This window comes from Paenibacillus sp. 1001270B_150601_E10, from assembly GCF_015558675.1.
Classification (GTDB): Bacteria; Bacillota; Bacilli; order Paenibacillales; family Paenibacillaceae; genus Paenibacillus_B.
The window spans coordinates 1,048,536-1,106,140 of sequence record NZ_JADMOL010000001.1 but is presented as its reverse complement, the minus strand read 5'-3'; the positions used below and the strand labels follow the sequence as shown (position 1 = coordinate 1,106,140).

Annotated in this window: 48 protein-coding genes, 1 tRNA gene and 1 other annotated feature (1 of these 50 only partly in view); of the genes, 31 read left to right on the top strand and 18 right to left on the bottom strand. The window is 48.3% G+C overall.

What is annotated here, in order from left to right; all coding sequences use genetic code 11:
- Positions 1-90: 90 nt before the first annotated feature.
- Positions 91-549 (bottom strand): hypothetical protein, encoded by a 459-nt coding sequence (locus I2H74_RS24475; RefSeq protein WP_229106334.1) that lies wholly within the window; start codon positions 547-549, stop codon positions 91-93.
- A 169-nt stretch (positions 550-718) separates the two neighbouring features.
- Complete coding sequence (locus tag I2H74_RS24470; RefSeq protein ID WP_229106333.1) at positions 719-1,009, bottom strand: hypothetical protein; 291 nt, start codon at positions 1,007-1,009, stop codon at positions 719-721.
- A 249-nt stretch (positions 1,010-1,258) separates the two neighbouring features.
- Between I2H74_RS24470 and I2H74_RS05010 the strand changes: the two genes are divergently transcribed.
- Positions 1,259-1,591 carry a 50S ribosomal protein L33 gene (locus I2H74_RS05010; RefSeq protein ID WP_195572051.1) on the top strand — a complete coding sequence of 111 codons (333 nt, stop codon included), beginning with the start codon at positions 1,259-1,261 and terminating at the stop codon, positions 1,589-1,591.
- A gap of 81 nt (positions 1,592-1,672) precedes the next feature.
- On the opposite strand, the gene I2H74_RS05005 is transcribed toward I2H74_RS05010, so the two are convergent.
- The gene (locus tag I2H74_RS05005; protein WP_195572050.1) at positions 1,673-2,113 is read right to left on the bottom strand and encodes a GNAT family N-acetyltransferase; all 441 of its coding nucleotides are present in this window, start codon (positions 2,111-2,113) and stop codon (positions 1,673-1,675) included.
- A gap of 573 nt (positions 2,114-2,686) precedes the next feature.
- On the opposite strand from I2H74_RS05005, the gene ilvB reads away from it, so the two are divergent.
- From ilvB to I2H74_RS04960, 9 genes are all read left to right on the top strand, one after another.
- Entirely contained in the window at positions 2,687-4,432 is a 1,746-nt protein-coding gene (gene ilvB / locus I2H74_RS05000) for a biosynthetic-type acetolactate synthase large subunit (protein WP_195572049.1), read from the top strand.
- A complete protein-coding gene (ilvN, locus tag I2H74_RS04995) occupies positions 4,429-4,929 on the top strand; it encodes an acetolactate synthase small subunit (protein ID WP_195572048.1) in 501 nt (166 codons plus the stop codon). The genes ilvB and ilvN overlap by 4 nt, the downstream gene beginning before the upstream one ends.
- A gap of 195 nt (positions 4,930-5,124) precedes the next feature.
- Positions 5,125-6,117 carry a ketol-acid reductoisomerase gene (gene ilvC / locus I2H74_RS04990; protein WP_195572047.1) on the top strand — a complete coding sequence of 331 codons (993 nt, stop codon included), beginning with the start codon at positions 5,125-5,127 and terminating at the stop codon, positions 6,115-6,117.
- Between the two features lie 98 nt (positions 6,118-6,215).
- Positions 6,216-7,766 (top strand): 2-isopropylmalate synthase, encoded by a 1,551-nt coding sequence (locus tag I2H74_RS04985; RefSeq protein ID WP_195572046.1) that lies wholly within the window; start codon positions 6,216-6,218, stop codon positions 7,764-7,766.
- Positions 7,767-8,272: 506 nt separating this feature from the next.
- The gene (gene selD / locus I2H74_RS04980; protein ID WP_195572045.1) at positions 8,273-9,331 is read left to right on the top strand and encodes a selenide, water dikinase SelD; all 1,059 of its coding nucleotides are present in this window, start codon (positions 8,273-8,275) and stop codon (positions 9,329-9,331) included.
- Positions 9,332-9,477: 146 nt separating this feature from the next.
- Positions 9,478-10,512, top strand: coding sequence for a tRNA 2-selenouridine(34) synthase MnmH (gene mnmH / locus I2H74_RS04975; RefSeq protein WP_195572044.1), 1,035 nt, complete (start codon positions 9,478-9,480; stop codon positions 10,510-10,512).
- 361 nt (positions 10,513-10,873) lie between these two features.
- On the top strand, positions 10,874-11,968 hold the full coding sequence (leuB, locus tag I2H74_RS04970; RefSeq protein ID WP_195572043.1) for a 3-isopropylmalate dehydrogenase: 1,095 nt from the start codon (positions 10,874-10,876) through the stop codon (positions 11,966-11,968).
- 158 nt (positions 11,969-12,126) lie between these two features.
- Positions 12,127-12,414 carry a hypothetical protein gene (locus I2H74_RS04965; protein ID WP_195572042.1) on the top strand — a complete coding sequence of 96 codons (288 nt, stop codon included), beginning with the start codon at positions 12,127-12,129 and terminating at the stop codon, positions 12,412-12,414.
- A 318-nt stretch (positions 12,415-12,732) separates the two neighbouring features.
- Positions 12,733-13,278 carry a peroxiredoxin gene (locus tag I2H74_RS04960; RefSeq protein WP_195572041.1) on the top strand — a complete coding sequence of 182 codons (546 nt, stop codon included), beginning with the start codon at positions 12,733-12,735 and terminating at the stop codon, positions 13,276-13,278.
- 107 nt (positions 13,279-13,385) lie between these two features.
- Here the strand turns inward: I2H74_RS04960 and I2H74_RS04955 are convergent, their stop codons facing one another.
- The 5 genes from I2H74_RS04955 to I2H74_RS04935 all read right to left on the bottom strand — a co-directional run bounded on the left by I2H74_RS04955 (position 13,386) and on the right by I2H74_RS04935 (position 21,853).
- Complete coding sequence (locus I2H74_RS04955; RefSeq protein ID WP_195572040.1) at positions 13,386-15,401, bottom strand: glycoside hydrolase family 15 protein; 2,016 nt, start codon at positions 15,399-15,401, stop codon at positions 13,386-13,388.
- Positions 15,402-15,405: 4 nt separating this feature from the next.
- Entirely contained in the window at positions 15,406-17,832 is a 2,427-nt protein-coding gene (locus tag I2H74_RS04950; protein WP_195572039.1) for a sugar phosphate nucleotidyltransferase, read from the bottom strand.
- Positions 17,829-20,840 carry a 1,4-alpha-glucan branching protein domain-containing protein gene (locus I2H74_RS04945; protein WP_195572038.1) on the bottom strand — a complete coding sequence of 1,004 codons (3,012 nt, stop codon included), beginning with the start codon at positions 20,838-20,840 and terminating at the stop codon, positions 17,829-17,831. Before I2H74_RS04945 ends, I2H74_RS04950 begins: the two co-directional genes overlap by 4 nt.
- The gene (locus I2H74_RS04940) at positions 20,837-21,382 is read right to left on the bottom strand and encodes a DUF4912 domain-containing protein (RefSeq protein WP_195572037.1); all 546 of its coding nucleotides are present in this window, start codon (positions 21,380-21,382) and stop codon (positions 20,837-20,839) included. Before I2H74_RS04940 ends, I2H74_RS04945 begins: the two co-directional genes overlap by 4 nt.
- A gap of 252 nt (positions 21,383-21,634) precedes the next feature.
- Positions 21,635-21,853, bottom strand: a complete 219-nt coding sequence (locus I2H74_RS04935; RefSeq protein WP_195572036.1) for a hypothetical protein — start codon at positions 21,851-21,853, stop codon at positions 21,635-21,637.
- Positions 21,854-22,072: 219 nt separating this feature from the next.
- Here I2H74_RS04935 and I2H74_RS04930 point away from each other — a divergent pair, with 219 nt between their 5' ends.
- The 8 genes from I2H74_RS04930 to I2H74_RS04895 all read left to right on the top strand — a co-directional run bounded on the left by I2H74_RS04930 (position 22,073) and on the right by I2H74_RS04895 (position 32,737).
- A complete protein-coding gene (locus tag I2H74_RS04930; protein WP_195572035.1) occupies positions 22,073-22,480 on the top strand; it encodes a hypothetical protein in 408 nt (135 codons plus the stop codon).
- A 609-nt stretch (positions 22,481-23,089) separates the two neighbouring features.
- Positions 23,090-24,229 (top strand): ATP-binding protein, encoded by a 1,140-nt coding sequence (locus I2H74_RS04925; protein WP_420707420.1) that lies wholly within the window; start codon positions 23,090-23,092, stop codon positions 24,227-24,229.
- A gap of 52 nt (positions 24,230-24,281) precedes the next feature.
- Positions 24,282-25,796: a leucyl aminopeptidase gene (locus tag I2H74_RS04920; protein ID WP_195572034.1), complete on the top strand. Its 1,515-nt coding sequence runs from the start codon at positions 24,282-24,284 to the stop codon at positions 25,794-25,796.
- 205 nt (positions 25,797-26,001) lie between these two features.
- Entirely contained in the window at positions 26,002-27,762 is a 1,761-nt protein-coding gene (locus I2H74_RS25085) for a sensor histidine kinase (RefSeq protein ID WP_195572033.1), read from the top strand.
- The gene (locus tag I2H74_RS04910; protein ID WP_195572032.1) at positions 27,737-29,041 is read left to right on the top strand and encodes a response regulator transcription factor; all 1,305 of its coding nucleotides are present in this window, start codon (positions 27,737-27,739) and stop codon (positions 29,039-29,041) included. The genes I2H74_RS25085 and I2H74_RS04910 overlap by 26 nt, the downstream gene beginning before the upstream one ends.
- A 97-nt stretch (positions 29,042-29,138) precedes the next feature.
- Positions 29,139-30,812: an extracellular solute-binding protein gene (locus I2H74_RS04905; protein ID WP_195572031.1), complete on the top strand. Its 1,674-nt coding sequence runs from the start codon at positions 29,139-29,141 to the stop codon at positions 30,810-30,812.
- A gap of 118 nt (positions 30,813-30,930) precedes the next feature.
- Positions 30,931-31,833 (top strand): ABC transporter permease, encoded by a 903-nt coding sequence (locus I2H74_RS04900; RefSeq protein ID WP_195572152.1) that lies wholly within the window; start codon positions 30,931-30,933, stop codon positions 31,831-31,833.
- 19 nt (positions 31,834-31,852) lie between these two features.
- Positions 31,853-32,737, top strand: coding sequence for a carbohydrate ABC transporter permease (locus I2H74_RS04895; RefSeq protein ID WP_195572030.1), 885 nt, complete (start codon positions 31,853-31,855; stop codon positions 32,735-32,737).
- Positions 32,738-32,909: 172 nt separating this feature from the next.
- Here the strand turns inward: I2H74_RS04895 and I2H74_RS04890 are convergent, their stop codons facing one another.
- The 4 genes from I2H74_RS04890 to I2H74_RS04875 all read right to left on the bottom strand — a co-directional run bounded on the left by I2H74_RS04890 (position 32,910) and on the right by I2H74_RS04875 (position 36,378).
- A complete protein-coding gene (locus I2H74_RS04890; RefSeq protein ID WP_195572029.1) occupies positions 32,910-33,686 on the bottom strand; it encodes a Cof-type HAD-IIB family hydrolase in 777 nt (258 codons plus the stop codon).
- A gap of 193 nt (positions 33,687-33,879) precedes the next feature.
- Complete coding sequence (locus I2H74_RS04885) at positions 33,880-34,071, bottom strand: FeoB-associated Cys-rich membrane protein (RefSeq protein WP_195572028.1); 192 nt, start codon at positions 34,069-34,071, stop codon at positions 33,880-33,882.
- Positions 34,072-34,087: 16 nt separating this feature from the next.
- On the bottom strand, positions 34,088-36,118 hold the full coding sequence (gene feoB, locus I2H74_RS04880; protein WP_195572027.1) for a ferrous iron transport protein B: 2,031 nt from the start codon (positions 36,116-36,118) through the stop codon (positions 34,088-34,090).
- On the bottom strand, positions 36,115-36,378 hold the full coding sequence (locus I2H74_RS04875) for a FeoA family protein (protein ID WP_195572026.1): 264 nt from the start codon (positions 36,376-36,378) through the stop codon (positions 36,115-36,117). The genes feoB and I2H74_RS04875 overlap by 4 nt, the downstream gene beginning before the upstream one ends.
- Positions 36,379-36,633: 255 nt before the next feature.
- On the opposite strand from I2H74_RS04875, the gene I2H74_RS04870 reads away from it, so the two are divergent.
- Positions 36,634-37,602 carry an aldolase catalytic domain-containing protein gene (locus I2H74_RS04870; RefSeq protein WP_195572025.1) on the top strand — a complete coding sequence of 323 codons (969 nt, stop codon included), beginning with the start codon at positions 36,634-36,636 and terminating at the stop codon, positions 37,600-37,602.
- A gap of 194 nt (positions 37,603-37,796) precedes the next feature.
- On the opposite strand, the gene I2H74_RS04865 is transcribed toward I2H74_RS04870, so the two are convergent.
- Entirely contained in the window at positions 37,797-38,060 is a 264-nt protein-coding gene (locus I2H74_RS04865; RefSeq protein WP_195572024.1) for an HD family phosphohydrolase, read from the bottom strand.
- Positions 38,057-38,386, bottom strand: coding sequence for a YbjQ family protein (locus tag I2H74_RS04860; RefSeq protein WP_195572023.1), 330 nt, complete (start codon positions 38,384-38,386; stop codon positions 38,057-38,059). The genes I2H74_RS04865 and I2H74_RS04860 overlap by 4 nt, the downstream gene beginning before the upstream one ends.
- Before the next feature lie 346 nt (positions 38,387-38,732).
- Between I2H74_RS04860 and I2H74_RS04855 the strand changes: the two genes are divergently transcribed.
- The 5 genes from I2H74_RS04855 to I2H74_RS04835 all read left to right on the top strand — a co-directional run bounded on the left by I2H74_RS04855 (position 38,733) and on the right by I2H74_RS04835 (position 42,205).
- Positions 38,733-39,752, top strand: a complete 1,020-nt coding sequence (locus tag I2H74_RS04855; RefSeq protein ID WP_195572022.1) for a LacI family DNA-binding transcriptional regulator — start codon at positions 38,733-38,735, stop codon at positions 39,750-39,752.
- A 167-nt stretch (positions 39,753-39,919) separates the two neighbouring features.
- The gene (locus I2H74_RS04850) at positions 39,920-40,741 is read left to right on the top strand and encodes a sensor histidine kinase (RefSeq protein WP_195572021.1); all 822 of its coding nucleotides are present in this window, start codon (positions 39,920-39,922) and stop codon (positions 40,739-40,741) included.
- Between the two features lie 3 nt (positions 40,742-40,744).
- Positions 40,745-41,401 carry a response regulator gene (locus I2H74_RS04845; RefSeq protein WP_195572020.1) on the top strand — a complete coding sequence of 219 codons (657 nt, stop codon included), beginning with the start codon at positions 40,745-40,747 and terminating at the stop codon, positions 41,399-41,401.
- Between the two features lie 65 nt (positions 41,402-41,466).
- A tRNA-Pro gene (locus tag I2H74_RS04840) sits at positions 41,467-41,543 on the top strand.
- A 167-nt stretch (positions 41,544-41,710) separates the two neighbouring features.
- Positions 41,711-42,205 (top strand): YcxB family protein, encoded by a 495-nt coding sequence (locus tag I2H74_RS04835; RefSeq protein WP_195572019.1) that lies wholly within the window; start codon positions 41,711-41,713, stop codon positions 42,203-42,205.
- Positions 42,206-42,287: 82 nt separating this feature from the next.
- On the opposite strand, the gene I2H74_RS04830 is transcribed toward I2H74_RS04835, so the two are convergent.
- Positions 42,288-43,238 carry a GDP-mannose 4,6-dehydratase gene (locus tag I2H74_RS04830; protein ID WP_195572018.1) on the bottom strand — a complete coding sequence of 317 codons (951 nt, stop codon included), beginning with the start codon at positions 43,236-43,238 and terminating at the stop codon, positions 42,288-42,290.
- Positions 43,235-44,287, bottom strand: coding sequence for a mannose-1-phosphate guanylyltransferase (locus tag I2H74_RS04825; protein WP_195572017.1), 1,053 nt, complete (start codon positions 44,285-44,287; stop codon positions 43,235-43,237). Before I2H74_RS04825 ends, I2H74_RS04830 begins: the two co-directional genes overlap by 4 nt.
- A gap of 210 nt (positions 44,288-44,497) precedes the next feature.
- Positions 44,498-44,785 (top strand) — a binding site (T-box leader).
- A 101-nt stretch (positions 44,786-44,886) separates the two neighbouring features.
- Here I2H74_RS04825 and pheS point away from each other — a divergent pair.
- The 4 genes from pheS (at position 44,887) to I2H74_RS04805 (ending at position 52,790) form a co-directional block, all read left to right on the top strand.
- The gene (pheS, locus tag I2H74_RS04820; RefSeq protein WP_195572016.1) at positions 44,887-45,921 is read left to right on the top strand and encodes a phenylalanine--tRNA ligase subunit alpha; all 1,035 of its coding nucleotides are present in this window, start codon (positions 44,887-44,889) and stop codon (positions 45,919-45,921) included.
- 17 nt (positions 45,922-45,938) lie between these two features.
- Positions 45,939-48,377 (top strand): phenylalanine--tRNA ligase subunit beta, encoded by a 2,439-nt coding sequence (pheT, locus tag I2H74_RS04815; RefSeq protein ID WP_195572015.1) that lies wholly within the window; start codon positions 45,939-45,941, stop codon positions 48,375-48,377.
- Between the two features lie 385 nt (positions 48,378-48,762).
- Positions 48,763-52,173 (top strand): hypothetical protein, encoded by a 3,411-nt coding sequence (locus I2H74_RS04810; protein WP_195572014.1) that lies wholly within the window; start codon positions 48,763-48,765, stop codon positions 52,171-52,173.
- A gap of 14 nt (positions 52,174-52,187) precedes the next feature.
- Complete coding sequence (locus tag I2H74_RS04805; RefSeq protein WP_195572013.1) at positions 52,188-52,790, top strand: CvpA family protein; 603 nt, start codon at positions 52,188-52,190, stop codon at positions 52,788-52,790.
- Positions 52,791-52,854: 64 nt separating this feature from the next.
- Here I2H74_RS04805 and I2H74_RS04800 read toward each other — a convergent pair whose 3' ends face one another.
- Both I2H74_RS04800 and I2H74_RS04795 read right to left on the bottom strand, forming a co-directional pair.
- Positions 52,855-53,217, bottom strand: coding sequence for a cupredoxin domain-containing protein (locus tag I2H74_RS04800; protein WP_195572012.1), 363 nt, complete (start codon positions 53,215-53,217; stop codon positions 52,855-52,857).
- 260 nt (positions 53,218-53,477) lie between these two features.
- Positions 53,478-53,843 carry a phage holin family protein gene (locus tag I2H74_RS04795; protein ID WP_195572011.1) on the bottom strand — a complete coding sequence of 122 codons (366 nt, stop codon included), beginning with the start codon at positions 53,841-53,843 and terminating at the stop codon, positions 53,478-53,480.
- A 150-nt stretch (positions 53,844-53,993) separates the two neighbouring features.
- On the opposite strand from I2H74_RS04795, the gene I2H74_RS04790 reads away from it, so the two are divergent.
- From I2H74_RS04790 to I2H74_RS04780, 3 genes are all read left to right on the top strand, one after another.
- Positions 53,994-56,351 carry an endonuclease MutS2 gene (locus tag I2H74_RS04790; RefSeq protein ID WP_195572010.1) on the top strand — a complete coding sequence of 786 codons (2,358 nt, stop codon included), beginning with the start codon at positions 53,994-53,996 and terminating at the stop codon, positions 56,349-56,351.
- Between the two features lie 320 nt (positions 56,352-56,671).
- Positions 56,672-57,109, top strand: a complete 438-nt coding sequence (locus I2H74_RS04785; protein ID WP_229106332.1) for a hypothetical protein — start codon at positions 56,672-56,674, stop codon at positions 57,107-57,109.
- Positions 57,110-57,209: 100 nt separating this feature from the next.
- Positions 57,210-57,605, top strand: the 5' end (the start) of a protein-coding gene (locus I2H74_RS04780; protein ID WP_195572008.1) for an MFS transporter. The gene runs 810 nt beyond the window's last position; the window shows 396 of its 1,206 coding nt (coding positions 1-396); its start codon is at positions 57,210-57,212; its stop codon lies off the right edge, out of view.

Genomic DNA, 57,605 nt, shown 5'->3' with positions numbered 1-57,605 from the left:
CGCCAGCTTTCAGCTTAGGGCTTTTTTCAATGTCTACAAAAATGGGGCTTGACCAAAATGAGAAGGGTGTTTTTTGCTGCAGTTAGAGCATCATGGGAAGGTAGAACGCGAATGATGTACATAGCCCTGCAAGGCATCCTTCATGGCTCTGCCGATTCGAAAATAGGCCTGATCCTCAAGGTTCGCTAGAGATACCCGCACAGACCATTCAGGTCCATGGAAGCCCCCTCCAGAGGCATCATAGGCGTTGTGGGTCATTGTCATCTCAAGCCCCTCATACAACAGCCTTTTTCGGCGACGGCAAATACGCTTGGTTAATTCTTTATAAGCACTCTCTGAATCAAGCAAACTCAGAATCGGGAAAAGAGCCATCTGCACTTGCTGCGACGTGGACAGACCTGCAGTATGATTAAGAGCGACCTGTCTGCTGCCTGCAACGATTCGCTCGATGAATGGAAGCTCTTCAGGCTGAAGTGTTAGAGAAGCATATCGTTCTCGAAGAGTTTGCCGGAGCTCCGCAGGCAGCTCCTGAATTCGTTTTTCAAACACATTTTGCTCATGGACAAGGATAGTTCCAAGCCTCCACCCCGTCACTCCAAAAATTTACGAGCTCAAACACCCATTCATCCGGCTCGAATTCATGCTTGTGAATGCCATAATTCACTGCCCGCTCAAGAAACACGATGCCAGGGGGGATCGCTATGATCATTGACGTAGCTTAGAAAGCGCTCGTAGCAGCCCTGCTTGACTGGCAATCCCGCAAGACAGGCTCCTCATAGTGAGTACGGATGCTCTCTTCCACTTCGAATTGACCAAGGGTAAAAAAATACTGGCAAGGTGAAGTCGAGATCCAATTCGAATTCCCTCGCCCGGCGTTAAGCAGTGTCAGAGTGCTCTTCTCGGTACGTTCCGTCGCAAAGCTGAGCAGCTTGTCCTTAAGCTCAAAGGGACTAATAGCGCTGTATATACACTCCATTTCACGACGAATAGGATTATTGGGATCGATCATTGCACCTGCTCCTTATCTCCTAATATTTTCGAAGTTGATATAAAAGAAATGGATTTGATAATCTACCATCAATCCACTGAAATCTTCTGGGCTTAGTATGTACAGCGGCCATTTTATTATCAAAAAAAGGAAGTTCAGCTAGGTTGAAATCTAAGACTCTAGCACAAATCTTCTGTTGATAGGGAGGTATACAGTCGATCTCTGGGAAAACGCATATCTTGTAGGGTAACGTTGAAAGGAGGCGTGCATATGCGTGGAGTTACAAAGGCGGAAGCGAAGAAGTGGATTGGCAAGCAAATCTATGCGATTCAAAAAAATCGCAAGGTTGTAAAAGGCAAGCTTGTCCGCATGGAAGGCAACCGCCTATTCATCGAACAGCCGAAGAACAAAAAGGCGAAGACCAAAGCAATTCTGCCCCTTGTATTGTTTGATCTATTGGCAATCGGTACGTTGGCGGCTGGTCCATATGGCTACGGCGGCTATGGAGGCTATGGCTACGGTGGTCCATACGGTGGGGGATATTACGGAGGCGGTTGCGGCTGCGGGCAGCCTTATGGCTGTTACCGCGATGGCGCGAAGTAGAGAGCCGTATGAGGAGATAAAACAGCGGGAAGCGGCTCAGTGGAGAGGCTGGGCCGCATATTCATCTTTTTCTCGTACAACCTAGGGAAAGAGCTCTTTTTTCATTTCGTAGCAGATGACAGAAGGCAGGAAGCCTGTAATGCTATAGCCTTTTCGCAAATAAAATTGTTTGGCTTGCTCATTGCCGAAGTCCGTTAGAAGGACGGCATGCGAGCATTTTTCTTGCTTTCCGTATTGCTCCGCCTTTTGTAGCAGTTTTGAGCCGACTCCTGTTCCTTGATAGCGGGAATGGACGGCCAGCATATCGATGACAACGCAATCCTGATGTTTCATGGCATGGATGAAACCCATAAATTTGCCTCTCTCTGCTTTTACATAGGTGACCCCTTGCTTTAAGCGCTCAGGCAGATCTTCACGAACTTGATCGGGATCCCAGTTAAGGTTGGATTGCGGGATGAGCTCTTCTACAATCAGCTTGTGAATGGAGGCATCATCGCGTTTTGGCTTGCGAAGCCTAAGCATGTTCATTCCCCCGAATATCCGCCGAATTGAAGGTCAATTGATGCTGCATAAGTCAGTGTAGTAGCAGGGGTTGACGGGGTTTTACACAGTGTATTCGAGTTGGGGGCGCTTGGTGAGGATTCCAAATTATTTACAAAAAGCTATTGACGCCTCCAAAAGTGAGGAATATAATGTTCCTAAACATTCGATGAACAACTTATGACATACTTGCAACAGCAATGATGAGGACGAAGACTTAGGGCCCTTACTGAACAGAGAGCGTGCGGACTCGCTGAAACCGACGCCAGAATCCCTACTGTCGAGCTCACCTCGGAGCTGTTCTTCTGAAAGGCTGAAGCTGAGGCTTCAAGCTTATTAGGAAGAATCGTTAGACGCGCGTTAGGCGTCAAAGTAAGTGAGCGATCACGTACTTGCAGAGGCTTTCTATCGTGAGATAGTTGGCGAACCTGGGTGGTACCACGGAAGATAATCCTTTCGTCCCTGCGCACAGTCTTCGGACTGGGCACAGAGGCGGAAGGTTTTTTTATTTTTTGTTAGTTCATTCAATACAAAATAAAGTAAGGAGGATGTCGAATGAGCGCACATCACACGACCATGCGATCCAAGGAAGAATTAAGAGAGAAATGGATGAAGCCTGAAGTCATTACAGGCTCAGAAATTCTACTGCGCAGCCTACTGTTGGAAGGTGTAGAGTGCGTCTTCGGTTATCCGGGCGGCGCCGTATTGTACATCTACGATGCCATGCATGGATTTGATGACTTCAATCATTTGCTCACACGTCATGAGCAAGGAGCCATTCATGCCGCAGACGGCTATGCAAGAGCAAGCGGCAAAGTAGGCGTATGTATCGCGACTTCTGGACCAGGAGCAACGAACCTTGTTACGGGAATTGCAACAGCATACATGGACTCCATTCCACTTGTGGTTATTACAGGAAACGTTGCAACAAGTCTGATTGGCACCGACGCGTTCCAAGAAGCTGATATCACGGGCATCACGATGCCGATCACAAAGCACAGCTATCTGGTAAGGGACGTTGAGGATCTGCCGAGAGTCATTCACGAAGCATTCCATATCGCCTCGACTGGACGCAAAGGCCCTGTGCTCATTGATATACCGAAGGATGTATCTGCTGCGAAGATTTTATTTAAGCCAGTAGATAGCATAAACATCAGAGGATATAACCCAACAGTTCATCCGAACAAGTATCAGGTTGATAAGCTGATGAAGGCGATATCGGAAGCGGAACGCCCGGTGATTCTTGCGGGTGCAGGTGTTGTACACTCTGGAGCACATGAGGCATTGCTCGAATTCGTTAACAAGACAGGAATTCCGGTTACGACAACGCTGCTCGGTCTCGGAGGCTTCCCAAGCGGACATGAATTGTGGATGGGAATGCCAGGAATGCACGGAACCTACACTGCAAACAATGCGATTCAGCAAAGCGATCTACTGATCAATATCGGAGCAAGGTTCGATGACCGGGTTACGATGAAGCTTGAAGGCTTTGCACCGCATGCAAAAATTGTTCATATTGACATCGATCCTGCGGAGATCGGCAAGAACGTTCCGACAGACATTCCAATCGTAGGAGACATATTGACGACATTGTTGGAAGCTAACGCTGTAGCGAATTACACGGATAAAGCGGACGCCTGGCGTGACCAAGTGAAGCAGATGAAGGCCGAGAAGCCGCTCCGTTACGTGGATAGCAGCGATGAGTTGAAACCGCAATGGGTTATTGAGATGATTCATGAAACGACAAATGGCGATGCGATCGTAACGACGGACGTTGGACAGCATCAAATGTGGTCAGCGCAGTATTACCTCTTCAATCAGCCTCGCTCCTTCATCACATCAGGAGGATTAGGAACGATGGGCTTCGGATTCCCATCTGCGATCGGTGCTCAGCTTGCACACCCAGATCGCGTCGTCGTCTCCATCAATGGTGATGGCGGGATGCAGATGTGTGCGCAGGAGCTAGCGATCTGTGCGATTAACAACATCCCGGTGAAGGTTGCGATCATTAACAACCAGGTGTTAGGCATGGTTCGCCAGTGGCAGGAGATTATCTACGACAATCGCTACAGCCACATCGATCTTGCCGGAAGCCCTGACTTTGTGAAGCTTGCTGAGGCATACGGCGTTCGCGGCTTCCGGGCAACAAGCAAGGAAGAGGCGCGTTCAGCTTGGGAAGAAGCCTTGAATACGCCAGGACCAGCGGTCGTCGAATTCGTGGTTCGCAAGCATGAAAATGTATATCCGATGGTTACGCAAGGCTCAACGATCGATCAAATGATAATGGGGGATAGCGAATGAACAGAACAACACACACCATAGCGGTTATTGTCAATGATCAGCCAGGCGTACTTCAGCGTGTGAGCGGACTGTTCGGACGCCGTGGCTTCAATATCGAGAGTATCACGGTTGGCGCATCGGAAGAGGAAGGATTATCTCGCATGGTCATCGTCACAACCGGTGACGATCACATGCTGGAGCAAATTGAAAAGCAGCTTTACAAGATTATCGATGTAATCAAAGTTATTAACTTGAGCTCCCAAGCCATGGTCGATCGTGAGCTAGCGCTCATCAAGGTGAAGGCGGAGCCTAAGGAAAGACCAGAGGTGCTTGGCGTTGTTGAGACATTCCGTGCATCCATCGTTGACATAGGGCCGACAACGCTAATGGTTCAAGTCGTTGGAGATTCGCAGAAGATCGAAGCCATGATAGAGCTTCTGAAGCCATATGGCATTCGGGAGATCAGCCGCACGGGGGTAACCGCGATGATTCGCGGTTCCATCACCGACGGAAAATAAGCGGTTCAGCAGCAAAGATTGAACGCATACGCATCGAACTTATTCATTTATATTGCAACGAACCCTCGGATGGAGAGGGTTGTAGAGGGGACAAGTCGACGCTGTCCATTGTCCCTTCCATAACCCGCATTCATCCGGGGATAGGCACTACACATACAAATATTAATGGGAACATAATGAGGAGGAACATCGATTATGGCAGTTACAATGTATTACGAAAAAGATGCAGACTTTGGAGTATTGCAAGGAAAAACAATCGCGGTTATCGGATATGGAAGCCAAGGACACGCTCAAGCCCAAAACTTGCGTGACAGCGGACTACAAGTTGTAATCGGTCTTCGTGAAGGGAAATCGGCAGAAAAAGCACGCCAAGACGGTTTTGAAGTATACTCTGTTGCAGAAGCAACAAGCCGTGCGGATGTTGTACAAATTTTGATGCCTGACGAAACGCAAGCAAAAGTGTACAACGAAGAGATTGCGCCGAACCTGAAGAAGGGCGCCGCTCTTATGTTCTCACATGGTTTCAACATCCATTTCGGACAAATCGTTGCCCCTAAAGACAACGATGTATTGCTTGTAGCACCGAAGTCCCCAGGTCATTTGGTTCGCCGCACTTATGTTGAAGGCTTTGGCGTTCCAGGACTTATCGCAATCGAGCAAGATGCTACAGGTCAAGCGCAAGCGATCGGTCTTGCTTATGCGAAAGGCATCGGCTGTACTCGTGCAGGCGTTATCGAGACTTCCTTCAAGGAAGAAACGGAAACAGACTTGTTCGGTGAGCAAGCTGTACTTTGCGGCGGTGTATCCGCATTGGTTAAAGCTGGCTTTGAAACATTGACAGAAGCAGGCTATGCGCCTGAGATGGCATACTTCGAGTGCTTGCATGAGCTTAAGCTTATTGTTGACTTGATGTATGAAGGCGGTCTTGCTACTATGCGCGACTCCATCAGTAATACAGCAGAATACGGTGACTATGTAACAGGTCCTCGTATCGTAACGGACGAGACAAAGAAAGCAATGAAAGAAGTACTGTCCGATATTCAACAAGGGAAATTCGCTCGCGACTTCATCTTGGAGAACCAAGCAAATGGCGCGTTCTTGACAGCAACACGCCGCAATGAAGCAAACCATCCAATCGAAGTGGTTGGCGGTCAATTGCGTGAAATGATGCACTGGATCAAGAAATAATAGATCACCGATCAAGGTGAAAGGCGATAACGCGAAGCGTCCGCCCGTCTTAACGGCGGGTGGGCGCTTTTTCTATAGGACATCGAGGAGGGCGAACAATGCGCAAAATCTATTTGTTTGATACGACCTTGCGTGATGGGGAACAGTCTCCTGGCGTAAATCTGAACACGAAGGAAAAGCTCGAAATTGCTTATCAGCTGGAGCGCCTCGGTATGGATCGGATCGAAGCAGGCTTTCCCGCTGCTTCGCCTGGAGATTTGAAGGCTGTCAACGCAGTAGCGAAAGCATTGAAGCATTCCAGCGTCATCGGTTTGTCTCGTGCAAGAATGCAGGACATCGATGCAGCTTATGAAGCACTGAAGGATGCCGAGGATCCTTGCATCCACATCTTTCTGGCATCCTCTCCGATCCACCGCAAATACAAGCTGAACATGTCGAAGGAGCAGGTGCTTGAGACTGCCGAGGCGGCGATCAAGTACGCTGCAAAGTATTTCAGCAAGATCGAATTCTCGCCAGAGGATGCGGGACGTACGGAGCTGGACTATCTGTGCCAAGTCACGGAGACCGCGATTAAGGCTGGTGCTACCGTGGTCAATATCCCGGATACAGTAGGATATTTGACGCCATATGAGTACGGCAACATTTTTAAGACGTTGAAGGAAACGGTTCCTGGCATCGAAAAGATTCAACTGAGCGCCCATTGCCATGATGACTTGGGGATGTCGACAGCAAACGCACTGGCGGCAATCTTGAACGGGGCCGATCAGATTGAAGGCACGATCAACGGGATCGGCGAGCGCGCAGGGAATACTTCGCTTGAAGAGGTTGCTATGGCGCTTGAGACACGCCAAGATTTCTTCCAAGCAAAGACCACGCTAGTCTTGTCTGAGATTGCTCGTACGAGCCGCTTAGTCAGCAAGCTGACAGGGATGCCAGTGCCTGGCAACAAAGCGATTGTCGGCGCGAATGCCTTCGCCCATCAATCAGGCATTCATCAGGATGGCATGCTGAAAGAGAAGACGACCTATGAGATTATGTCGCCTGAGGTAATTGGCTTGAAGGAAAGCACGCTCGTGCTTGGCAAGCTTTCTGGTCGTCATGCTTTCCGCGAGAAGCTGCTTGATCTTGGCTATGAGCTCCGTGATGAGCAGTTGAATGCTGCCTTTACGAAGTTCAAGGAACTGGCGGATAAGAAGAAGGAAGTCACGGATGAAGATATTCTTGCTTTCCTAGAAGAGCGGATCATCGATACGCCGGAAGTCTTTACTCTGGAGACGATCTTTGTGGCATACGGCAATCAGGCTACGCCATCTGCGAAGGTCAGCCTAATGACTCAGGATGGCCATGTGCTTGAGGAAGAAGCGGAGGGTAACGGCTCGGTTGATGCCATTTACAACGCTATCGATAAAGCAACAGGCGAAGTTGTCGATCTGAGCGACTATTCGATTAAGTCCGTTACCCACGGTAAGGATGCGCAAGGTGAAGTTCATGTTGTGATGAAGCAGGGTGACTTTGAGGCATCTGGCCGCGGTGTAAGCACAGATATTCTGGAAGCAAGCGCGCGTGCTTACGTGGATGCCGTGAATCGCTTGATCGATAAGCGCAGTCAAGGCAGCTCCACTCGCCGCGACCGCATTGGATTAGTATAGAATGCTAGGCCTGTGCACGAATCAATCGTGTACGTGCTCATGCAAGTTCAAGCCTGTTCAAGGGTGAGTGCAGCTTCTCCCTGAGCAGGTTTTTTCTGCGTTTGCAGCGAAGGGAGTAGGATGCATGTTCAATTCGCGCAAAGTTACTTTATAAGGTTGCAAACTGTACAACTTCTCCTGCTTCTTTTACTATGGGAAGTAGAGCTTATTGTGAGTAAAGGATGGTATGACATGTATATGCACAATAGCGTATGCACGCTGCTTCTTGGATGGAACCTAAGTTTGACTCGAATGTTTCGAGCGATAATTCGTATTTTGTGACAAGGAAGAAACCGGGATTTGTAATCACTTGAAACGATCGAAAAGTTTGAAGGTTCCGCCAAATGGGGAATAACAGGGGTAATGCTCTTTTTGTGCCTATCTATTAACCATCATTCAAAGGGATTTTATTTGCTCCAATCTGTTGAGCATGATCATAACTGAAATCATAGAAGGAGAGGAATGACATGACAGAAACGATTCGTTTAACGAGTTTATCTCATAAGGGGGGCTGCGGCTGCAAGATCGGACCACAGGATTTGATGCAGGTGCTGCGAGAGCTTCCGAAAGGGTCCAAGCACCCTGATTTACTGGTTGGTCTTGAGACTAGCGACGATGCTGGCGTGTATCGTCTTACGGATGACATCGCTTTGGTACAGACGGTTGACTTCTTCACACCGATTGTTGATGATCCGTATTCATTTGGACAAGTCGCTGCAGCAAACGCGCTCAGCGATGTGTATGCTATGGGGGGCAAGCCGCTCACTGTGTTGAATATTGTTGCATTTCCGATATCGACATTGGATAAAAAGGTACTGGCGGATATCCTGAGAGGAGCTGCGGATAAGGTAGAGGAAGCGGGAGCAACGCTTGTTGGCGGTCATTCTATCGATGATCCGGAGCCGAAGTTTGGTCTTGCGGTGACAGGAATCGTTCATCCTGAGCGTGTACGGAAGAATGCCGGAGCAAAGCCACAGGATAAATTGATTCTAACTAAGCCAATCGGCGTGGGCATTACCACGACGGCATTGAAGCGCGGCCTGCTGAGCGAGGCGGAGATTGATCGTGTTACGTCTGTGATGACCACTTTGAATAAAAAGGCAGCAGAGATTATGAGCAAATATAACGTTCATGGCTGTACGGATGTAACGGGCTTTGGTCTTCTTGGTCACAGTTCAGAGATGGCGAAGGGCAGTGACGTCGGCTTGAATATCTATGCGGAGCAAGTGCCATTCCTTAGCCGTGTTAGAGAGCTGGCTGAGCAAGGGGCAGTGCCTGGAGGCACAAAAAATAATTATGCTCACTTGGAAGGCTCTGTTACTTTCGATGAGCGTCTTGATCAGATCTCCCAGTGGATGCTGTGTGATGCTGTCACGTCTGGCGGATTATTGATCGCAGTACATCCAGAGGATGCAGAAGCCCTTTTAAAGGACTTGCAGGAGAATGGCGTTGAAGCTTCGCTGATTGGCGAGGCAGTAGCAGACCATCCTGGACATATTCAGGTTGTAGGCGGACAAGTCGGATAACCGGCTGGAGCTTGAGAATGGGTTGACTTAGAGCTGTACGCTCCTTGAGTGAACGGAGCTTAGAATGATAACCGTGAACATCGAGAATGAATGTGGCATGGTGCACGACGAAAGAATGCGAGATGCAGGCTAGCTGAGGTGACAGCATGAGAGATATAAGCTTAGAAGAGGTGCTTCATTATCGTGAACAAGGAGCGACTCTTGTTGATGTAAGATCCCCGGGAGAGTATGAGGAATTTACGATCCCGGGCAGCATTAACATTCCCTTGTTCAGTAACGAGGAGCGCAGCGAGATCGGAACGATTTACAAGCAGGTGAGTGTAGACCGCGCGAAGGAAAGAGGCTTGGAGATTGCGTCTCAGAAGCTTCCTGAATTGTATCGGCAGTTCAAATCCTTGCAGGGGCCCATCATCCTTTACTGTTGGAGAGGCGGGATGAGAAGCCGCACGATGGCAACGGTGATGAGCCTGATGGGAATGACGATATATCGGCTCCAGGGCGGCATTCGAAGCTATAGACGCTTCATCCAAGAGCAGGTTCAACAGGAGTGGAGCACTCCCGTTATCGTGTTATCCGGTTATACGGGTACTGGTAAGACGGCAATTCTGCAGTATTTAGAGGAACAGGGGTATCCCATTATGGATATCGAGCGGATGGCTGGTCATCGCGGCTCCATATTTGGCCATATCGGACTCCACCCTTCTTCACAAAAGATGTTCGATGCCATATATGTTGAGCAGAAGCAAAGCATAGAAAAGCAGCAGAAGCCGCTCGTTTTGATGGAGGCAGAGAGCCGAAGAGTGGGCAAGGTGGTGCTGCCAGAAGCGCTTATGGAGGCGAAAAATAAAGGAAAAGTGCTTCATATCGAGCTCCCGATTGAAGAGCGAGTCAAAGTCATCATGGAGGATTATTCTCCTGCCCTTCATGAGGAGGCGATCCGGCAAGCCTTTGAACGTATTCGGAGAAGGCTGCATACACCGATTGCGCAGGAGCTTGCGGGGCTGCTTGAGCAAAAGCACTATGAGAAAGTGATCCAGCTCATGATGGAATATTATTATGATCCGCGCTATGAGCATGCTGCCTTAACGTATGAAGGAGAGGCCGTCCTTATTCAAGCGGCAACGCTAGAAGAGGCAAAGGAGCAGGTCGAGCTTCATGTGCAGCAGATGCTGCAAGCTTAGCTCCTTGGCCTATAACTGGATAGAACAGAGAAGCTTCTTGGTCTACTTGGTGGACAAGAAGCTTCTTTTTTACTATACAAGAACTTTACTGCTTTACTGCTTCGTTTAGCTGAATCGTCATGCTTGCAGTAAGAAAAAAAGAAATCCCATGGCATCTGCTGATCTTCGAGGGCCTATTGGTAGGAGGTTTTCATCATCAGAGGCTATTTATAGGAATTACCTATGAAGATGATAGATTTTATATCTTGGTCAAATACAATCTGCCTATGGTACAACATTAATATCTATTACTTTTCGAAGAGAACGTGAAACGATTGAAATCATGAATCAGGGAGTAGAGCCTGATAAGGAGTGAATGCAGATGGCAGATGTGAAGAAGATTGCAGTTATTGCAGGGGACGGAATCGGACCGGAGGTTGTGGCTGAAGCGATTAAGGTGATGAAGAGCACAGAGGAGCTGTTCGGCCTAAAGTTTGAATTCGAACATGGATTATTCGGCGGTATTGCGATCGATGAGAAAGGTACGCCGCTTCCTCAGGAAACATTGGAAATGTGCCAGCGTGCGGATGCAGTCCTGCTTGGTGCGGTTGGCGGTCCGAAGTGGGACAACAATCCAAAGGAGCTTCGTCCGGAGACAGGGCTTCTTGGTATTCGCAAGGCGCTTGGATTGTTCTCTAATATCCGCCCAGCGGTTGTCTTTGATTGCTTGAAGGAAGCTTCGACACTGAAGCCTGAAGTGCTCGAAGGAACGGATCTTATCGTTGTTCGCGAGTTGACCGGGGGGATTTATTTCGGGGAGAAGCTTCGTCGGGAAGGCGAGCATGGAGAAGAAGCGGTTGACACATGTGTGTACAATGTTCAAGAGGTAGAGCGCATTGTTCGCCAAGCTTTTGACATTGCGACGAAGCGCTCCAAGCGTCTTGCTTCTGTTGACAAAGCAAACGTACTGGAGACATCTCGTCTGTGGCGCGAAACGGTGAATCGCATTGCTCCAGAATATCCGGAGGTAGAGCTTGAGCACGTATTAGTCGACAACTGTGCGATGCAGCTCCTTCGCCGTCCAGCAAGCTTTGACGTTATCGTAACGGAGAATATGTTTGGCGATATTCTAAGCGATGAAGCGGCGATGCTTACAGGATCCATCGGCATGCTGTCATCTGCATCTTTGGGAGAAGGCAGCTATGGTCTTTACGAGCCAGTCCATGGCTCGGCACCAGATATTGCGGGTCAAGGCATTGCAAACCCGATCGCAACGATTCTATCCGTTGCTCTCATGTACCGCTTAACATTCGGATACAGTGAAGCAGCGGATGCCATCGAAGCTGCAGTGAAGCAGGTGCTTGATGAAGGGCATCGCACGGGCGACATTGCAACGGATCGTTCTCAAGCGATCGGTACAACCCAGATGGGCGATCTAATTGTAGATGCTTTGAGCAAACTGCAAGTTAAGGCTTAGTCCCTATCATTGCACAGTAAAGTGTTGCAATAGCTAAATAATCCTTCTATCGAGCTAACACGGCTGCATGTCGTCGTTAGCTCTTTTTTGCATGTTCAATGACACTGTGATTGGGCATGGTTATTGGGTATTATAATAGAAGGAAGGAGAGAGAATAGATGTGGATAACGGTTGCAAGCATACTGCTCGTACTGTTGCTGATTTCAGCTATTATAATAGGAAGAAAAAAGTTTAAGAATGGATCTGACAATGTCGTATCGCTGTCGCAGGCAAAGAAGGCAAAGACATCCGAACCGATGCGTGGAAAGGGAGCTTCCCAGAAATGCTCCCATTGCAAACAGCCCTCGAAGAAGCTTACGTTCTATGCAACTCCTGATGGCAGAGTGATTGGGGTCTGCGCATCGTGCAAGCCAGCAGTCGAGCGCCAAGGGTTACTGCCAATCTAAATCGGGTATGATGGATGGAGATAGAGCTTTTTCATCTTTTTTATGGAATTGACTTTATTATGGAGTGGATTATAGATTTGAAATCAATATAGGCGGGTTATACCAAATCTCACATTGAGGTTTGACGCATATGATGACGATAGTTTAAATTTAAAATAAATATCAAATGATAATTAGAATAAAATTGACACGATTATAAAATAAATGATACCATTCGCATATGATCATGAATTAAGCGGACAAGCTTCATGCTTGTTATGCATCCGATCATTTACATAACGAGTTACAACCTCACATAGATGAAGGAGGCCAATCATAATGGCAGAACGTTTAGTAGGCAGACCAGCCCCAGACTTCAACATGGAGACCGCATCAGGCGACGGACAAGGCTTTGGTGCAGCACAGTTGTCCGATTATCGCGGCAAATGGCTGGTATTGTTCTTCTATCCACTTGATTTCACTTTCGTTTGTCCAACGGAAATTACGGCTCTTAGCACCGCTTATGAGGAGTTTAAGAAGCTTGATACCGAAGTGCTGGGGGTATCCGTTGACTCCATTCATAGCCACAAGGCCTGGATTAATACGCCTGTAGAGAATAATGGTCTTGGCAAGCTTAACTTTCCTCTGGCATCAGATATCACGAAGAACGTCGCACGTGATTATGGTGTGTTAATCGAAGAAGAAGGCGTAGCGCTTCGCGGACTATTTATCATTGATCCTGAAGGCGAGCTCAAGTATCAAGTTGTGAACCACAATAATGTAGGACGCTCGGTTGAAGAGACGCTTCGTGTTCTGCAAGCCTTGCAGTCTGGCGGCTTGTGTCCGATCAACTGGAAGCCAGGCGACAAAAATCTGAACGCTTAAGGCTTAGCTGCTTTGTAAATAGCAAAACCACGCAGGATATCCTACGTGGTTTTTTGTTGTTATTTCAAAGCTTGCATTTCACGCTAATGATTATAAAGGAATCGTTGTTACAACGCTTCCAGCTCTTTATACTTCGCAACATATTTGAGTACAGTGTCTACATAGGTCGCATGGGACCAAGTGAGTGGAGCGACGGACACGGGAGCACCAGTATAGGGATCAAGCTGCTCAGACAATACGCCTCCGGGCAAGCTGTATCGCTCAACCCAGCGAAGCGTTTCAAGCGGGGAAGCCAACTCGTCGAGCGTGTTGGCAACTGCAATCTCATGAGCTGCAAGCCATAACGTACAGATGATCCATGGGTTGCCGGGGGCAGTATGGATATCTTGGCAGCGCTGGAAGTAATAGTCCTGCGTATAGCGTGCGATCCCGCCAATGCTCATCTTATTGGAGAGCTTTTCCCGAAGGCGCTGCATTGTAGAGACAACGCGGGAATCAGAGGCAGGCAGCACGTCAAATTCATACACGCCAAAGATGCTGCTCTCAGCCGTCATATCCTGCACCCAGTGTCCATCTTTTCGATAGAGGCCTCTTGCAAACGATTGCTGCTCCTCATTCCATAAATGCGTGAGCATGCCATGCTTAATCCGTTCGGCGCCTTGCAGATAATGCTCTGCCCGCACATCATCTCCAAATAGGGAGGCGAAGCGGGAAGCAGCCATCAACCCGCCGTATACCGCAGATGCGGTAAAGGTAAAGATGCCGTAGCGTTCCTCCCATAGATCATAGCTCGGCAGCGGAAGATGAAGCCGATCGTCCTGATAATGAAGCAGGAACTTTGCTCCTTTGCGGACGAGCGATTGATACAAGGATTGGGAGAGTTCAATATCTCCATGGCAAGTATAGTCGTGCCACAAGGCATGCAGGACAAGAGCTGTCTCATCTTCTTGAATCGGAAGCTGCGGTTTTCCGTCGTGGAGATATGGGTGCCAGCTGGAGCCGACGGTTCCGTCCGGGTTGTACTTATGCTGCAAATAGCCTTCATCACTTAGTGCGGATTCACAGAAGCGAAAGAATGGGGCAATCATTCCATGATAGCCGGCTGATGACATGGCTTTGGCCACAAGTGCGCCGTCACGCGGCCACATATAGCTGTAATGATCGCGGTTGAACTGCATAATATCCGTGTCATTGGCTGCGATAATGGCACCATTCGCATCAGTCTGTGTTCGCACCATCAATAGGCTTTGCTTGTATAGGCGGATAAGGGAAGGATCGAGATTGGCAAAGTCAGGGTTCTTCTTGTTGACCCATCTCCTCCAATACGTTTCGACCCGATCAATCAGTCGCCCGGGATGGCTGTCTCTTACGTACTGGTCAAGCCGCTTCACTTCACTAAGGCGTTTACCTGCAGCGAACCAATAATAGTGATTGGACGTCTCGCGGGCACCGCTGAAGGTACGAATGCTGATCGTGCTGTCGACAGAGCCCTGTGCAATAGGGTTCATCATGAGATGACCGTCCTCAGCGTCTCTCCAGGTACCTTCTGCCTGGTGGAAACGCTTGATGCCTGTTGTAAATTCATAGATCCCCTCTAGCGGAGGGAGCTCTTCTCCTAGTGGATCGAGCAGGTCAGATGTGATGGGCTGTTCAGAGCAGGCGTTGAACATGAAGTAGCAGTCTTTCTTATAGTGAAAGACGGTGTGATTCTCGGGGTAGTAGACCGCTGTGTCGCCTACCTCGGTTTCGTTAATGGCGAGATCCTGATGGAAGAACAGACGAATCTCTCGATCATGATCGGCATGATTCGTTATGGACACGCGCTTCAGATAGATCGGCTCTCGCTGATGAACGGCATCATTCATCGACAAGGTAATTTGAAGCTCTGGATGATAGGCAATCATTTCGGTGACAAGCGATTCGTGCACATAGCCTAAGGTGCGCTCCCATTTTGCATCGTCAAGCCATCGAAATTGACCTTCTACCCATACTCCCAGGCGACAGGAATAGCCTCCTACATGATTTAGCTGTCCGACATATGGAAAGTAGATGTCCCGAATAAAGGCATGCTGATCCAGGTTCACTAGACACTTCCCGTTGCCTACGACAAGGTATCGCGGCACCTGATCACTTCCTTAAGCTTTGGTGGGATTGGACAATCTGTGAAGCATAGCTGTGAGCGAGAAGCTTGGCTTGCGCGGAGCTGTCGGATTGGGCGAAGACTTGAAAGATCGGCTCATCCTGATCTGGCAGAATCAAGACAGAGCCTTCTGCCGTTTGAATGCGAATACCGTCCATCAGCTCCGCTTCCTGACCGGATGAACGCACCCAAGTCATCAGCTCGCGCATGATTGCGCCCTTTTCATGCCAGCTGCACATTACTTCTTCCTTGGCTGTATAACCAAATGGATTCATCTCGGCGAGCGTATCCAATCCGATCTTAGCACCAGCCATATATTGAAGAATGAGGCTAAGCGCATAGAGACGGTAGGCGAATGGCGAGAATGGCAGCCCCGAAGTCTCCTCCATGATAGAGCGGAGCGATTCCTTCGTTCGTCTTACTTGCAGCGTCCCATCCTTCAGTGATGATGGAATGGTTCCAAGCAGGCTGGAAGGCACGCCGAGGGTAGCATTTGGATGAGAAGAAGCAATGGACGTCATGATCAGGGCTATCATTTGGTCATCATTCAATATATGACCAGATGGCGTAATAAGCGACAATTGACTAGAATCCTCGATAAATATCCCAAGATCCGCATGGGTATGATGCACAATTTCGAGAACGTTCAAGTCAGGCTCATGGGTATGCTGGGTAAGAAGCCCTGTTCCTCCGATCAGCTTCGTCCACTGCATAAGCAGCTGCTGTTCCTGCTCTGTGCTAAGATGAAGCACGTAGCTTAGGTTGGCTTTTCGAATCATGGCGAAATCAATATGTGATTCAAGAACGCTTAGATAGTCCTCATTGGCATGCGAATAGTTTCGATAGGAACCGATCTGATTCCAGTGCGTTCTCGGATAATCCTCTTGGTAAAAAGCATTCTCCAGCTTGCGCTCCATTGACTTGGCAATCGGCTTCCCTTGATCATCCATCCATTGAATCAGCATCATCGGATTTGAGGATTGCTCCAGCAGGGAGATATGGATCGCACCTGCGCCTGAATGGTACTGAACGGCATGCCGTGTAACTTCTTCTGAGCAATGGCCTAGATCAAGGACATGAATGCCAATGGTGCGAAGGCCTGTGCTGCAAGCATGCTTGAGCAGATCAGCATACGGGTGGGCCGAGGTTGAGATGACCACCGTCGACGCCGCAGGAAGGGTAGAGCCATAGGCTTCAGCCAGCCGGCTTGCACGTTCAGGATGCAGCTCCAGGTTTGGAATGCCAATGACGCCTTTGCTTTGGAATAAAGGCTTCGCAGTCGGATCGGTCCAGATCATTGACGTATGGACGATTCCTTTAGCGGGAACCGTCTTATGTGGCCATAGGCGCACGCTTGCCTTGATTGAGGCATTCGAACCGATCGTGCACGAGCTTCCAATGACGGCTCCTTCTTGGAGCTGGGCAAAGCTGCCTACAACTGTGCGGTCCATGAGGAGCGCTTCATGAAGCTCAGCACCCTCCCCGATATAATTGCCGCACCAAACAATGGTTCGCTCCAGCTTGCTAGAAGGAAGCAGTGTATTGCCTCGTCCTAGAATGGTATAAGGACCGAGCTTGCTGCTTGGATGCAGCGTGCAGCGCGACCCAATATAGGCCGGCGCCTTCAACGGCAATGTGGAAGGAAGCTTTACGTCAGGTTCTACATAAATGCCGGGCTCGATCTCTGTCGCTTGAATGGCGACATCGACATGACCATCCAGCATATCGAATTGGGTCTTCCGGTACTGCTGCAGATTGCCGATGTCGGACCAATAGCCGTCTGCTACGTAGCCATACAGTGGCTCATTTTTCTTAAGAAGCTCCGGGAATAGGTTCAAGCTGAAATCGTACGGCGCATCATCAGGAATCCAGTCCAAGATCTCTGGCTCCAGCACATAGATGCCTGTATTGACCGTATCGCTGAACACCTCGCTCCAGCTAGGCTTTTCAAGAAAGCGAGTCACTTTGCCATCTTCAGCAGTCATGACGACACCATACTCAAGTGGAGACTCTACCTGAGTCAACACCATGGTGGCGAGGGCTTCTTTTTCTTTATGATAGGCGATGGCTGCCCTGAGATTGAAGTCAGTTAACGCATCGCCGCTGATGACAATGAACGTCTCATCTAGGAAGGATGCAGCATTTTTGATGCTGCCTGCGGTTCCAAGCGGAGTCTCTTCTTCGGCATAGTAAAGCTCAACGCCATATTGAGATCCATCGCCAAAGTGATTGCGAATCACTTCTGGCAAGTATTGAACGGTGACCGCGATCTGATGAATGTCGTATCGCTTCAACAGCTCAATGATATACTCCATACAAGGTCGATTCAGGAGAGGTACCATTGGCTTTGGCGTATTCAGCGTAAGGGGACGAAGGCGAGTACCTTTCCCACCAGCCATAATTACGGCTTTCATTGAGCGATCACCCTTTCATAAACATGTCTTGTCGATAATGCGATCGTATTCCAATCGTATTGCGTCTTCACTTTGTGAAGTGCTCGCTCCGCAAATTGAACGCCGAGCTCTTTGTTTTGCAACAGTTCCGTCATATGCCAAGCTAAAGACTCCACATGTCCAGGCAGAGCTTTATAGCCGTCTATGCCATGGTCAACGATCTCGGCAAGGCCGCCCGTATCGGATACGACAACGGGAATCCCGGCTCCCATTGCTTCCAGAGCCACAATGCCGAAAGGCTCATACAGGCTAGGGAAGACACAGACATCTGCAATTTGGAATAAATGCTCTCTGACTTCGTCCATGACGAATCCAGTCAGATGAACGGCGTGCTCCAGCTGTAGAGAGGCAATCAGCGACCGAAGCTCGCTCATCATAGGCCCTGTGCCGGCAATGATCAGCTTTACATTAGGGACAGTTCGCTGCACATGGGTTAAAGCGTGAAGCAGGACCTGAATGCCTTTTTCATAGACGAGCCGTCCAATAAAGAAGAGAATCGGTTCTTCCGGTGCAGCATATTGGGCTCGAACATGGCGAAGCTCCTCTGTCATAGGACGCTGGTACCACGGCAATACCAGATCTCCTTCCTTCAGGCGGCATTCGACTCCATTAGGAATCAGATGAATATGTGCTTTCGGAACGTGGAACAGACGCTCAATCTCCTTAACCATCGCCTCGCTGCACACAATTACTTCCCTCGATTCATTCGCCAGCGCATATTCCATATTGTGAATCCGCTGCTGAAGCTCGCTAGCGATCACGCCATGGTTCCGGCCATGCTCGGTTGCATGAATCGTGGAGATAAGCGGAATATGGTACAAGTCCTTGATGCTCTTAGCGGCGCCATAAACAAGCCAATCGTGGGCATGAAGAAAATCAAACGCATACCCGGCTTGGATAAAGGCGTCGCAGGCTTCCGCAAGCGCTATATTCATTTGCAGCACCCAGTCCATAAAATGAATCGTGCTTACGCTAGAAGGCAGCGGGATGCGATACACGTGAACGCCATCCATGCTTTCGTAGGCTGGGCTGCCAGGCACAGAGCGTGTCAGCACGTGCACCTGGCACTGCTGATGGACCAAGTGGCGCGACAAGTCGTACACAGCACGCGACAAGCCACCTACAACGAGCGGCGGGTACTCCCAGGCAAGCATGAGCACATGCTTCGTGGGGGACTTGGCTTCATGCTGCAGATATGGAGGCTTTCGCTGCTGCTGCTGAATTAGGAAGCGGTATGGATCCTGTGCATCCCCGATGAAGAATCCATCAGGGTAATACAGCTGATCACCATGGTGCTGCCATATAAGCAGGTCCTTTCTAAGCTGTGCTTGAATGCTTGAAAAGCAAGGGATCTCCCGTTCCATCGTGAATAACACAACTTCGTCATATACCCCTGACTCCAGCATATCGAGCAGCGTATGACAGCGCAGAATATGCTGCTTCGTACGCTCCATAGCGTAGGAAGGAACCGTATCCGCATCGATAATGAAGGCCCAGTCGCTGCTTTGCGCGAGAAACAGTTCACGAATTGCTTGATTGCCGATGCGATCTTTAACAGGGTGAAAGCCCCATTCCGGTCCGTCATATGCCATCGTGAAGATATTGATCAATCGATCTTCTGTCTGATGCAAATGCCGATAGATCCAGTCATTGCGTTCTTGAAGCCATACTTCGCCATAGCCGCCTCTTCCCCAGCTGCTTGTTGGGATATCCGCACTTTCTACAGTGGGGTGCGCATGAATGTAATCAATAGGCGAAATAAAGCTGAACTTCAGATCGGCATGTTGCTGCTTCAGATGCATTTCCCTAAATAATGACTCGATCCAATAAGGACCTTCGTACCACCAGTGTCCAAACAGCTCTGCATCGTATGGACAAACGATGATAGGCGGAGCGGATGCATCTGCTTGGATCGATTGAAGCTGCTTTTCCCGGCTTTCGAGAAAGTGCCTTGCGTGCATAACCGCTCGATTATTGGCCCATTCTTCGACATAAGGCTCTTTGTCTATCCCCGTTCCTGTCACTCGATAGTACTTGAGTCCGGTATTCATTCTTGTTCCGTCTGAGAGGACAAAGGGCTTTATGTACGCCCATTCCTCTTGATCATGCCAACCAAGGTCATAGCCGATATCTCGGTAATATTCCCGGTAATCGGGGTCTCCTGGATATCCCTCGTGGCTGCTCCACACCTGCTCTGAAGAATAGGGATCTCTCGCAAAGGCTTTAACGCTTGCTCCATTAGCTTGGATAGGCGTATAGGTGGATGCAGCCTTGGCGCTTGCAAGCAGCAGGGCATGATGATCAATGATTATGTATTGGATGCCGCTCTCCGTAAGCATCGCAGAGAGCTCATCACTGTATGCGCATTCAGGCAGCCACATTCCTCTTGGTCTTATGCCAAAATGGCGCTCATATTCGAGACATCCCACTTCAATCTGAGCGTGAGCAAGTGCCGGATGCTTCACAAATGGAAGAAACGCGTGTGATGCCGAGCAGGTCATAATCTCGATCGAGCCTTCCTGCTGAAGCTGCTTAAAGGCGGGAATGATATTCCGATCCCATTTGTCGTACAGCTCAAGCCAGGCGGACCAGCGTCTGTGGTACATAAGTGCTGTGGCATGAAGCTTGGGATCGTCCTTTGTCCGTTTCAGTTCCTTTTCTGCAAGAAGCAGACTTTTGACCAGATGCTGCTCATAGCGCTCCTGCATGAGGGGATCTTCCATGAGAGCAAGCAGCGTAGGGCTCATGCTTATGCTTATTCGATACGGAATCTGCTCCTCTGTAAGCCTTGCAAAGCTATCGAGCAGCGGCAGGTAGGTCTCGGTCATGGCTTCAAAAAACCAACGCTCCTCCATCAGATCATCCTGCTCTTGATGACGAATATAGGGGAGATGGGCGTGCAGGATCAGAGCAACATAGCCAAGCTGCTCCTTTTGCTTAGAAGCCCTGCCTAGATCGTATCCTGTCATGACTTCGCTCCTTCTTGAGTGGTATAGAGGGTGTACGTTGAAAATTGTTCGAATGGTGAATGATAATCAGAAAGGATCGAGGAGGCTGAATCTGGATGCTGTGGATGTGCGTCGGCACTTGAAACGATCGCACCGTGGCTTTCTGTTCCCGCCGTAGTCATGGATTTGCTTCTTGGAGTACGAGACTTGTTGGAGCGAAGCAATGGTACAAACTGGCCGTCCTGATTGGCAATGCCATAATCGGCCGCATAGATCATCTTCGGGATGGCCTCTCGGTAATACCACGATGATGTCTCTCCCACTTCAATATCGACCCACATGGCGGGACGATCAAAGGCGGTTGTCTCTTCTTCATATGCATAGAAGCGGATGATTTTGGGTAATGAAGACCAAGGGGTACGATAATGGGCTGCAATCATATTCCGCTTCCGCTCATGAACATCCCAGTAAACAAATAGCACATGGGGGGACTGGACCATAAGATGAATGAAGGAATGCCGATAGGTAGGCGGCCAGACAGCGGTTAGCGGTGAGTGAAACATAGGAACCTCCTTTCGATTGTGCGAACGATGATCACGCTGCGCGTGGATACTTACGGAAGGAAATTCCGTATTTCAAAGAAAATGAAGCTGTTCCTTGTATCCAAGGCCAGTCAAACCCTGCCTTATGGAATATGGATATTAGAGCTTGATACGCTTTATGAAAGAAAATGATAATTGATGAAAGAAGCGTATGGTGCGGGGAGAAGTCAAGAGCCAATTAATAGACATCGTCACTACGCAACGTATTCAGGATTAGGAGGGAGTATTGACTTTATTTCGCTCATGCGTCATTTTTACAAATTCATCATACGGATTATCCGATTGGAGCAGTGCTTGATAGTGCTGAGGAGAGAAAGGACGGAAGGATTCCGTTCGTCCAGTAGCGTACTGTGCAACCAATTCCTCTTTCTTATCGTCATACATTAAATAGTTGATCTGCTTAGAGACAAGATACAACGGGATAATGCTCATGGATGATCACTCCGATCGATTGGAATGTTTCACATGTATATGCGACAATGAAGCATAATAGACGAAGGAACAGGATTTACACCAAAAGCAGCCTGTTTACTTTTTGTTCATCTTTTTCAATGGTTTAAAGGAATTTGTGGGAGCGGTAGCGAATATGCTACACAACATCCCTATTGTTCATCTCTAAAGTTTAAGTGTAGTCAGGTGAGGAGGGAGAATATGAGTTTCTGTTGCGGAGCAAGCATGATTGGGACATTAGGATCACTCAAGCACTATCGGACAAGGATTCATCATGTTCCTCTACTGTTATGTCCCGTTTGCAAGCGTATTGAGGTTCATTATCAGGTGGAAAATGAATACGAAATTCTTGCGGAATTTGCGGAATCTGACGGACTTGAGGACGTAGACTTCAGGGACTATGTAACAAAGGAAGACGGCTCGCTGTTTGAGAACTGTGTCAATCACGAGGGAGAGGATCCACTTGAGGTCGTTCGGAGACAGATCGACTCCGCGCTTGATTTGCTTCAGCTTGCAAAGCAGTGGGACGACACACAATGGGAGATGCAGCTAAAGCGCAGGCTCGCGCTGATGAGCAGGCGCAAATCGCAGCTCCTAAAGCAAAAATAAAGTGATCGTTCACTTTCATACACCTTTATATCCTAACGGCTCCTCATAATGCACGACTCTGTAAACATCAGGATTTCAGAGTATGTATTGTGCAGGAGCTGTTGTTTTGATTCAGTACCAAACTTCAGCTTCTAAAAAAAAAATTTAGGAAGCTTTTAGTGGATTCTATTTATTCTGCTGATATTCGACAATATCTCATGTTGATTTTGATAATGGACATTCACTATGATGGACATGAACTCGAAAAGTCTGGGGAAATTTACAGCTTGGTGCTTGGATGAGGTGAATTCAATCATGGATATCGACGATGCCCTGAAGCCGCAGCAAACGGAGTTGGCCGCTCAATATGTGAAGCGCCTACGAGCCTATATGCTAAGCGGACATCAGGCAGATTTGATGCAAGCCAGTCGCAGTTGGGACTTGAGTACAATAGATCCAAATGATGCATTGAAGCTTCATGAGGAACAGCTTCTTATCATGCTGCCTCATGTGGAGTGGGATGAATTCATGATAATGTGTCAACGCTCTTTTGCCTATTTAATGGAGAGCCTAGAGAAGGATCAGGCGGAACGTGAATACGAGGAGGGAGACGTGTTGTCATTAAGCAAAATGCGTGAACCTTGGAAAGAAAGAGCTCATGACTTATTTATGGAGCACGCTCAAGCAGCACCCAGCAAATATGAAAATATCCTTCAGCAGATGGATAGTGCCGTTATTCTATTCGATGAGAGCGGAGTGCTCAGCTTCATTAATGTCGAGGCGGCCAAGCTCCTACAAGTTCCTCGCAAGCAGCTTGCGGGCCGATCAATTGTGGAGTTATTCCATCACCCTATGATTGCAAGGGACAAGCGCCGGATGCTTGTACGAACGTATAGGGAAACGATACAAAGACGTAAGCGCTACCACGAAATTACCGATCGGCATGGCCGAACGTACATGGTGACCTTAACCTATGGCGAGCAAATGGACGGCGATTACTTATTCACCATTAAGGACGTTTCTGACTTTAAGCGTATCGAGCAAACCGCGGTTCAGAACGATAAACTTGCGATTCTCGGCAAGATTGCAGCTGCCATAGCACACGAGATCCGTAATCCACTAACCTCAATTCGAGGATTTATACAGCTCCTACGACCACATCTAGTCCAACTTGGCAAGGAGGAATATGCAAGAATTATCCTGGCGGAGATTGACCGTGCCAATGATATTATCTTTGAATTCCTGAATTCATCAAAGCCAACAGCGCCTCTTACTTCTGAAATTCCGATATCCTCACTACTGCGTGAAGTTGTACTCCTAATTGAAAGTGATGCCCTTATGAGAGGCTGTGAGATCGATCTGCAAGACGCTAACGACTCTTCCAAAATGGTGGTGGCGATTGATGTAAAGCAAATCAAGCAGGTCGTCTTGAATATGATGCGCAATGCGCTCGAAGCGATTCGCGAGGTGGATCACCTTCGGAAGGGGAGGATATCCATCTCTTCTCGTATGGAAGGACGTTATGTTGCAATATGCATCCAAGACAATGGTAGCGGGATGGATGAACGCACCCTTGAACGGCTGTTCGATCCCTTTTTTACGACGAAGGATGAAGGGACAGGGCTCGGCTTATCGGTCAGCTACCGAATTATTCGCAATCACGGCGGTTCTATAGAGGTCGACAGCGTCAAGGGAGAGTGGACCGAATTTATCATTCGCCTGCCGCTTGTATTGCGTGACAGCATTGCGCCTCAACTTCATCAGGTATAATATATGAATAGACAGCAGCATGATCATCATTTCGAAAAAGGATGGATATTTCATGAAGATGACGAATGCAACACAACTAGAACAATTACAAATTGCAACCGTATCCAGCTCGATTCAAGCTCAAGAAGCGGATGCGCTTGTTGTGCTGGCAACGAAGAATGCTTGGGAATCAGGTCTGACTGAAATCCCAGGAAACCAAGCGGTTAAAGATGCGATTGCGACAGGTTTGTTTGAGGCAAAGCATGGCGCTACGCATGTGTTCCCTGTTCGCGAGGGAAAAGCGCGCTTTTTGATTGCCGTAGGATGCAAGGAAGAGCCGATCACTTCGAATGACATTCGCGTGATGCTTGCAGATGCCGCACGTGAAGCCATGAAGCTTCAAGCTTCCAACGTATCTGTACATATCTCGAATACGCTCGTTACCTCTACTGTAGAGAAGGATGCGAAGATCGTTGCGCATGCAGTCGTGGAAGGCTTTATGCTTGGCGCGTACTCTCGCGTGACTTACAAGCGCGACGCGAAGCCGATTCATGCTTTTGCTTCTCTCACTCTTCATGCAGAAAGCCAAGAGCTCGAAGCTTGGAACGAGGGCGCGAGTGCGGGTAAGGCATACGCGCTTGGTACAACCATTGCTCGTGACTTGGTAAACCTGCCAGGCAATACCTTGGTTCCTAGCACGCTTGCAGACTATGCACTTGAGCTTGCGAACAAGTATGGCTTTGAAGCTCATGTATTAGAGGAGAATGCGATCCAAGAGAAAGGCATGGGCGGCCTTTGGGGCGTTGGTAAAGGCAGCGTGAATCCTCCGCGCATGATTGTGTTGAAATACCAAGGCAAATCGGAGTGGAAGGATGTTACCGGTCTCGTTGGCAAAGGGATTACGTTTGATACAGGCGGTATTTCCTTGAAGCGTGCAGGCAACATGGATGAGATGATCTGTGATATGGGCGGCGCGGCAGCTATGCTCGGCACAATGGCGATTATCGGCCAATTGAAGCCAGAAGCAAACGTATTGTGCGTAATTGCTTCAGCTGAGAACATGCCGGATGGCAAGGCATTGAAGCCAGGCGATGTGATTACATCCTACAGCGGTCGTACAATCGAAGTATTGAACACGGATGCTGAGGGTCGTCTTGTTCTGGCAGACGGCATGACTTATGCGAAGGAGCTTGGTGCAGATCGTTTGATCGATGCGGCAACATTGACTGGTGCAGTAGGAGTAGCATTAGCTAACCTGACGACTGGTGTTGTGACAAACGACGAGGTCTTCTTCCAGCAATTTGCGGCAGCATCGAAGCGTACAGGCGAGTATGTCTGGGCATTCCCGAACCATCCTGAATATTGGGAAATGATTAAGAGCGACGTTGCGGATGTGAAAAACAGCGTTCCAGGCGGAGCTGGCTCGATTACAGCAGGAATGTTCGTTGGCACATTTGCTGATGAATTGCCTTGGATTCACTTGGATATTGCAGGAACAGCATTTATTCCAAGCAAACGCGGCGTAAACCCTAAAGGCGGCACAGGCGCTATGGTTCGTACGATCGCAGAATATATTCTTTCGAACTAATTTTTTTATAGGTAATTATTGGGCTTTTCTAAGGGGCGAACTCCTTTAGGAAAGCCCTTTTTCATGTCATGAATGAGGAAAATAATGGTGTTATATAGGGTGGCTGTATACCTTATCCTCTGAATGAGGATGATCAAAATGATCTATTCAAGCGTTAGGGTTGCGATATAATGGCTAGTATACCATGCTTTGGGGGTGCTTGATCGTGAGAAGAATAGACTTGCAGGTGTATCAAAAAGTCATCATTGTATTCGCAGCGTTAGTGATACCGATCACTGCAATCAATATTGTCATCAATCTGAATGCCGTATCCTATCTTCGAACAAAGCTGTTCGAATCGACGCAGGATAAAGTCTATTATTTTCGCAATCAGCTTAACAATCAGATTGCCTTTATTCGCAACCAGCATCTGAATCTCCTAACGGATAACAACTTAGTGGAGCTTCATTTCCGCGCGGGAGCCCTTTCCAAGTATGAGGAGTTGCTGCTGACCACACACCTGCAAAGCAATATGCTCAGTATTCGGAACTCAAACGAGCTTGTAGAGGATGTAGCTGTCCATATTGAAGTGTTGAATCGGATGGTTTCGCTAAGCAAGGGGAAGCGCGAATATGATACAGGTAGCAAGTGGGAAGAACTCCGGCAGCTGCACATTAAGAACAAGCAGCCTTATTATGTGGTCGGGGACCAGATCTACTTTATCGAGAGCACGAGCAATGGAACTGTGACGACGTATGTTCAAATTCCTCTTCACAGTCTGCTGCAGCAGATTGATAATATCATTCCAGAGGAAAGCGACAACGGTTATTTTATTGCAGACCATACGTTAAAGGATAGCGTTAACTTCGCAGGGGAAAGACCTATCCAAGCTGAGATCATGTCGCAAATGAAGATGCCGGATGAGAAGAGAGAGCCGCAAGGACGCTTTGATATTCATGTGGGTGATCGAGATTATCTTGTTATTTACAGTAAGATCAATGCTCTCGGCGGCACCTTATTTACGTACATGGATGAGAAAGCGATTACAGGCGTGATTAGCAAGTACAACGGACTTGTGGCAGCACTCGGCTTTGCAGCCTTAGTCATTATCGTTGTTTTCTCTTTGTCAGTGAACCAGATGATCCATAAGCCGCTTAATCATCTTATTCGTGCCTTTCGCAAGATCGAGCTTGATCCCGAGCAGATTGCGACGAGATCGTCGATTCCTAATAATGAGTTCAACTATTTGAACGAAAGCTTTGAGCAGATGAAGCAGGAGCTTAACGCTTCAATCAAGCAGAATTATGAGCATAAGCTTGCCCTGCAGCAGTCAGAGCTAAAGCAGCTTCAATCACAGATCAATCCTCATTTTCTCTACAATGGATTCTATAATCTGTACCGGATGTGCAGAGCTGAGGATGTGGAGGGAGCGGCTGAACTGTCCATGAAGCTTGCCAACTACTATGAATTTATAACCCGAAGCGGGAGTGATGAGGTTCCGCTGCAGCTGGAATACCAGCATGCCGTCGATTACTGCGACATTCAGCAGATTCGTTTTTCTAGATATATTCAGATTCATATCGAGCCTATTCCAGAGGAGCTGGCACAAATTCCGGTTCCTAGACTGATCATTCAACCAATAATTGAAAATGCTTTCAAGCATGCCTTTGAGCGCGGAAAGTCGATGGAAACCTGTATCATCCGTCATCATCAGGAAGGGGACAAGCTCCTTATTATTGTGGAAGACAGCGGCAGGACTCTGACGGATGAGACGATTGTTCGCTTGAATAAGAAGCTGGAGCATCCGGCCGCGATTAAGGAGAAAACAGGATTGATCAATGTATGCAATCGCTTAAAGCTTGCGTTTGGAGAGAAGAGCGGCATAACCGTATCTCGCAGTTCGTTAGGAGGTCTATGCGTCACCATGTGCATGACTATTTTTAATACAGGGGGAAAGCAACATGTATCGAATCTTAATCGTGGATGATGATGCAATAGTCGTGGAGGGTTTATATCAGCTGCTGGCAAGTCATTTTGAGAATGAACTGGATCTATGCAAGGCTTATGGACCTGAGGAAGCTATGGAAATTATTAAAAAGACGCGGCTTGACATGGTGCTTAGCGATATCGACATGCCGGGACGTTCAGGGCTGGAGCTTGCGGATGATATCGTACGTTATTGGCCGAAGTGCCGCATTTTATTTTTGACGGGCTTCAGCGACTTCAACTATATCTATAGCGCGATGAAGAAGAGAGCCTCTCATTTTATATTGAAGACAGAAAAAGATGAGCATTTGCTGGCCATTATCCAAAGCGTGATGGATGAGATTGATGCGGAGCGAAGCAATCGTGACAGCTTAAAGCAGGTCAATACCGAACTTCATTATTTGCGTCCGCTCCTTACAAGTGAATGGTTGAAGGCTCTGCTGGATCAATCGGAGAAGGAGACGGATGTATCGACAATCCGAGGACGCGAATGGGTCATTGATGAGAATCAGCCGTTTATGCTGCTTGTCGGCTACACGAAGTGGGATCAGCCGCAATCGTGGGTGGCTAAGGTTCAGAGCTATGGGTATGTGCTGAATGTCTTTGCAGAGCAATTGCCGCCGCTGCTCGTCTCAAACGGTTTCGTAACCCATCATTCCTTATTTGTATGGCTGCTTCAGCCTAGCCAGGAGGACTCGACATTTTTGAATGAGGAAGGCGCAATGAATTGGGATCAGGTAGCCGACTATGTGAGAGGCTGTCTTGAGGATATTCAGAATGGAATGGAGTACTTGCTGGGGCTTGAGGTATCGTTTGTATTCAACCGAGAGCCTATGGAGTTTTCCTCGTGGAAGCGCGAGTTCGAGCGATTGCAGGTGAAGGCGGAGCAGTGCATGGCAAGCAGCTCTCATCTTACGATTCTAGACGTCGGCCAGATGCGTCAGGATGCGCAGACGGAGCGCTGGGTGCAAGAGGTGCATGCATTCATTGATGAACATCTTGGCGATGATTTATCGCTTGTGAGGATCGCGGAAAAGGTGCATATGAATCCAAGCTATCTATCCCGCTATTATAAGCAGGTGACGGGGAAGAATGTATCCGAGTACATTACGGAGACAAGGCTTGCAGCTGCGAAAAAATGGATTATCGAAGAAAAGCTGAAGTTCAATGAAATTGCCTACCGTTTAGGCTTTAACTCTCCCTCATACTTTACAACCTTCTTTAAAAAGCAGACGGGGCAGACCCCGCAGGAGTATCGTGATACTTTTGAAAGGTTGTAAACAAATCAAAATCAATGTAAACAAAGTGAGATTGAAAGCGCATACAGTGGGGTTTAACCTAAAGATGTAGACATTGATTCGTTAGAGGGAGGTCATTATGAATAAACGTACGTTCAAGCAACTCATCGTTGGTACGCTGCTATTGTCACTTGCATTATCCGTTATCGCAGGATGCGCAAGCAAGCCAGATGCATCCTCTGATTCAGGTAGCAAGCCGATCTCTACAGAGATTGGCACTGATCCGATGTGGAAATATCCAGAAACGGTCAAAGTAACACAGGTTATCGGTCACGGTAAGGCGGAAGACGCGAAGACACCTTCAGACATTACGCCTGCAACAAATGCCTACTATAAGAAACTAAAGGAAATGCTCAATATCGAAGTGGAGTACTTGTGGATGGTTCCAGCCGATCAATATGAGCAGAAATTCTCCCTAGCAGTCGCCTCTGGCGATCTACCTGATCTAATGGTCATTGGGTTCGAACAGTACGAGAAATTCAAGGAAGAAGATCAGTTGGAGGACTTGTCAGAAGCGTATGAGAAGTATGCTTCACCGGATCTGAAGGCGTATGTCGAAGCGGATGGCGGTAAGACGCTTGATATGTTCCGACAAGATGGCAAGCTTCTTGCCCTGCCAAGCTTCGAGGATCCATTCATGTCTGCACAGATCATGTGGTTCCGTAAAGACTGGCTTGAAAAGCTGAATCTGGAAATTCCGAAGACACTGGATGATCTTGAAAAGGTGGCAGAAGCCTTTACGAAGCAGGATCCAGACGGCAATGGCAAAAACGATACTTACGGCTTGGCGCTTCACAAGGATCTTATCTCCTGGGGATTTGACGCTCGAGGCTTCTTCTATTCAATGGGTGCTTATCCAAAGGCTTGGATCAAGGATAAGGACGGCAATCTCGTTGCTGGCGAGACGCTGCCAGAAACAAAGGCTGCGCTTGAGCGCTTGAATCAATGGTACAGCAAGGGCTTGCTGGATAAGGAATTCGCCTTCAAAGACATGGATAAAGTCGTTGAAGATATCGTAGCAGGCAAGGTTGGGATCTCCTTCGGCGAATGGTGGTACCCAGGCTGGCCGCTTAATCTGAATCGTGATCAAGATCCGAAGGCTGATTGGGTCGCAGCGGTTCTGCCTTCCTTCAATGGCAAAGAGGGAGAGACATTAGTTCCGAGCCAGCGCATGAGCCGTATCTATGCGGTTCGCAAAGGCTACGAGCATCCCGAAGCCGTTATTAAAATGGCGAACTTCTATACCGAAATGCAGAAGAAGGAATATGCGGATGAAGTCAAAGCAGAGAACGGTTATGTATACAACTGGTATGATCCGCGTGTCTACAACCCATACGATTTCGAGCAGGCCTACACAGAGGTAAATGCTGCGCTTGACAACAAGCAGGAGCAGATCGATTCTGTGAATCCAACATCGGTTCAAGCCTTTGAAGCCACGAAGAAATTCTTGTCCGGCGAAGGCGATAACGGAGCATGGGGCATTTACATGCGAAGTGTTGCGAAAGACGGCGGCTGGGGAATTACGCGTACGCTTAGAGATAAGCCGTATGTTGTGAATGAATTCTACGGAACCGCTACTCCAACCATGACAGAGAAGAATACTTCGCTCAACAAGATGACAGATGAATTGTTCACGAAGATCATTATGGGCTCCACGCCAAGCAGCGAGTTCGATAAATACGTAGAGAGCTGGAAGAAGCTTGGCGGTCAGGATATTACGGATGAAGTAAACGAGTGGTACAAGAATAAATAGAAGTCGGTAAGGATAAGGGAGAGTAGGCTCGCTTGATCGAGCCTGCTCTCCTTCCAATAACGACCATGGGAGGGAAACATTCATGTCGAATACGGCTCAAGTGGAGACGGTGCGGGTCATGAAGAAGCGGTCAAGCAAGCGAGTTAGCACCCTGCCTTTGCATCTGATGCTTCTGCCTGGTGTGATCGTCACGCTGATTTATGCATACGGCCCCATGTTCGGTCTAGTGATGGCCTTTCAGAAGTACATCCCTTCGAAAGGGTTTTTAGGCTCGAAATGGGTTGGATTTGAAAACTTTGAATACATCTTTCACATGCCCGACTTCTATCAGGTCTTGTGGAACACCTTAATTATTGCGGTATTAAAAATCATTTTTGGGCTCATCGTTCCACTGGTCTTAGCCCTGCTGCTGCAGGAAGTGACCAAGAGCTGGATTGTGCGAACGATTCAGACGAGCGTATTCCTGCCCTATTTCCTTTCCTGGACGATCCTCGCAGGGGTAATCTTTGAGATCTTCTCCCTGAATGGTCCGGTCAACTCTATTATTGCTAGCATGGGCTCCGAACCGATTATGTTCATGGGAGACAAGAACTGGTTCAGAGGGATTCTGATTGGCTCTGATGTATGGAAAGGAATGGGCTACAATATGATCTTGTATTTGGCCGCTATCATTGGGATCAATCCGAGTCTTTATGAGGCTGCGGAAATTGATGGAGCGGGCAGATGGAAGCAGGTTATTCATATTACGCTCCCAAGCATCCTGCCGATCATTGTACTGCTTGCAACGCTAAGCCTAGGTTCTGTGCTGAATGCTGGCTTTGAACAGATTCTATTGCTCTATAATCCGTTAGTCTATGAAAGTGCGGATGTTATCGACACGCTAGTGTACCGAATGGGCTTGATCGATCAGCAATTCTCACCAGCTGCTGCCTTTGGTTTGTTCAAGTCAGTTGTGTCTGTTGTCCTGGTCTCCATTTCATATTACTTAGCTTATCGATTCACCAACTATCGCATATTCTAACGAAAGGTGGAGGCGTATTATGCATATCAAGCCCTCTCCCTCAAGGGTTGTCTTTAACATCATTAATGGCATTGTGCTTACCATTATCACGCTGTTAGGCATTATTCCTTTCATCCATTTGCTCTCGGTATCGTTAAGTTCAAACTCCGCGGCTGTCGCTGGGCAGGTATCCCTGTGGCCTGTGGACTTTACATGGGATGCTTACATTTATTTGAGTCAAAAAGTAGAGTTCTTCCGTTCCTTTTGGGTATCAATACAACGGGTTTTTCTCGGAACGATTCTGTCGATGCTGCTGGTTGTGCTGACAGCATACCCGCTTTCTAAGGAAACGTCTGTGTTTAAGCAAAGAACCGCATATGTTTGGTTCTTCGTCATTACGATGTTCTTTGGAGGCGGTCTGATTCCAACATATATGGTCATTCGCAGCACCGGCTTGCTGGATTCCATCTGGGCGCTCGTTATTCCAGGCGCACTTAACGTATGGAACATGGTGATGCTGCTGAACTTCTTCCGCAACACGCCGAAGGATTTGGATGAAGCGGCTTTGATGGATGGTGCGGGACATGGATCGCTATTGTTCCGAATCTACCTGCCGATCTCATTGCCTGCGATCGCAACCATTCTCTTGTTCACGATTATTGGGCACTGGAATGCTTGGTTTGACGGGATACTGTATATGAACTCGCCGGATAATTATCCGCTGCAAACGTATCTATCGACTTTGATCTCAACCTCGAATCGAGAGAGCATCTCGGTCGATGAGCTGGCGTCAATGGCAAGCTACGGCGAGAAGACGCTGCGCACAGCCCAGATCTTTATGGGGGCCTTGCCTATCATGGCCGTGTATCCGTTCCTCCAAAAGTACTTTGTAAAAGGGATTACGGTGGGCAGTGTGAAAGGTTAAGGAAAAGCTAAAGACCGGTGTAAGGTCTTGGAGTTTCCCTCACGAAAGAAAAAAGGGATCAAAGCATCAGGTGCTTTGATCCCTTTTTCATAGGATTAGGATTCTCCATGGACTTAACCATTGCACAGGTCTAATTTTATTTACCGCCATTCACGCGGGTATTGGGATAACGCTAATCGATGAGTCCAGCGTATCTTAAGCCATTCGCAATGCCGCCTTCACTGACGTGGGTCGTAATGTACTTGGCATACGGCTTCAAATCTTCGTGAGAGTTACCCATCGCGATGCCTAGCCCGACGGCTTCAAGCATCTCTTTATCATTCAAGCCGTCGCCGAAGGCAATGGCTTGTTCAGGCTTCAGCTTCAGAATATCGAGCATGGCATGGATGCCTTCTGCTTTTGAGGAGCCTCTTGGAAGTACATCCAAGGCGGTCTTGTGCCAGCGGATCATACGGAGCCCTGGCACGGCTTTTTCATAGAGATGCTCATCTTCGGCCGCACAATGCAGGAAGATCTGATAGATGTCCTCCTGCTGCCAGAATGTATCGTTATAGCTTGGCAGATCGACTTTAAGAGATGAGACTGCATCGATCATAAAGGGATCTTTATCGTTATTGGTACTGAACGTATGATGACCTTCAAATACGAGGGAATGGGAATGCTCTACTGCACGATTTACGAAGGCTTCAACATCTGACCGTTCAATCGGCTGCTTGTAAATGACCTCTCCCTTATAGACGACATAGCCGCCGTTCAAGCTGACATAGGAGTCGATATGAAGCTGCTCCGCTAGATGATGAAAGAAATAAGGCGCACGTCCTGTCGCGATTACAGGCTCGATGCCTTTTTTCTTGATCTCAGCGATCGCCTCCATCGCATCTTGCGGAATCTGTTTATCTTCATTGACGAGCGTTCCGTCAATGTCAAAGAAAGCTATTTTATAAGACATGACTCTATACTCCAATCTATCATTCTATTCATTGATCTTTGATCTTGGTCGTACTATACCATCGAAGGTCCGTTAACGCAACAAATCAACAAGTATTATGGAGAGCGGATGAATCGGCTTGCATACAAAAAGAAGCCCCTCTCAATGAAGGGCTCCTGCTCATTCATATGCATATGGAAGATGGAGATCAATATCACGCATGTTTATTTTGTGGTGATTCTTGCTGATGCCGAGCATCTGCGTTCATCATGCCACAAGCTTGACATTTGTTTTTCACGGAACAGGATGCACAAGCCCCTTGCTTGCTCTTCTTGAAGTGGCGCACCAGCATCCATATGGAATAGCCGAATATCGCTGCAATGATGAGTATTTCAATCCAAGACATATGCTAGTCTCCCTTCTTAAACATATCCGAGGCCAAGACCGATCAAGCGTACGATAAGTGCTACGATATAAGCGGTGACGAGTGCATATCCGATCGCGAACAAGGTCCATTTCCAGGAGCTCGTCTCCTTGCGCAGTACACCGACTGTCGCGAGGCAAGGAATATAGAGCAGTACAAATACACAGAACGTATAGGCCGACATCGGAGTATAAGCTTTTTCAATCTCTTGGGCAAGAAGCGTCATATCCGGCGCCTTATAAATGATGTTCATGGTGGATACGACAATTTCCTTTGCCATAAAGCCGGTAACCAAGGAAGCCCCAGCCTGCCACGTTCCGAAGCCAAGCGGTGCCAAGAGAGGAGCGATAATGCCGCCAACCATCGCAAGATAGCTGTTATCCATATCGACGTTGAAACCGCCTGGTCCCATATAAGACATGAGCCAGATCAGGACGGAGCCGCCAAGAATCAAGGTTCCCGCTTTGCGAACGAAGCCTTTGCCCTTCTCCCATGTACTGCGGAACAAGGTTCTCCACTGCGGCATCCGGTAAGGAGGCAGCTCGATGACAAAGATCGGGTGCTCACCCTTCATGAGCACCTTCGTGAAGAGCTTGGCCAATACAAGCGTCAGCACAATGCCAAGCGCATATAAGGAAAGGACAACAAGCGCCTGATGGCTTGTAAAGAATACGCCTGCAAACAGCGCATAGACGGGAAGCCTTGCAGAGCAGGACATAAAGGGAACGAGCAGGCTTGTGACAAGCCGTTCTCGGGGCTGCTCCATCGTCCGCGCAGCCATGATTCCCGGTACGTTGCAGCCAAATCCAATGATAAAAGGAATGAAGGCTTTGCCGTTGAGGCCGACGGCTTCCATAAGCCGGTCCATGACCAGGGTGATTCGAGCCATGTAGCCGGAGTCTTCAACAAAGGAAATAAATAAGAACAGGATCAGAATTTGCGGCACGAATACAAGTACGCCGCCGACCCCGGCCAGGATGCCGTCCACGAGCAAGGCTCTCGTAAATTCGGAGGCGCCAATTGCTTCTAGGCCTTGGGTCAACCAGTCGGTTAGCGGCCCGCCAAAGAATGCCTCCAGCAGATCAGACAGCGGAGCACCGATCCATTCAAAGGTCACCTTGAACATGAGGTACATGACAAGCATGAAGATCGGAATACCCAGCCAACGGTTTGTTACGATGGCATCGATGCGATCTGTAAGCGTTACGCTCGATTTCTCCGAACGGGATATGGATTCTGCCAGCAGCTCGCGTATAAACTGCATGCGAACGGTACGGATATGCTGCGCAAGATGGAGCGCTGTATGCGAGTCCTGAAGCTGTCTTTCGACATCTGCTTGAATCCGCTGCATAGCCTGAGCTGCAGCGGTAGACCGCTCTTGAACCCACTGCTGAACCACCTTGTTGTTCTCAATATATTGAAGAGCAAGCCAGCGAGGGGACAGATGCTCTACCTCTGGCATCAGCTTGACAAGCTCTGTAATAGCCTGTTCCACTTCAGGACCATAGTCCACCTTGAACACGGCCGCAGCAGTTGACTTATTCGCTGCGCCTTCTTTCATAAAGCTGATTAGAGTAGGAATGCCCTGATTGCGGCGCGCATTGACTTTGACGACAGGGACATGAAGCCTCGAAGCAAGCACATGCTCCTTCGTCTTATATCCTCGTCCTTCCGCAACATCATTCATATTGAGCGCGATAATCATTGGAGCCCCATACTCCAACAGCTGAATCGTAAGATACAAGTTGCGCTCCAATTGGGAAGCATCGATGACATTTAGCACAGCGTCTGGCTGCTCATCGATCAGATACTGTACTGCAACACCTTCATCCTTTGAGATCGGCTGAAGAGAATAAATTCCCGGCAGGTCAATAAGTAGTCCGCCGTGGTCACGAAGCCGACCAACCTTTTTCTCCACGGTTACGCCTGTCCAGTTGCCTACATATTCATAGGATCGGGTAAGGGCGTTGAATAGAGAGGTTTTCCCTGTATTCGGGTTGCCGACTAAGGCTGCTGACCATCTGCTCATACAGCCCTCACTCCAATGCGTGCAGCATCTCCACGTCTCAGTCCGAACAGCTGTCCATTGGCCTCAAGCATCAAGGGTCCTCCGAACAGACTAGTTCGAACCAGCTTGATCAAGGTTCCTTCCGATACCCCAAGATCAATAAGGCGCTGCTGAATGGTCTCGTGAATCGCATTCATATCGGAAACATGGGCACATTGTCCCGCACGCAAGCGATGCAGGGTTGCAGGTTGATCTTGGTTGGTAGGGGATTGATGCTTCATGATTGTATCCTTCTTTCTATATTCATTCATTTCGTAATGGTCTGGATGAATCTAATTTAGAATGATAATCTTTATCAATTATATTCTTAAAGTAACACACCAGATAACGAAAGTATTGTGATCTATTTCACATTAAATGTGTCGGGATGTTTGCACATTTTCTCCTTCTTACCATTTTTTTAGAAATATTGCTTTGCTTTATAGAGTCATTTCCATTAGAATATAGAAAATTATAGGTATAGAGGAGACTTCGGAATGAAAACGAATCATTGCAAGATTATTGACTGCACTATTCGCGATGGGGGCCTCGTGAATCAATGGGATTTCAGTATTGAATTTGTTCAGGACTTGTATGCTTCTTTGAATGAAGCAGGCGTTGATTATATGGAAGTAGGGTATAAAAATTCTCCGAAGCTTCTTGGTGGTGCGGATGAAGCGGGCCCATGGCGCTTCTTGAACGATGATTTCCTTAGAAAGGTAATCCCTCAGAAAGGCACGACCAAGCTGTCAGCCCTCGTAGACATCGGCCGTGTGGATGAAGCAGATATCCTGCCGCGCAGCGAAAGCATGCTCGACTTGATTCGTGTCGCTTGCTACATTAAAGATGTGGACAAGGCGATTGAATTGATTCAAATGTTCCATGATCGCGGCTATGAAACGACCCTTAACATTATGGCGCTGTCCAATGTGCTTGAGACAGACCTTAACGAAGCGTTCGAGATGATCAAGGAAAGCTCGGTTGACATTGTGTACATCGTAGACTCCTACGGCAGTCTAGATCATAATGATATTCAATACTTGGTGAACAAGTTCAAGGATGCGCTGCCTAACAAGCGCCTTGGCGTTCATACTCACAATAATATGCAGCTTGCCTTCTCCAATACGCTGATTGCAGCAGAGCTTGGCGTTGAAGTGCTTGATGCTTCCGTATATGGCATGGGACGAGGCGCAGGTAACTGCCCGACAGAGTCGCTGCTTACGCATCTTAAAAACAGCAAGTTCAGCCTTCGCCCAGTGCTTGGCTTCTTGACGAAGCATATGATTCCGATGAGAGAACAATGGGAGTGGGGCTACCTGATTCCTTACTTGATTACGGGTACGCTTGATGAACATCCACGTTCGGCAATGGCTCTGCTTGCTTCCTCTGAGCGTGATCAATTCACGGAGTTCTACGACCGGATGATGACGCCTGAGGCTGGCTTTCCGCAGAAGAAGCCTGAATAATCCTCAATAACAGCAACAGCACCGAGTCTCGATCTGAGACAATCGGTGCTGTTTTTGCTTTCAAGTGATAGCTTATCAATTCGAAGCCATCCCATGATGTTCAATATAAACAGATTCCTACCGTGCCTTATCCATGACCGCACGATTGAACGAATGCTAATTTTATTTGGATCGATAAGGATATAAGTGAAGGCTTACATTCGAATATATTGGCGATCGCCTGTCTTTGGATTGAAGTATACTTGATATTTGAATCCATCCTTCGGATCGATAAAGATTTCTTTGGTTGGCACATAGTCGGCGCTAAGGCCAAGTGCGTCGCGCGGGTTCTCCACCTGCTTGTAGCGCTTGTCGAAGTACTTTTTCCCAATAATAATTAGAATGATTAAGCCAACAAGCGGCAGACCATAGAATAACAGCACGGTACCGATTACAACTGCTAGTGTGGCTGCACTCATGAGGATCTCACAGGCTGAAGTCGAACCACCGTTCCGTAAGCTACAATCTCACTCATGTTCTGTCCAACGTCTCCGCTGTCAAAGCGCATCATAATGATCGCATCCCCGCCCATTGCATGAGCATTCGCAATCATCCGGTCCATTGCTTGACGACGTGCATCCTCAATCATTTGCGTATACTGCGTAACCTCACCACCCACAAGTCCTTTAAGAGAAGCCATAATATCTCCGCCAATTCCTCTTGCTCGAACGACGACGCCAAAGGCTGTTCCTAAAGTTTCTATGACATCATAATTAGCGACACGCTCTGTTGTTGTAACAATCATGTTTGCATCCTCCATTTTACGGTTTCGAGTTAAACATCCAGTTATGTAGTAATATCTTCATTTGATAATACGATTATGTCTTAATTATCGTTTCAATTCCTCTGTTATTTTTTTAGTTTACATTTGCACTCATTGTAAGCATCAGTTTCGATTGCTTTGAAAGGTCTAATACGCATGAATCCCCTAATCTGGATATAGGTGGAAGGGATTGGACAAATGTATATTTAAAATGGACTTTTTTAGAAATAAATGTTGAGAATATGCTGTACCAATGTGAAAAATTGTTTATTATGGAGAATAGGGATTGATGCTGAACAATGATCTTATTGAGGAGTGTAGGCGGAGAATGAAAGTCAGTATATTTGATGTGGCCAAAAAATCTGGCTTATCCGTTGTAACGGTTTCCCGCGTACTAAACAATGCAACAACGGTACGTGAGAAGAACAGGCAGAAAGTGCTGCAGGCCATGAAGGAACTCGATTATCATCCAAATGCTGCGGCGAGAAGTTTGGCGAAGGGCAAGACAGGCGTAATCGGACTTATTTTAACTACACTGCAAGATTCTTTTTTGGATGATGTTGTACAGCACGTATCAAGTCAGCTTAAAGATTATGGATACTATTTAACGCTATCTGTTGTGAATTATCCTGCAGAAGAAGGGCATGGGATGGACCTGATCCAAGAGGAGAGGGTTGATGGCCTATTGATCTTGTCTGCGGTGAATGACGAGCAATATGTAGCGGAGCTTCAAAAACGTAATATACCAAGTGTGTTGATTGATAACCAGATGGAACAGTCGCAGGTGCCAAGCGTTCAAGTGGATAACTTCAAGGGTGGATATGAAGCAACGAGACATCTTGTTGATATGGGACATACACGTATCGCCCATATCCAAGGTCCGTCTTATTTCTTGAGCGCGGTGAATCGCGAACGTGGATTTATGAAGGCGCTTCACGAAGCAGGGCTTACTCCGTTTGCCGTAGAGCCGGGAGAATTCTCAATCCCGTCCGGTTATGCAGCAGCGAGAAGGTGGATTGAAGCAGGGGAGCTTCCAGAGGCTGTATTCGCTTCCGATGACTATACGGCTATCGGCGCAATTAATGCGCTTAATGAAGCTGGCTACAAAGTGCCAGAAGACGTATCCGTCATTGGCTATGACGATCAATTGATCTCAGCCCAGCTCCGCCCTCGATTATCCACGGTAAGACAGCCTTCAGAGCAGCTGGCGCGTACCGCCGTCGACATTTTGATGAAGCAGGTCAATGGAGACAGTTCCTACAAGCCGGAGCCTGTCGTATTTACGTTCCAGCCGCAGCTTCTCTTGCGGGAATCCACGATACCTAGAACTCCACTTTCTTCGCCATAGGTTTATGACGAAGAGCCGTTCAAGCAGTGCACGAAAGCGTGCGCTGCTTTTTTTCTTGACGAGATCGGAATAATAGGGAAAGATAAAATCATCGGAAGAAGATGGTAAGCAGCCATGGGACATGCTCGATATTGATGAATGTCGAGCGGAATTCGAGGAGGGATAGGATGAGCACTAAAATGATAAAGCGACTGATTCTTTGGACTCCTGCGGTTACGATTGGCATATGGGAGTATGTGCGCCATGCCTTCCTACTCCCCTATATTTCGATGGACATGGGGAATATTCTTGCTCCGATTATTGTATTCATCATCTCCATGACGCTGCTTGCGAAGCTGTTTAGGATCATGGAGGACACTGAACAGAAGCTGCATGAGGAGAAACGCTCGAAAGCTTTGCTTGAAGAGCGAGAGCGGCTTGCTCAAGAGCTGCATGATGGGATCTCGCAATCGCTGTTCATGCTCGCGGTTAAAGTCGACCGGCTGCAAAGGGCACCAGAAGAGGAGCGGGAGCAGCAGCTGACGCGATTGCAAGGGGCGGTTCACCATGTGCATGATAATGTGAGACAAGCGATTGAGAATCTCCATATGAAGCCGGAGGAGACAGAAGCGACTTGGGTTGAACTGTTCATGCAAATGATTGAGGATATCAAGGCAGAAGCGGAATGGGAGCCTAGGGTGGAATGGCAGCTTGATGATGAAGAGATGACGATGAAGGAGAAGCTCACCTTGTTCTCCTGCGTGCGCGAAGCTCTCACGAATATTTCCAAGCATGCTCATGCCACGGAAGTTCAGGTGTCCGCAGCGACCATTGACGACGGCTTTGAATGCAAGATTGTGGATAATGGCGTTGGGATTACGGAAGATCCTTTTCAACAGCCAGGCAAGTATGGGCTGAAAATGATGCGCGATCGTGTTCATAATATGGGCTGGACACTTTCTTTATATCGAGACAAAAATCGGACAATCGTTGCAATAAGAGGGGGATAACCGATGACTAGCAACAGTCAAGAATGCTTTCGTATTCTTATAGTGGATGACAATGCACATGCGAGAGAGGGCATGATGGATATATTGGCGATTGAGCCGCAATTCTGTGTGGTTGGCGAGGCTGTGAATGGTCAAGAGGCGATTCTACTAACCGAGCAGCTTATGCCCGATCTGATCCTAATGGACATCTCGATGCCGATGTTGGGCGGTCTTGAAGCGACGAAGCAGATTAAGGACAAGTTTCCGTATGTAAAAATTGTGATGGTTACGGTCTCTGATGATATTACGCATCTTTTCGAGGCCCTGAAGGCAGGGGCACAGGGATATCTGCTTAAAAACTTGAAGCCGTCCCAGTGGCACGAATATTTGCGCGCCATTGCGATCGATGAGGTTCCAATGTCACAGGAGCTGGCTTCGAAGCTCTTGCTGGAATTTACGTCAAAGACAGCGGCAAGGCCTCAATCGGAAACGCCGCTCACAACAAGGGAGCGAGAAATTCTGGAGCGGGTGGCCACAGGGGAATCGAACCGAGAGATTGCACAGCGCCTTAATTTATCTGAGCACACGGTCAAAAATCATCTGAAAAACATTCTGCAGAAGCTGCATCTCGAGAATCGGGTCCAGCTGACCCGCTATGCATTTGAAAATGGGCTTGCCTAGGGCAGAAAAGAATCTATTGTCAGAGTGGCAGGACTTGTGCTACATTAAGAGAGTGAATTGCCTAACGGGACGTAGCTCAGCTTGGTAGAGCACTTGGTTTGGGACCAAGGGGTCGCATGTTCAAATCGTGTCGTCCCGACCACGATGAAGGTTGAAGACGTATCTTAGATACGTCTTTTTTTGTGATTGATTGAGCTGGTGTGCATCATGTAAATGCGAGGCGTCACTGCTCCGTATAGAGTGCCAAGCGAATCTCTGATGAGGATCATAAGCTGTTCATTGATACAGTGTGAAAATGGAGGTAGGGCCTTGAATATTCATTACGAGTTTACAAAGGAAGATTATTGGAAGCTAAACCGAGACATCATCATGATGATGCCCTCATACCGCTTGATGCTCCTTGCCGTATTAATCGGATCGCCGATATTGTTTACCGTTGTGCTGTCCTACCGTTTTACGCTTGGAGTGAGCATTGGCATATCAATCTTGCTGGTCATGCTTGTTGGTCTTTATATTTTCTATAGTGTGAGAGGCAAGATCATGCGGTACGCGAAAACAAATCCGCATGTTATCGGAAGCCGGTCCATTGAAATAAGCAGTGATGGTGTGAGAGACCATTCGAATGATAAAGAGTCATTTCAACGCTGGTCGGATATCAAAAACATAGCAGACCGCCCGGATCATATTCTCTTGATGATGAATCCGACAACCGTGATTTGTGTTCCGAAGCATGCCTTCGCGAATGAAGACGAAGCTAAACGCTTCTATGAGCTTGCAGCAACCTATCAAAAAGCAGCATCTTAATGGTTGATAAACCGCATGATGTTAGTAAAATGCAAAAACCGGCAGCCATAAGGCAGCCGGTTTTTTATATGTGAAATGGGCACTATACCCGTTCACGCCAATATTGCAGAAGGTCTGATAGGGTCTGATCGAACGGGATGGTAGCCTTCCATCCTGTCTGGCGTTCAAATTTGGAGGCGTCGCCTAGCAAAATCTCAACATCGGACGGGCGCATGCGGCTAGGGTCCTGCACGACCTCGATGGATACGGAGCTTAAGGCGAGCAGACGATCCAGAAGCTCTTGGATCGTAATGCATGAACCCGAGGCGATATTATAGACTTCGCCAGGCTCAGCATGATGAAGGGCAAGCCAGTACGCGTTCACGACATCGCGCACATCCGTAAAGTCGCGCTTTGCTTGCAGGTTGCCAACGGATACGATTGGCGGGCGTATGCCCTTCTCGATCTCCGCGATTTGCTTGGCAAAGTTCGAAGTCACGAACTGCTCTCCTCGGCGAGGGCCGGTATGGTTAAAGGTTCTTGTGCGCACGACATGTATTCCGTAGCTCTTGTAATATTGATAGCCTAAGTAATCTTGAGCCGCTTTGCTGACGGCATATGGGCTTAGCGGGCGAAGAGGATTGTCTTCGGTAATAGGGGTTTCGTGTGGTTCGACATGGCCATACTCCTCGCTTGAGCAGGCGATTTGAATGCGGGTAGGGAGCCCGATGCGGCGGACAGCTTCGAAGATGTTGAGCTGTCCTGCTACGTTATTGTGGATCGTATCAACGGGGGAATTCCAAGATGTTGGGACGAAGCTTTGAGCGGCAAGATGGAAGATGAAATCCGGACGCTCTTCAGCAATGAGCGTCTCGACGGAGAAGGGATCGCGCAGTTCGCATTCCACAAGACGAATCTTATTCTGAATGTCCGCGATATGATCCATACGGCTTCGGTTGCGGATCGTGCCGACAACCTCAACATTTTTATCCAGCAGATATTCTGCCATGTGACTGCCGACGAATCCGGCAATACCTGTAACTAAGGCCTTCATGGATTAGGCTTCACCTCTCTGAGTTGATAGGGCTTGAATTCTATGCTTCTTTCGTTAAGCATTTCCTTGATCCTTTGTTCCTCTGAACGATGGCAGACCAAGAGTCCTTCCTCAGTCGAGACGACGATCAGGTCGTCGACTCCGATAATAATCGCCTGCTTATCCGTAAATACGATATTGCCATGAGATGCAAGCGAACGAACATGACCCTTAAGCAGGTTATCATGCTCGTCAGCGCCATAGTGCCTGCGAACTGCATTCCATGTTCCGACGTCGTCCCAATCGAATGTTGCTGGGATTACGTAGAGATCCTTTGCTTTTTCAATGACGGCATAATCAATGGAGAGCTTCGGGAGCTGACTGTAGATGTTGGTGATCTCGGGATAATGCTTCTTGAGAGGCTGCCAGATAGAGGGGCAGTGTCTGGTCATGAGGTATTCAATCGTGGATGGACGCCATACAAAGATCCCGCTGTTCCAATAGGTGCCGTCAAGCATCATAAGCTTCTCTGCGTAATCTTGGTTCGGCTTTTCTATAAACGCATCAACTTCTCTTAATGGATGGTCATCTTGGCCCTCATGGGTTCGGATATAGCCATAACCTGTTTCGGGACGATTTGGGACTATGCCAAGCATGACGGTGATTCTTCTTGTCTTCGCTTCACTTGCGGCTGCTTGCAGCGCACGCTTTAGCTCCTTGGCATCGGATATATATTGATCGGATGGTACCATCACAAGGACGTCATCATCATGCTGGTGAAGAAACGTAAGGGCGGTTAACGCAGTACTTGGTCCTGTATCTCTTGAATCAGGCTCTATTATGATATGCTCCATGGGCAATTCGGGAAGTTGTTCCATTACGAGCTGAACATAGCTCTTTGATGTTGCGACATAGATGCTGGAGGAAGGGAGCCACTTTCTAAAGCGATCGTACGTATCCTGAAGCATCGTTCGTTCAGTTAAAAGGGGGAGGAATTGCTTCGGTTTTGATTCTGTGCTGCTCGGCCAGAAGCGAGTGCCGCGCCCGCCCGCCATAATTACGATGTTCAATCCTGTTCACCCCCAATACGGCTTATGGTGCAAGACGAATACATAATACCCTATACTATGATGGGACAAATTAGCAGGGAACCGATATTCATCCATCTACATAAAAAGGCGTTTATCTTAGTCACTAGCGGCTTGCATTCCGCCAGTGAATTTGTTTATAATAAGGGGTAATATTCAAAAGTATCGTATGGCTAAGCAGTAGCACAATGCTGATAGGCAACGATGGAGACAAGTAGAAGGAACACCGCTTCACAGGGAGAGAATGCCATGGATTGCGAGCATTCTTGAAGCAGGATTTTTCGAAATTCACTCCGGAGCCGGCACTTGAATTCATTGCAGGGCAAGAATCCCTTGATTCTGCCTCGCTGATGATAGTAGAGCTGCCCGGGCGCGAACCGTTATATTCGCATTTAAGTGAGACGTTCAGGCTCTTATAGGCAATATCGCCTAAGGATCTGCGTCTAATTAGGGTGGTACCACGGTCTTCTCGTCCCTTTACGGACGATGAAGGCCTTTTTTATTTGATCGGCATGAAGCCGAAATGATCATGATGCTAACCAGTAATCCATAATCATAGCAAGCTGAAGGAGGAACAGAGAATGAAAGAACGTTTGCACGCGCTGCGTGAGCATGCGCTGGAGCTGCTGAAGGAAGTTGGCAATGAACAGCAGTTGAATGATCTGCGAGTACGGTTTCTCGGTAAAAAAGGGGAGCTGACAGAGATTCTGCGTGGCATGGGCGGCCTTAGCGCTGAGGAGCGTCCTGTTATCGGTCAAGTGGCGAACGTAGTTCGCGAAGCGATCGAGACGAGCATTAACGAGAAGGTGGAGGCATTCAAGCGTGCAGAGCTTGACCGCCGACTACAATCGGAGACGGTCGACGTAACCTTGCCAGGGCGTCCAATGCCTCATGGAGCGGTTCATCCGCTGACAAAGGTGATTCAGGAGATCGAGGATATTTTCACAGGAATGGGATATCAGATCGCAGAAGGACCTGAAGTCGAGAGTGACTACTACAACTTTGAGGCGTTGAACTTGCCGAAGAATCACCCTGCTCGCGACATGCAGGATTCCTTCTACATTACCGAGGAGCTCTTGATGCGCACACATACTTCACCGGTTCAGGTGCGCACGATGGAGCTTATGAAGGGCGACGTGCCGTTGAAAGTCATTTGTCCAGGCCGCGTATACCGCCGCGATGATGACGATGCGACTCACTCCTTCATGTTCCATCAGATCGAAGGGCTTGTCATTGACAAAAATATTCGCATGAGTGACTTGAAAGGGACGCTGCTTCAATTTGTTCGTGAAATGTTCGGCTCCCATATGCAAATCCGACTTCGCCCGAGCTTCTTCCCGTTCACTGAGCCTAGTGCCGAAGTGGATGTCACCTGTGTGCAATGTGCGGGTGAAGGCTGCCGCATGTGTAAGCAAACAGGCTGGCTCGAGATTCTTGGCTGCGGCATGGTGCATCCTAAAGTGCTTGAAATGGGCGGCTATGATCCGAAGGAATATTCCGGCTTCGCCTTCGGTATGGGTGTAGAGCGCATCGCGCTGCTGAAGTACGGCATAGACGATATCCGTCATTTCTACACGAATGATATTCGTTTCTTGAAGCAATTCAATCGCATGTAACGGGAAGGAGATTAACGATGAACGTATCCTATCAATGGCTGTCACAATATATCGATGTGAGCGGAGTAAGCGCAGTAGAGCTTGCAGAGAAGATTACGCGCTCAGGCATCGAGATTGATCATGTTGAAGAGCGCGACAAAGGGCTTGACAATATTGTCGTTGGCTTTGTTGTAGAGCGGGAGAAGCATCCCGATGCTGATAAATTGAATGTATGCAAGGTTGACGTTGGCGAAGGAGACTACCTGCAAATCGTATGCGGCGCGCCAAACGTGGATGCAGGACAAAAGGTTCCAGTAGCGAAGATTGGCGCCGTTATGCCAGGCGGCATGAAAATTAAAAGAGCGAAGCTTCGCGGTGTAGAATCCCAAGGGATGATCTGCTCGGCGAAGGAGCTCGCCATGAACGACAAGCTGCTTCCGAAGGAAATGCAAGAAGGCATCCTCGTGCTGCCAGGTGACCTTGAAGTAGGACAGCCGATCGCTGATGTATTGGGACTAAACGATCAGGTGCTTGAATTCGATCTTACCCCGAACCGTTCCGATTGCTTAAGCATGATCGGTGCAGCTTACGAAGTCGGCGCTATTCTGGATCGTCCGGTTACCCTGCCTTCTGAGGAAGTGCAAGAGGAAGGTACGCAGGCTTCTGAGCATATCTCTGTCGCAATTGAAGCGAAAGAAGCTTGCAGTCGCTATACCGCTCGCTATATTACAGGCGTGAAGATTGCAGCTTCCCCTCTGTGGCTGCAGAATCGCCTTCTTGCAGCAGGTGTACGACCGATTAACAACATCGTGGACATTACGAACTTTGTTATGCTTGAGTATGGACAGCCGCTGCATGCGTTTGATGCCGACAAGCTTGAAAATGGACGCATCGAGGTTCGCATGGCTCATGAAGGCGAGACTTTGGTTACGCTCGATGGCCAAGAACGCAAGCTTGATCCAAGCATGCTCTTGATTACGGATGGCGTGAAGCCGGTTGGTCTTGCAGGCGTGATGGGCGGCGAGAATTCGGAGGTAACCGAGACGACGGTTAACATTCTCCTTGAATCCGCGAAGTTCGATGGTGGCACGATCCGCAAGACGGCGCGCGAGCTTGGCTTACGTTCCGAAGCTTCCCTTCGCTTCGAGAAAGAAGTGAACCCAGAAGCGGTTGTTCCTGCTCTGAATCGCGCAGCGGAATTGATGCGAGTGATCACAGGCGGAACGATCGCTCGTGGAATCGTAGAAGAGCATGCAGGACAAACAGAGCGTGCGACGATTACATTAACTGTCGACAAGACAAACGCCTTGCTCGGTACTGCGCTTGATGCGGATCATATTGCATCGCTTATGAATCGTCTTGGATTTAGCATCCTGTCGAGCGAAGAAGGAACATTCGAGATTCAGGTGCCTGGACGTCGTGGAGATATCAAGCTTGATGTCGACCTGATTGAGGAAGTCGCGCGTCTATACGGTTACGACAATATTCCAACGACTCCAATCGAAGGCGCAACAACGCCAGGACACCTGACGAAGAGCCAGCGCATTCGACGTGAGCTTCGCCGCTTGCTGACGGATGGAGGCTTCAATGAGGCCATTACGTATTCCTTCACGCATCCAAATGAGGCTGAGCTCTTTGGAGCATTGGTTCCAGAAGCGAAGCCTGTAGCGCTTGCGATGCCGATGAGCGAAGACCGCAGCGTGCTTCGCACAAGCTTCATTCCAAGCTTGCTTGATGCCGCAACGTATAACCGCAATCGCAAGATCGAGGACGTTGCGTTGTTCGAGATTGGCAGCGTATATATTACAAAGGAAGAGAATGTTTCAACACTTCCGGAACAGAAGCCTGTTCTCGCTTTGCTGTTGACAGGTCATCGTCAACCCTCTCAATGGAATGTAAAGGCAGAAACGGTTGATTTTTATGATATCAAAGGCGTGCTGGATTCCATCTTCAGCTATCTTGGCCTATCGAATCGGATCTCCTTCCGAGCTGAACGTCCGCAGGACTTCCATCCAGGCCGTTCCGCTTGCTTGTACTTGACGACGGAATCCGGTGAAGAACTGATCGGTACGGTTGGTCAAGTTCATCCAGAGCTTCAAATGAAGAAGGATCTTAGTGATACGTTTGTGGCTGAAATTCTGCTGGATCGCCTGGTTGAGCTTGCTGATCTTGAGATTGAATATGTATCGCTGCCGCGCTTCCCTGCTGTAGAGCGCGATGTGGCGATTGTGCTTGATCGCGGAGCTGAGGTTGGCCGCCTGCTTCAGGTCGTGAAAAAAGCTGCAGGAGAGCTGCTTGAATCGGTTAACGTCTTTGACGTTTATACGGGAGAGCGTATTGCAGAAGACAAGAAGAGCGTAGCACTTTCCTTGGTATACCTAAACCGCGAAAGCACATTCACGGACGAAGCGATTACGGAACTGCACGGCAAGGTTGTAGCGGCTCTTGAGGCAGAAGGCGCTGAATTGCGGAAGTAATATTTGATAGAGGATCAGCCCTCTGCTTTCAAATACAGAACTGAAATGGAAGAGTTGTACTGCTCGTTAGACAATCGATTGATAGGGTTATGAAGTGACGTTGAGAGAAGCCTAGTTGCGCTTCAATTGCGGAGCTGAACCCGATAGGGCAATTCCAGTTGTCTTTTTCACTCAGAAGGAGTGGAGAAGCTCAGGGGTTGCCCTTTTTATGTTTATACGAGAACATGTTAATATAGAGGGTACAGCAGGAAAACCCCTTTTTTTAGCGAAACTTATAAATGTAACGTTTTGATGAAGTTTTGATCCGTTGGATTTTTTCGATATAAGCAATTTGGGGCATTGTCAATCGAACTATTTTCTTTCATTAATAAGGAGGACGTTTCATATGACCTCATCTGATAAACACCGTGTTACGGTTGAGATATACGGCACACCATACAAGCTTGTTGGAACCACGAGCAAGGAGTATATGCGCAATATTGCGGCAACCGTGGATGAGCACATGAGAACTATTGCAGAGAGCAATCCAAGACTTGATATTCCACGTGTGGCGGTTCTTTCCGCTGTACATATTGCAGAGGAAGTGCAGCGCACTAAAGAGGACTACGCGAAGAATAGCCAAGAGCTGAGAGTGCTTGAGCAGGAGAAGAAGGAGCTGCACCTTACGGTGGAGCAGCTTCACAAGCAAGCAGAAGAGATTGCAAAGGTGCAGGAGAGAGAAAAGGAGAATCATGCAAAGGCGCTGAACCAGCTCCAATCGGAGCATGTGAAGGCCGTAGATGAGCTTCGATCTGTACAGCAGAAGGAACTGGATGCGCTCAAGCAGAAGCTTCAGCAATCCGAAGAGACGCTGAAGGAATTGTCCGCCTCCAAGGCACAGCTTCAAGAGCAAGAGAAGAAGCTTCAAGAACAGCTGAAGAGACTTCATCAGCAAGTTGCTGAGCTGACAAGGAATGATCAGGAACTAAAGCGCCGAGTTCAAGAAGGCGAGCAGAAGCTTAAAGCTGCACAGGAACAGCTTGTGAAGGAGCAGCAGCAGCACAAGCAGGCATTAAGCCAGCGTGTAGAGGCTCTTACGAAAGACCATCAACAAGCGATCGCGAAGCTTCAATCGACTCATGCGGAGCAGGTCAAAGGTCTTGAGACGAAGCATGGCTCCGAACTATCGAAGCTTAAGGTGCAGCATCAGTCTGCTCTGGATCAGAAGGATTCAGCATATCAGGCTTCGCTGCAGGAGCTTGAATTCAATCATGAAGTGCAATTGGATGAACTGAATACAGCTCAACAGGAGAAGCTTCAGCAGATGGAGTCTCGTCATGCCGAGATGGTTGCGAAGCTTAAACAGCTAGAGAGCAGCCACGCAGATGCCATTGCGAAGCTCAAAGCTCAACATGAACAGGCGATGGATCAAGAAGCGTCTCTTTATCAGAAAGCTTCGGGAGAGAAGGAAGCCGCTCACCGCAAAGTGTTAGAAGAAAAGGAAACGGCTTACCGCGAAGCGCTTGAACAGCAGGAGCTTGCCCATCAAGATGCTTTGGAGCGGGAGGCGAACGTTCACCGTGAAGAGATGGAACTGCAAGAATCCATCCATCTGGAATCGATGGAGCAGCAAGCTTCGGATTATCGAGAGGCTCTAGAGAATCAAGCGGCTTCTCATCAAGCAGCCATTCGTAAGCTTAAAGAGGAGCAGGAAGCTTCTCAATCAGAAGCAGCGGGACAGATTGAGCAGCTTAAACATGATAATGCGCTTGAGCAGCAGAAGCTGATGGAATCCCATCAGGCAAGCCTTGACCTGCTTAAGACTAAGCATCAAGAAGAGCTTGATATGCTTAGCAGCCTGCATGAGGAGGAACTGCAATCGCTGCGTGAAGCCTATGAGCAGCAATTGACGGAGCTGCATTCTTTGATGGAGGAGCAGCAGAAGCAGTCAGCGGCTCGCATTCGTCAGCTCGATGCGCGGCTAGCTCGTGCTGAGGAGTTGGATCGTGCACGCCAGACGGAGATGGAGCGTCTTATTCAAGCACGCGATAAGGCGCATGCCGAAGCGGAGCAGCTGCAAACGGTGCTCCAGGAGATGGAGAATAACTTGGTCAGCCAGACGACTCAGGTTGAGCAGTTTACACAAGATCGTCTTACCTATGAGGCACTGATTCAGGATCTTGAAGTGAAGTGTCAGGATCTTGAGCAGCAATATCAAGAGCGTGCAGCTGCATGCTCGAATCTTACTGAACGAAACGAACAATTAGCGGAAACACAAGATAAGTTGAAAAATCATGTTGATGCGTTGGCCTCGGAGAACGCAGAGCTTCAGACAAAGGAAGCGGCTCTTCGTGCCGAACTTGAGCAAACGCAGCAAGAAGCCGAGGAGCTTCTTGAGCTGGAACGAACGGATTGGCAGAACCGCTTGGATCAAGCGGAAGTCAGATATCAGTCCCTTCTGCAGCAAGAGCATAAGAAGAGTGCTGCTTCCCGAGAGGAACAGCAATCCCTTCATCAGCAAGAGCTGGAGATGGTGCGTCATGAGCTGACTCAACAATTCGAGGAACAGCTTAAACTCCAGCGTGAGCAGTTGAATCAAGAATCAGAAGCGCGTCTTCAAGCATTCGTACAAGAGGCAGATGCCAAAGCTCGCAGCAAGGAGGAAGCAGCTTCGAACCGTGAACAAGAACTCGAAGCACGAATTGAGGCTTTAAACGATAAGCTTACTCAGACTGAAGGAGCGAATGATCGTTTAGTCGTGCTGCAGCAGCAAGTGAGTGAAGAGAAGGCATTGCTTGAAGCAAATTATAAAAAACAGCTGGACGAGCTGCAGCAGGAAATGGATGAGCTGCTTCAATTGGCTCAAGCTGAGGCAGACGCGAGAGCAGATCATCTTAAGCATCAGCATGAAGCGGAGCTGAGCCAGTTGAATGCGGAAGCCTTGGAGAAGGAATCCGAGCTGAAGCAGCTGATGGAGACGAAAGCAGCTGAAGCCTACAGGGAAGCCGAGCAGGATGCGGAGCTTAAGCTGGAAGCACTTCGTGCTCATGTGCAGGAGCAGGCTGAACGCTGGAATGCGACAACGACTGAGCTTGAGCGCCAGCTTCGTGTTAAAGATGAAGAGCTTGTAGAGCGTGAAGCGAGAATTCATAGGCTCGAACAAGCAACAGCTGAGCAGGAGGCTCAGAAGGAGCAAATGGTCGCTGCCTTGGAGCAAAATATCGCAGAGCTCAAGGAGCTGTTTGAGCTTTCTCAATACGAAGAGCAAGCGATGAAGCAAACAATTGCGGAGGAGCAGCAGAAGGGTGCTGCCCAAAGTCAGGCAATCTCCGTTCTACAAGGCGACAAGATCAAGCTCGAGAAACAAATTGAGAATCTATACAACGAACAGTCGGAGCTTCGCGAACTGAAGGACCAACTCGAAGCGGAGCGCGAGGATCGTGAGGATCTCTTGGCTAGGCTGTACCAAGAAGGAGAGCAGCTGAAGGAACAGCTAGCTGCGATGCAAGCTGAGCAGGAGCGCTTGCAAGAGGAAAAGGCGGCGCTTCGTGAACAGATGCTTGAGCAGCAAGAAGCTGCAGCCGCAGCAATTGAGCATGCAAGCGTGAAGGCGTCTGACTTCAATCAAGAAGAGTACGCTATGATTAAAGAACAATTCGAGCTGATGTCTCATCAGTTCCGTCTCTCGCAGATTGAACAAGAGATGGGGCGCAAGAAGATGTCGGATCTAGAAGTAGAGCATAAGAAGCTTCAAGACGAATACAACAAGCTGCAATCCGAGTTTAATGAGTGGCTGGAACTCATGGAGCAAAGCTAAAAGGGGACTGCATCATGCAGGGTATCGAGAAGTGGTGGCAGTCTGCCAGCCATCATTTGGCGGCCTTTTGGGGTCAATGGAATGCACTTGACTGGCTGATATTGTTCCTTTGTCTATGCTGTATCATGATAGGCGCTTGGAAGGGGCTGCGCTCGCAGGCCCTTTCCTTGTTCGGCCTGATTTTTGCATTTATTGTGGCGGCAAAGAGCTATGAATATCTTATCCCTTGGGTTAAAAAACGATTGTTTACAAACGAGTCGAGCGGCGCTGTGATCACAGACCTTCGCATTGAGCATTCCGCATGGAACGAGCTGATTCATGCCATTGTGGCCTTTAGCTTGATTTTTGGGTTTGTGTGGAGCGGCTTGTGGCTGATTCGCTTTGCGCTGCGCAAGCTGTCCAGCGTGAAGCCGATTCGCGCCTTTGATCGGCTATGTGGAGGAATCCTTGGGGCGGTGCATTTCATTTGGATATGGGGATTAATCTATGTGCTGATGATGGCGTGGCCTTCAGAGGCTTTGCAGCATTGGACATCTGCCTCAATATGGATGAGATTGACGGGAGAATGGGCACCTGTCCTTCTTGCTGAAGCTGTCCAATGGGCTCAATGGCTATAGACAGCTTCAACAAGCTACTGGCTCGTGGTTAGATGCCGCCGATAAGTTCAGTCGGCATAGGAGCCTATTCTACAATGAGTGTCGCAGTCATTTCTTTATGGCCAGGTCCGCATAGGATGGAGCACTGGAACGGATATGACCCTTTTTCTTTAGGGGTAAGGATTTGGGATGTCTGATTAGGGTCAAGCTTAAGCCCCAATTCTTTAATATGAATGCCGTGATTCCCCGTGGAGTCCAGAATAAATCGTACGGTTTCTCCGGCCTTTACGCGGTACTCGGAAGACTCGAAGGTGTAATTGGATGCTTTAATGACCATTTCTTTGTCAACTTGAGCTGCATGGTGTTCTTCCACTTGGTTACTGCTGCAAGCAACGGTTACGAAGGCTAATGTGGCTAGAGCAGCGGCAATGGCTATTGGATGCTTCATGTATGAAAACCTCCCTGGATGAGCAAGAGTGATAAGTACAAGTGTGATCCCGATCACACAAATAAGTGCAATGGAATAACTATACGCAAACCCTTGTGCAAATCCTGTCGTTCTAAGGCGAGAGGTTGTGACAGAAGTGTGAAATATGAACGGTGCCAGGTTGGAAAAGCACCCGTACTGATTCGCTAAACATCACAAAGGCGACCGCTGCACAGGCGATCGCCTCAGTTCGGGCACATATCGAAGGTAAAGCAATTGGATTACTTGTTATCAGAAGTTCTGCGTCCGGCTTCAAATGGAGTTGATACCGGAATGAACAGATCGATGATTCCGACAACGAGTGCTGCCAATAATGCGCCAACGATCGATACGGTTACGCCGCCTACAAAGAACTGAGCGACGTAAATGACGGCGGCACTAACGAGAAAGCCAACGATACCACGACCAAACGGGGTAACCTGTTTGCCGAAAATGGCTTCCACTACCCAGCCAATGAGCGCGATGACCAAAGCAAGAATCAAAGCGCTCCAGAAGCCACCTACGCTGAACGCTGGAACTAGCCAAGCCGTAACCATTAGCACAATAGCCGCGACGATAAAGCGGACCACATGACCAAGAAAACTCATGTCTTGAATTCCTCCTTTGTTTATAAAGGGTACAGTTTGTGCAACAATTAGTGTATCCATAGTCAGGACTTTCATTACAAGCAGGTCTCGACATTGATGCGACCACATACTGGTTACGCTATAATACGGTACAGAAAGGAGTCGTAACCTTTGGATTCGAAAATATATAAAACCTTGGAATACCATAAAATCCTCCATGCGCTGTCCAGGCATGCATCCACTCCGCTTGGAGCAGAAGCGGCGCTGCAGCTTGAGCCAAGCTCTGATCTCGAAGAAGTGAATCGTCGCTTGCAGGCGACAGATGAAGCTCTTGCAGTCGATCGCTTAAAGGGCGGTGCGCCTTTTGCAGGCGTTACGGATATTCGTCCTTCAGTGAAACGAGCGCGTATTGGAGGAATGCTGAACCCTCAAGAGCTGTGGGACATATCAGCCCTGACCAATGCGGGAAGAAGGCTGACTCGTTATATTGCCAGCGTGCATGAAGATCATCCTGTTACGATCTTATATCATATGGTGGAGAGCCTTAGCGATCAGAAGGCGCTTGAAGACGCGATTCGTCGCTGCATCGATGATCAAGGTGAAGTGTTGGATCAAGCAAGCTCTGAGCTTGCCAGCATCAGACGTGATCTTCGTATCGGGGAGACGCGCATTCGGGAGAAGCTGGAGTCATTGGTAAGAAGCTCAAGCACATCCAAGATGCTTCAGGAGCAGATCATTACGATTCGAAATGATCGCTATGTTATTCCGGTAAAGCAGGAGTATCGCTCGCACTTTGGCGGGATTGTACATGATCAATCCAGCTCAGGTGCTACATTATTCATTGAGCCGGAATCCATCGTGACGATGAACAATAAGCTTCGCGAGACGAAGCTTCGCGAGGAACGCGAGATTGAGCGTATTTTATCCGAATTAACGGATCTTGTAGGCGAGCAGGCGGATGCGCTTCTTTACGATACAGAAACGGTGTCGGATCTGGACTTTATCTTTGCAAAGGCTCGCTATGCCCATGAGCAGCGCGCAACGCTTCCGATCATGAATGATCGTGGGTATTTGAAGCTGAAGAAGGCGCGTCATCCCCTCATCGCAAGAGATCAGGTTGTGCCAACGGATGTGGAGCTTGGCGATGGTTACACGACCATTATCGTAACAGGACCTAACACCGGCGGTAAGACCGTTTCCTTGAAAACGATTGGCCTGTTAAGTTTAATGGCGATGTCAGGCTTGTTTATCCATGCCAACGAAGAGAGCGAGCTTTGCGTCTTTGATGCAATATATGCGGATATCGGCGACGAGCAGAGCATTGAGCAGAGCTTGAGTACATTCTCAAGCCATTTGACCAATATCATTCGAATCTTGAGTATGATGACGCCAAAAAGCTTGATCCTGCTGGATGAGCTTGGTGCAGGTACGGATCCAGCAGAAGGTTCAGCGCTCGCAATCGCGATTCTAGAGCATATGCATCGCATGAACTGCCGAATCGTTGCAACGACGCACTACTCCGAGTTGAAGGCTTATGCCTATGAACGACAAGGCATCCTGAATGCGAGCATGGAATTCGATGTAGAGACTCTTCGGCCGACCTATCGATTGCTTCTTGGTGTTCCAGGACGAAGCAATGCGTTTGCGATTGCAGAGCGTCTAGGCTTATCGAAGGATATTATCGATCATGCCCGCGGGGAAGTAACGGAAGAGGATATGCGGATCGAGACGATGATTGCTTCACTGGAACGTAACCGTCTGGATGCGGAGGAAGAGCGTAAGAAGGCTGAACAGCTTCGCATGGAGAATGAGAAGCTGCAGCGTGAGCTTATAGAGCAAAATGATCGGATCGAAGCATCTCGAGAGAAGCGAATTGCTAAGGCGGAGGAAGAAGCTCGAGAAATTGTAAACAAGGCGCTTAAAGAAGCGGATGATGTTATTACTGAACTTCGCCTGCTCGCAATGGAAGGCGAGAAGGTAAAAGAGCATGAGCTTACCGAAGCGAGGAAACGGCTTGATGAAGCGGCTCCAGCGAAGAAGCTTGCTGCAAAGAGTGCGAAGAAGAAGCCAGCAGGCGTGATAGAGCCTGGCGATGAGGTAAAGGTGTATAGCTTGAACCAAAAGGGCCACGTTGTTGAAATATCGGGCAATGAGGCTGTTGTTCAGCTTGGTATAATGAAAATGAAGGTGCGAAAGGACGATCTAGAGCTGATCGCATCTGCGAAGCAGCAGGCTCCTGAAAAACAGCGTACTGGAGCGAATGTTAAGCGCACGCGCGGAGAACATGTTCGTTCAGAGCTAGACCTTCGAGGAGAGAATCTCGAAGAAGCGATCATGGAGGTCGACCGTTTCTTGGACGAGGCGCTGCTTGGCAACTTGAATCTCGTGTACATCATCCACGGTAAAGGTACAGGCGTGCTGCGCGCAGGGATCCAGGAATTCTTGAAGCGTCATAAGCATGTGAAATCTTACCGGAATGGTGCCTTCAATGAGGGCGGCATGGGAGTTACAGTAGCTGAGCTTAAGTAACGCTAAGGTCAGGACAACGATAACAGAACGCTTTTCATAGGAAAAGGAGAAGTTAGCTGCGATGAAGTATTTATGGGGAACATTGCTCGCTCTTGCCATGATCTTTTTGGTCGTTGGCATCATCTATTGGATGAACATTGGTTGACCTTGTACACCTAAGAATACAGCATACACGCAACAACAGTTTGAACAGGAAGGCAGGTCGATCAATTGTGACGACTAATACCGTATGTCCATGGTGCGACACCGAGATAATTTGGGATGAAGAATTGGGTCCTGAGGACGAATGCCCTTATTGCAACAATAGCTTGAGGGATTATATGACGCTTCAAGTTGATCTTGATCCTAATAAGGAAATGAATAAAGATGCACGATCCGACGAATCAGATGATAAGGATGAAGAGGATCATGACCACAAAGAATTAGGCTGGTCCAACTTCCAATGGGAAGATGAAGGGATTCTGTACGATAGTCCGGAAGCTATCAAGACCCAGGAGGGCATGGATGTGCTGCTTCATGAACAGGAAGAAGTCCCGGAATGCCCGCAGTGCAGAGAGTATATGGTGTTTGTAGGAAAGGAAGCGGTTAGCGAAGGCTTTATGCCTCATGCAGTCGGCGATCACGGACCACTTTTACAGGCACCGTACACGATGAATGTCTATACCTGCATGTCCTGCTATCAGGTATCCAAGTTTTTGGATGATAAGGCTCGCTTGCAGCTTCATGAATCCATTCAGCGTCTAAGCAAGTCTGAATAAGCGGCTGGAAAATGGTTGAAGTGATGATGAACCTTAGCGCTTTAGGGTATCTTAAGTGTCAGAGCTTAACGAGACTATAGGCGCGAAGGGGGTTACCCTAGTGCAAGCACGCTTGGATGGTCAAACGAAACTCCTCTTGCTTGTGTATGGATTGTTTGCATGTGCCAATGCATTTTCAGGCACTTTTGTGAACGTATTTTTATGGAAAGTACGCCCCGACTATGCGCTCATTGGATGGTTTGCACTTATACAGCAGCTGTCCTTGGGCGCTACTTTTATCTTAGGTGGGAAATGGGTAAAAGAACACAACAAAATGAATTGTCTGCGGCTAGGCATCATTTTGTCTGGAACGTTCTATATGTTTGTCCTCTTTCTTGGCAAACAAGCGATCGACTGGATATGGCTGCTAGGCATTATGATGGGGACTGCCATGGGTGCCTTTTGGCTAGCGTTTAATGTCGTTTATTTTGAAGTGACGGATGCGGATAACCGCGAT

What these genes read in the sequence shown, in the direction of transcription:
- I2H74_RS24470 (WP_229106333.1), bottom strand. Translation starts at nt 1,009, where the DNA reads ATGATCGATCCCAATAATCCTATTCGTCGTGAAATGGAGTGTATATAC.
- I2H74_RS05010 (WP_195572051.1), top strand. Translation starts at nt 1,259, where the DNA reads ATGCGTGGAGTTACAAAGGCGGAAGCGAAGAAGTGGATTGGCAAGCAA.
- I2H74_RS05005 (WP_195572050.1), bottom strand. Translation starts at nt 2,113, where the DNA reads ATGCTTAGGCTTCGCAAGCCAAAACGCGATGATGCCTCCATTCACAAG.
- ilvB (WP_195572049.1), top strand. Translation starts at nt 2,687, where the DNA reads ATGAGCGCACATCACACGACCATGCGATCCAAGGAAGAATTAAGAGAG.
- ilvN (WP_195572048.1), top strand. Translation starts at nt 4,429, where the DNA reads ATGAACAGAACAACACACACCATAGCGGTTATTGTCAATGATCAGCCA.
- ilvC (WP_195572047.1), top strand. Translation starts at nt 5,125, where the DNA reads ATGGCAGTTACAATGTATTACGAAAAAGATGCAGACTTTGGAGTATTG.
- I2H74_RS04985 (WP_195572046.1), top strand. Translation starts at nt 6,216, where the DNA reads ATGCGCAAAATCTATTTGTTTGATACGACCTTGCGTGATGGGGAACAG.
- selD (WP_195572045.1), top strand. Translation starts at nt 8,273, where the DNA reads ATGACAGAAACGATTCGTTTAACGAGTTTATCTCATAAGGGGGGCTGC.
- mnmH (WP_195572044.1), top strand. Translation starts at nt 9,478, where the DNA reads ATGAGAGATATAAGCTTAGAAGAGGTGCTTCATTATCGTGAACAAGGA.
- leuB (WP_195572043.1), top strand. Translation starts at nt 10,874, where the DNA reads ATGGCAGATGTGAAGAAGATTGCAGTTATTGCAGGGGACGGAATCGGA.
- I2H74_RS04965 (WP_195572042.1), top strand. Translation starts at nt 12,127, where the DNA reads ATGTGGATAACGGTTGCAAGCATACTGCTCGTACTGTTGCTGATTTCA.
- I2H74_RS04960 (WP_195572041.1), top strand. Translation starts at nt 12,733, where the DNA reads ATGGCAGAACGTTTAGTAGGCAGACCAGCCCCAGACTTCAACATGGAG.
- I2H74_RS04950 (WP_195572039.1), bottom strand. Translation starts at nt 17,832, where the DNA reads ATGAAAGCCGTAATTATGGCTGGTGGGAAAGGTACTCGCCTTCGTCCC.
- I2H74_RS04945 (WP_195572038.1), bottom strand. Translation starts at nt 20,840, where the DNA reads ATGACAGGATACGATCTAGGCAGGGCTTCTAAGCAAAAGGAGCAGCTT.
- I2H74_RS04940 (WP_195572037.1), bottom strand. Translation starts at nt 21,382, where the DNA reads ATGTTTCACTCACCGCTAACCGCTGTCTGGCCGCCTACCTATCGGCAT.
- I2H74_RS04935 (WP_195572036.1), bottom strand. Translation starts at nt 21,853, where the DNA reads ATGAGCATTATCCCGTTGTATCTTGTCTCTAAGCAGATCAACTATTTA.
- I2H74_RS04930 (WP_195572035.1), top strand. Translation starts at nt 22,073, where the DNA reads ATGAGTTTCTGTTGCGGAGCAAGCATGATTGGGACATTAGGATCACTC.
- I2H74_RS04925 (WP_420707420.1), top strand. Translation starts at nt 23,090, where the DNA reads ATGCGTGAACCTTGGAAAGAAAGAGCTCATGACTTATTTATGGAGCAC.
- I2H74_RS04920 (WP_195572034.1), top strand. Translation starts at nt 24,282, where the DNA reads ATGAAGATGACGAATGCAACACAACTAGAACAATTACAAATTGCAACC.
- I2H74_RS04910 (WP_195572032.1), top strand. Translation starts at nt 27,737, where the DNA reads ATGTATCGAATCTTAATCGTGGATGATGATGCAATAGTCGTGGAGGGT.
- I2H74_RS04905 (WP_195572031.1), top strand. Translation starts at nt 29,139, where the DNA reads ATGAATAAACGTACGTTCAAGCAACTCATCGTTGGTACGCTGCTATTG.
- I2H74_RS04900 (WP_195572152.1), top strand. Translation starts at nt 30,931, where the DNA reads ATGAAGAAGCGGTCAAGCAAGCGAGTTAGCACCCTGCCTTTGCATCTG.
- I2H74_RS04895 (WP_195572030.1), top strand. Translation starts at nt 31,853, where the DNA reads ATGCATATCAAGCCCTCTCCCTCAAGGGTTGTCTTTAACATCATTAAT.
- I2H74_RS04890 (WP_195572029.1), bottom strand. Translation starts at nt 33,686, where the DNA reads ATGTCTTATAAAATAGCTTTCTTTGACATTGACGGAACGCTCGTCAAT.
- I2H74_RS04885 (WP_195572028.1), bottom strand. Translation starts at nt 34,071, where the DNA reads ATGTCTTGGATTGAAATACTCATCATTGCAGCGATATTCGGCTATTCC.
- feoB (WP_195572027.1), bottom strand. Translation starts at nt 36,118, where the DNA reads ATGAGCAGATGGTCAGCAGCCTTAGTCGGCAACCCGAATACAGGGAAA.
- I2H74_RS04875 (WP_195572026.1), bottom strand. Translation starts at nt 36,378, where the DNA reads ATGAAGCATCAATCCCCTACCAACCAAGATCAACCTGCAACCCTGCAT.
- I2H74_RS04870 (WP_195572025.1), top strand. Translation starts at nt 36,634, where the DNA reads ATGAAAACGAATCATTGCAAGATTATTGACTGCACTATTCGCGATGGG.
- I2H74_RS04865 (WP_195572024.1), bottom strand. Translation starts at nt 38,060, where the DNA reads ATGAGTGCAGCCACACTAGCAGTTGTAATCGGTACCGTGCTGTTATTC.
- I2H74_RS04860 (WP_195572023.1), bottom strand. Translation starts at nt 38,386, where the DNA reads ATGATTGTTACAACAACAGAGCGTGTCGCTAATTATGATGTCATAGAA.
- I2H74_RS04855 (WP_195572022.1), top strand. Translation starts at nt 38,733, where the DNA reads ATGAAAGTCAGTATATTTGATGTGGCCAAAAAATCTGGCTTATCCGTT.
- I2H74_RS04850 (WP_195572021.1), top strand. Translation starts at nt 39,920, where the DNA reads ATGAGCACTAAAATGATAAAGCGACTGATTCTTTGGACTCCTGCGGTT.
- I2H74_RS04845 (WP_195572020.1), top strand. Translation starts at nt 40,745, where the DNA reads ATGACTAGCAACAGTCAAGAATGCTTTCGTATTCTTATAGTGGATGAC.
- I2H74_RS04830 (WP_195572018.1), bottom strand. Translation starts at nt 43,238, where the DNA reads ATGAAGGCCTTAGTTACAGGTATTGCCGGATTCGTCGGCAGTCACATG.
- pheS (WP_195572016.1), top strand. Translation starts at nt 44,887, where the DNA reads ATGAAAGAACGTTTGCACGCGCTGCGTGAGCATGCGCTGGAGCTGCTG.
- pheT (WP_195572015.1), top strand. Translation starts at nt 45,939, where the DNA reads ATGAACGTATCCTATCAATGGCTGTCACAATATATCGATGTGAGCGGA.
- I2H74_RS04810 (WP_195572014.1), top strand. Translation starts at nt 48,763, where the DNA reads ATGACCTCATCTGATAAACACCGTGTTACGGTTGAGATATACGGCACA.
- I2H74_RS04805 (WP_195572013.1), top strand. Translation starts at nt 52,188, where the DNA reads ATGCAGGGTATCGAGAAGTGGTGGCAGTCTGCCAGCCATCATTTGGCG.
- I2H74_RS04800 (WP_195572012.1), bottom strand. Translation starts at nt 53,217, where the DNA reads ATGAAGCATCCAATAGCCATTGCCGCTGCTCTAGCCACATTAGCCTTC.
- I2H74_RS04795 (WP_195572011.1), bottom strand. Translation starts at nt 53,843, where the DNA reads ATGAGTTTTCTTGGTCATGTGGTCCGCTTTATCGTCGCGGCTATTGTG.
- I2H74_RS04785 (WP_229106332.1), top strand. Translation starts at nt 56,672, where the DNA reads ATGACGCTTCAAGTTGATCTTGATCCTAATAAGGAAATGAATAAAGAT.